The 46842-nt window shown below is 71.5% G+C and carries 43 protein-coding genes and 2 pseudogenes; 21 read left to right on the top strand and 24 right to left on the bottom strand.

The window, feature by feature from the left end; genetic code table 11:
• Positions 1 to 144, bottom strand: a 144-nt coding sequence (locus ABZ374_RS40755; protein WP_360322148.1) for a transposase, incomplete at its 3' end; no start/stop codon positions are given.
• 1405 nt (positions 145 to 1549) lie between these two features.
• On the opposite strand from ABZ374_RS40755, the gene ABZ374_RS40760 reads away from it, so the two are divergent.
• The 9 genes from ABZ374_RS40760 to ABZ374_RS40800 all read left to right on the top strand — a co-directional run bounded on the left by ABZ374_RS40760 (position 1550) and on the right by ABZ374_RS40800 (position 8006).
• Positions 1550 to 2152 carry an XRE family transcriptional regulator gene (locus ABZ374_RS40760; RefSeq protein WP_360322029.1) on the top strand — a complete coding sequence of 201 codons (603 nt, stop codon included), beginning with the start codon at positions 1550 to 1552 and terminating at the stop codon, positions 2150 to 2152.
• Positions 2153 to 2172: 20 nt separating this feature from the next.
• Positions 2173 to 2691, top strand: coding sequence for a GNAT family N-acetyltransferase (locus ABZ374_RS40765; RefSeq protein ID WP_360322032.1), 519 nt, complete (start codon positions 2173 to 2175; stop codon positions 2689 to 2691).
• A gap of 264 nt (positions 2692 to 2955) precedes the next feature.
• Positions 2956 to 3783 (top strand): hypothetical protein, encoded by an 828-nt coding sequence (locus ABZ374_RS40770; RefSeq protein ID WP_360322035.1) that lies wholly within the window; start codon positions 2956 to 2958, stop codon positions 3781 to 3783.
• Between the two features lie 88 nt (positions 3784 to 3871).
• A complete protein-coding gene (locus ABZ374_RS40775) occupies positions 3872 to 4528 on the top strand; it encodes a hypothetical protein (protein ID WP_360322038.1) in 657 nt (218 codons plus the stop codon).
• A gap of 196 nt (positions 4529 to 4724) precedes the next feature.
• On the top strand, positions 4725 to 5657 hold the full coding sequence (locus tag ABZ374_RS40780; RefSeq protein WP_360322041.1) for a pyridoxamine 5'-phosphate oxidase family protein: 933 nt from the start codon (positions 4725 to 4727) through the stop codon (positions 5655 to 5657).
• Between the two features lie 28 nt (positions 5658 to 5685).
• The gene (locus ABZ374_RS40785; protein WP_360322044.1) at positions 5686 to 5895 is read left to right on the top strand and encodes a ferredoxin; all 210 of its coding nucleotides are present in this window, start codon (positions 5686 to 5688) and stop codon (positions 5893 to 5895) included.
• Positions 5896 to 5960: 65 nt separating this feature from the next.
• Entirely contained in the window at positions 5961 to 6869 is a 909-nt protein-coding gene (locus ABZ374_RS40790) for a PhzF family phenazine biosynthesis protein (protein WP_360322047.1), read from the top strand.
• A 131-nt stretch (positions 6870 to 7000) separates the two neighbouring features.
• Positions 7001 to 7453, top strand: a complete 453-nt coding sequence (locus tag ABZ374_RS40795; RefSeq protein ID WP_360322050.1) for a DUF4267 domain-containing protein — start codon at positions 7001 to 7003, stop codon at positions 7451 to 7453.
• 166 nt (positions 7454 to 7619) lie between these two features.
• Positions 7620 to 8006: a BlaI/MecI/CopY family transcriptional regulator gene (locus ABZ374_RS40800; protein ID WP_360322053.1), complete on the top strand. Its 387-nt coding sequence runs from the start codon at positions 7620 to 7622 to the stop codon at positions 8004 to 8006.
• A 1018-nt stretch (positions 8007 to 9024) separates the two neighbouring features.
• Here the strand turns inward: ABZ374_RS40800 and ABZ374_RS40805 are convergent.
• Positions 9025 to 9741 (bottom strand): ATP-binding protein, encoded by a 717-nt coding sequence (locus ABZ374_RS40805; RefSeq protein ID WP_360322151.1) that lies wholly within the window; start codon positions 9739 to 9741, stop codon positions 9025 to 9027.
• A gap of 79 nt (positions 9742 to 9820) precedes the next feature.
• On the opposite strand from ABZ374_RS40805, the gene ABZ374_RS40810 reads away from it, so the two are divergent.
• The 4 genes from ABZ374_RS40810 to ABZ374_RS40825 all read left to right on the top strand — a co-directional run bounded on the left by ABZ374_RS40810 (position 9821) and on the right by ABZ374_RS40825 (position 13233).
• Positions 9821 to 10021 (top strand): DUF1918 domain-containing protein, encoded by a 201-nt coding sequence (locus ABZ374_RS40810; protein ID WP_360322056.1) that lies wholly within the window; start codon positions 9821 to 9823, stop codon positions 10019 to 10021.
• A 159-nt stretch (positions 10022 to 10180) separates the two neighbouring features.
• A complete protein-coding gene (locus ABZ374_RS40815) occupies positions 10181 to 11041 on the top strand; it encodes an arginase family protein (RefSeq protein WP_360322059.1) in 861 nt (286 codons plus the stop codon).
• 147 nt (positions 11042 to 11188) lie between these two features.
• Entirely contained in the window at positions 11189 to 11965 is a 777-nt protein-coding gene (locus ABZ374_RS40820; protein ID WP_360322062.1) for a VOC family protein, read from the top strand.
• 140 nt (positions 11966 to 12105) lie between these two features.
• Positions 12106 to 13233, top strand: coding sequence for a PP2C family protein-serine/threonine phosphatase (locus ABZ374_RS40825; protein ID WP_360322065.1), 1128 nt, complete (start codon positions 12106 to 12108; stop codon positions 13231 to 13233).
• A gap of 25 nt (positions 13234 to 13258) precedes the next feature.
• Here the strand turns inward: ABZ374_RS40825 and ABZ374_RS40830 are convergent, their stop codons facing one another.
• From ABZ374_RS40830 to ABZ374_RS40850, 5 genes are all read right to left on the bottom strand, one after another.
• On the bottom strand, positions 13259 to 13951 hold the full coding sequence (locus ABZ374_RS40830; RefSeq protein WP_360322068.1) for an RraA family protein: 693 nt from the start codon (positions 13949 to 13951) through the stop codon (positions 13259 to 13261).
• Between the two features lie 265 nt (positions 13952 to 14216).
• Positions 14217 to 14885 (bottom strand): response regulator transcription factor, encoded by a 669-nt coding sequence (locus ABZ374_RS40835; RefSeq protein WP_360322071.1) that lies wholly within the window; start codon positions 14883 to 14885, stop codon positions 14217 to 14219.
• Between the two features lies 1 nt (position 14886).
• Entirely contained in the window at positions 14887 to 16098 is a 1212-nt protein-coding gene (locus ABZ374_RS40840; RefSeq protein ID WP_360322074.1) for a histidine kinase, read from the bottom strand.
• The gene (locus ABZ374_RS40845; RefSeq protein WP_360322077.1) at positions 16095 to 16943 is read right to left on the bottom strand and encodes an ABC transporter permease subunit; all 849 of its coding nucleotides are present in this window, start codon (positions 16941 to 16943) and stop codon (positions 16095 to 16097) included. The genes ABZ374_RS40840 and ABZ374_RS40845 overlap by 4 nt, the downstream gene beginning before the upstream one ends.
• Positions 16943 to 17902 (bottom strand): ATP-binding cassette domain-containing protein, encoded by a 960-nt coding sequence (locus tag ABZ374_RS40850; RefSeq protein WP_360322080.1) that lies wholly within the window; start codon positions 17900 to 17902, stop codon positions 16943 to 16945. Before ABZ374_RS40850 ends, ABZ374_RS40845 begins: the two co-directional genes overlap by 1 nt.
• A gap of 3303 nt (positions 17903 to 21205) precedes the next feature.
• Between ABZ374_RS40850 and ABZ374_RS40855 the strand changes: the two genes are divergently transcribed.
• Entirely contained in the window at positions 21206 to 22456 is a 1251-nt protein-coding gene (locus ABZ374_RS40855; protein ID WP_360322083.1) for a Cmx/CmrA family chloramphenicol efflux MFS transporter, read from the top strand.
• On the opposite strand, the gene ABZ374_RS40860 is transcribed toward ABZ374_RS40855, so the two are convergent.
• The 5 genes from ABZ374_RS40860 to ABZ374_RS40880 form a co-directional block, all read right to left on the bottom strand.
• Entirely contained in the window at positions 22359 to 24179 is a 1821-nt protein-coding gene (locus ABZ374_RS40860) for an SDR family oxidoreductase (RefSeq protein ID WP_360322086.1), read from the bottom strand. The two genes, ABZ374_RS40855 and ABZ374_RS40860, sit on opposite strands and share 98 nt — an antisense overlap.
• Entirely contained in the window at positions 24176 to 25006 is an 831-nt protein-coding gene (locus tag ABZ374_RS40865; protein WP_360322089.1) for a M24 family metallopeptidase, read from the bottom strand. The genes ABZ374_RS40860 and ABZ374_RS40865 overlap by 4 nt, the downstream gene beginning before the upstream one ends.
• Before the next feature lie 154 nt (positions 25007 to 25160).
• Positions 25161 to 26294: a PDR/VanB family oxidoreductase gene (locus tag ABZ374_RS40870; RefSeq protein WP_360322092.1), complete on the bottom strand. Its 1134-nt coding sequence runs from the start codon at positions 26292 to 26294 to the stop codon at positions 25161 to 25163.
• Positions 26291 to 27244: a metal-dependent hydrolase gene (locus tag ABZ374_RS40875; RefSeq protein WP_360322095.1), complete on the bottom strand. Its 954-nt coding sequence runs from the start codon at positions 27242 to 27244 to the stop codon at positions 26291 to 26293. Before ABZ374_RS40875 ends, ABZ374_RS40870 begins: the two co-directional genes overlap by 4 nt.
• A gap of 107 nt (positions 27245 to 27351) precedes the next feature.
• Complete coding sequence (locus ABZ374_RS40880; protein WP_360322098.1) at positions 27352 to 27915, bottom strand: hypothetical protein; 564 nt, start codon at positions 27913 to 27915, stop codon at positions 27352 to 27354.
• Positions 27916 to 28283: 368 nt separating this feature from the next.
• Between ABZ374_RS40880 and ABZ374_RS40885 the strand changes: the two genes are divergently transcribed.
• Positions 28284 to 28883, top strand: coding sequence for a TetR/AcrR family transcriptional regulator (locus ABZ374_RS40885; protein WP_360322101.1), 600 nt, complete (start codon positions 28284 to 28286; stop codon positions 28881 to 28883).
• Between the two features lie 210 nt (positions 28884 to 29093).
• On the opposite strand, the gene ABZ374_RS40890 is transcribed toward ABZ374_RS40885, so the two are convergent.
• The 5 genes and pseudogenes from ABZ374_RS40890 to ABZ374_RS40910 form a co-directional block, all read right to left on the bottom strand.
• Positions 29094 to 29933, bottom strand: coding sequence for a carbohydrate-binding protein (locus tag ABZ374_RS40890; protein WP_360322104.1), 840 nt, complete (start codon positions 29931 to 29933; stop codon positions 29094 to 29096).
• A 78-nt stretch (positions 29934 to 30011) separates the two neighbouring features.
• The gene (locus ABZ374_RS40895; RefSeq protein WP_360322107.1) at positions 30012 to 31010 is read right to left on the bottom strand and encodes an AraC family transcriptional regulator; all 999 of its coding nucleotides are present in this window, start codon (positions 31008 to 31010) and stop codon (positions 30012 to 30014) included.
• Positions 31011 to 31780: 770 nt separating this feature from the next.
• Positions 31781 to 32356, bottom strand: a complete 576-nt coding sequence (locus tag ABZ374_RS40900; protein ID WP_360322154.1) for a carbohydrate binding domain-containing protein — start codon at positions 32354 to 32356, stop codon at positions 31781 to 31783.
• A gap of 45 nt (positions 32357 to 32401) precedes the next feature.
• Positions 32402 to 33880 (bottom strand): annotated as a pseudogene (locus ABZ374_RS40905) (chitinase); the annotation flags it as partial.
• Between the two features lie 285 nt (positions 33881 to 34165).
• Entirely contained in the window at positions 34166 to 35068 is a 903-nt protein-coding gene (locus ABZ374_RS40910) for a lytic polysaccharide monooxygenase (RefSeq protein ID WP_360322110.1), read from the bottom strand.
• A gap of 919 nt (positions 35069 to 35987) precedes the next feature.
• Between ABZ374_RS40910 and ABZ374_RS40915 the strand changes: the two genes are divergently transcribed.
• The 3 genes from ABZ374_RS40915 to ABZ374_RS40925 all read left to right on the top strand — a co-directional run bounded on the left by ABZ374_RS40915 (position 35988) and on the right by ABZ374_RS40925 (position 38859).
• Positions 35988 to 37568: a cellulose binding domain-containing protein gene (locus tag ABZ374_RS40915; RefSeq protein WP_360322113.1), complete on the top strand. Its 1581-nt coding sequence runs from the start codon at positions 35988 to 35990 to the stop codon at positions 37566 to 37568.
• Positions 37569 to 37877: 309 nt separating this feature from the next.
• Positions 37878 to 38660, top strand: a complete 783-nt coding sequence (locus tag ABZ374_RS40920; protein ID WP_360322116.1) for a helix-turn-helix transcriptional regulator — start codon at positions 37878 to 37880, stop codon at positions 38658 to 38660.
• The gene (locus tag ABZ374_RS40925; protein WP_360322119.1) at positions 38644 to 38859 is read left to right on the top strand and encodes a DUF397 domain-containing protein; all 216 of its coding nucleotides are present in this window, start codon (positions 38644 to 38646) and stop codon (positions 38857 to 38859) included. The genes ABZ374_RS40920 and ABZ374_RS40925 overlap by 17 nt, the downstream gene beginning before the upstream one ends.
• Positions 38860 to 39232: 373 nt before the next feature.
• Here the strand turns inward: ABZ374_RS40925 and ABZ374_RS40930 are convergent, their stop codons facing one another.
• Positions 39233 to 40468 carry an alpha/beta hydrolase gene (locus ABZ374_RS40930; protein WP_360322122.1) on the bottom strand — a complete coding sequence of 412 codons (1236 nt, stop codon included), beginning with the start codon at positions 40466 to 40468 and terminating at the stop codon, positions 39233 to 39235.
• A gap of 306 nt (positions 40469 to 40774) precedes the next feature.
• Between ABZ374_RS40930 and ABZ374_RS40935 the strand changes: the two genes are divergently transcribed.
• Positions 40775 to 41263, top strand: coding sequence for an SRPBCC family protein (locus tag ABZ374_RS40935; RefSeq protein ID WP_360322125.1), 489 nt, complete (start codon positions 40775 to 40777; stop codon positions 41261 to 41263).
• A gap of 1 nt (position 41264) precedes the next feature.
• Here ABZ374_RS40935 and ABZ374_RS40940 read toward each other — a convergent pair whose 3' ends face one another.
• The 5 genes from ABZ374_RS40940 to ABZ374_RS40960 all read right to left on the bottom strand — a co-directional run bounded on the left by ABZ374_RS40940 (position 41265) and on the right by ABZ374_RS40960 (position 44811).
• A complete protein-coding gene (locus ABZ374_RS40940) occupies positions 41265 to 42014 on the bottom strand; it encodes an alpha/beta hydrolase (RefSeq protein WP_360322128.1) in 750 nt (249 codons plus the stop codon).
• 183 nt (positions 42015 to 42197) lie between these two features.
• Complete coding sequence (locus ABZ374_RS40945) at positions 42198 to 42890, bottom strand: alpha/beta hydrolase (RefSeq protein WP_360322131.1); 693 nt, start codon at positions 42888 to 42890, stop codon at positions 42198 to 42200.
• Positions 42891 to 43059: 169 nt separating this feature from the next.
• Entirely contained in the window at positions 43060 to 43515 is a 456-nt protein-coding gene (locus ABZ374_RS40950) for a hypothetical protein (RefSeq protein WP_360322134.1), read from the bottom strand.
• A 112-nt stretch (positions 43516 to 43627) separates the two neighbouring features.
• A complete protein-coding gene (locus ABZ374_RS40955; protein ID WP_360322137.1) occupies positions 43628 to 44176 on the bottom strand; it encodes a hypothetical protein in 549 nt (182 codons plus the stop codon).
• Positions 44177 to 44469: 293 nt separating this feature from the next.
• A complete protein-coding gene (locus ABZ374_RS40960; protein ID WP_360322140.1) occupies positions 44470 to 44811 on the bottom strand; it encodes a helix-turn-helix transcriptional regulator in 342 nt (113 codons plus the stop codon).
• A gap of 106 nt (positions 44812 to 44917) precedes the next feature.
• On the opposite strand from ABZ374_RS40960, the gene ABZ374_RS40965 reads away from it, so the two are divergent.
• A complete protein-coding gene (locus ABZ374_RS40965) occupies positions 44918 to 45811 on the top strand; it encodes an NAD(P)-dependent oxidoreductase (protein WP_360322142.1) in 894 nt (297 codons plus the stop codon).
• Between the two features lie 133 nt (positions 45812 to 45944).
• Here the strand turns inward: ABZ374_RS40965 and ABZ374_RS40970 are convergent, their stop codons facing one another.
• Positions 45945 to 46421: a DUF6069 family protein gene (locus tag ABZ374_RS40970; protein WP_360322145.1), complete on the bottom strand. Its 477-nt coding sequence runs from the start codon at positions 46419 to 46421 to the stop codon at positions 45945 to 45947.
• A 201-nt stretch (positions 46422 to 46622) separates the two neighbouring features.
• On the opposite strand from ABZ374_RS40970, the pseudogene ABZ374_RS40975 reads away from it, so the two are divergent.
• Positions 46623 to 46842, top strand: a pseudogene (locus tag ABZ374_RS40975) (hypothetical protein); the annotation flags it as partial.

A 46842-nucleotide genomic window follows, 5' to 3' on the forward strand; every position in this document is an offset into this window, starting at 1 on the left:
AGACCTGCGGTATTGCGCGACCCAGTTCCCGAGCGTGGTGTCGTTGACACCCAGCTCGCGCGCGACCTGGATGATCGGACGGGGGCCGTCCAACACCAGGCGAACGGCTTCGTCCTTGAACTGCTGTGTATATCTCTTTGGCACGTGCTTTCTCTTTCCGGTTTCCTACAACCCTACGCGGGTCGCTGTCCGGAAGATCAAGGGCACCTCAAACCGACCGGCGAGAGTGCGTGTCGAGGGCCGGTTTGTGCACCCCGGCAACCGAAACCGCCCACTCACAGCCCCGCCCTTCTCCTTCTCACCCGCAACCGCCCACCCACCGCACGCCGAAACGGCCCGACCCACTCGGGAAGGCCCCCCGGCGGACCCGACCGGACCGCCCACCCTTCCGCGCCGTTGCCAGCGCCTTTCCCGCCAAGCAACGCCCGCGTCTCGCCGGGGAGTCCAGGGTTCCCGGCCGCCGGTGACGGTGGGACCGGGTCGATCTCCGCCGGTCCACGCCGACCGTTTAGCACTGAGCCTCCCGCTGCCCACCGACACACGACCGCCGGCCGCGAACACCCGACCCACTCGGAAAGGCTCCCCGGCGGACCCGACGAAAGCGCCCTCCCGCTCCGCCGTTGCCGGCGCCTTTCCGGCGAGCAACACGCGCCTCTCGCCGGGGAGCCCAAGGCTCCTGACCGCCGGTGACCGTGGGACCGGGCTGATCTCCGCCGATCCACGCCAACCGTTTAGCACTGAGCCACCCGCTGCCCACCAAGACGCGACCGCCGGCCGTGAACACCCGACCCACTCGAAAAGGCTCCCCGGCGGACCCGACCAGACCGCCCACCCTTCCGCGCCGTTGCCAGCGCCTTTCCCGGCAAGCAACACCCGCGTCTCGCCGGAGAGCCCAAGGCTCCCGGCCGCCGGTGACCGTGGGACCGGGCTGATCTCCGCCGATCCACGCCGACCGTTTAGCACTGAGCCACCCGCTGCCCACCAAGACGCGACCGCATGCCGCAACCGCCCGACCCACTCGAAAAGGCTCCCCGGCGGACCCGACCAGACCGCCCACCCTTCCGCGCCGTTGCCAGCGCCTTTCCCGGCAAGCAACACCCGCGTCTCGCCGGAGAGCCCAAGGCTCCTGACCGCCGGTGACCGTGGGACCGGGCCCACCTCCGCCGATCCACGCCGACCGTTTAGCACAAGGCCATCCGCTGCCCACCGACACACGACCGTCGGCCGTGAACACCCGACCCACTCGGAAAGGCCTTCGGCGAACCTCCCCGGGCCGCCCTCCTTCCGCGCCGTTGCCAGCGCTTTTCCCGCCGAGTAACGCCCGCCTCTCTCCGAAGAGACAAAGGCCCCCGACCACCGGCGCCCCCGGGACCACGCCCACCTCCCCCAGCCCACGCCAACCGGTTAGCGCAAGGCACCCGCCCCAACCCCACCAAGACGCACCCCCGCCCAAGGCCGACCCGACCCCGGGCCGCTGACGCCGGTGCCCGGAAAAGCGCAGGTACCCCCACCCTCCCACTCGTCTCATATTCGGGATACTGTCCCCAGCATGAGAACCACCGATGACAGCGCGGCAGCGCCCCAAGAAGGTGACCCGGCGGAGATCGAGGGGCGGTTGGCTCGTCGGCTGGCCGGGCTTCGGGGGGAGCGTGGGTGGTCGTTGGATGAGTTGGCGCGGCGGGCCGAGGTGAGTCGATCCACGTTGTCCCGGTTGGAGCGGGGCGAGATCAGTCCGACGGCGGCTCTGCTGGGTCGATTGTGCGCGGTGTACGGGCGGACCATGTCGCGGTTGTTGGCCGAGGTGGAGGCGGAGCCGCCGCAATTGGTGCGTGCCGAGCGGCAGGAGGTGTGGGTGGATCGGGCCTCGGGGTTCACCCGGCGGTCGGTGTCGCCGCCGCATCCGGGGCTGCGGGGCGAGGTGGTCCAGGGGGCGTTGCGGGGCGGCGCGGACATTTCCTACGACGGGCCGCCCGTACCGGGATTGGAGCAGCACATCTGGGTGTTGGAGGGGGTCCTGGAGGTGACCGCCGGCGGCCATCTCCACGAGGTGCGCGCCGGGGACTGCCTGCGCTTCCGGTTGTGGGGACCGTCGCGCTTCCGCTGCGCCGGTCCGGAGCCGGTTCGGTACGCGCTGCTGATCGTCCTGCCGTAAGAAGAGCCACGGAGACCTCGATGCACACCATCACCTGGTTGACCCCCGACGACTTCCGAGCCGACGTGGCCGGCCTGGCCGACCTCCTCACCGACGTCGTCGCCGACGGCTCCTCGCTCGGCTTCCTGGCGCCCTTCGACGCGACCGAGGCGGCGAGTTGGTGGCGAGCACGGGAGTCGGCCGTCGCCGACGGCAGCCTGTGCGTCTGGATCGCCCGAGGCGCGGACGGCGTCGCCGGCACCGTGAGCCTGGCCCTGGAACGCAAGCCCAACGGCCGACACCGCGCCGAGGTGGTCAAGCTCATGGTGCACCGCGACGCCCGAGGCCACGGCCTGGGCCGTGCTCTGCTCGCCACCGCCGAACAGGCCGCCGCCCGGGTGGGCGCCACCCTGCTGCTGCTCGACACCGAGACCGACAGCACCGCCGACCACCTCTATCGCGCGGCCGGCTGGACCCGATACGGCGTCGTCCCCGACTACGCGGCCGACCCCGCCGGCGCGCTCCGGGACTGCAGCTTCTACTACAAACAACTGAGCTGAGCCGCCCCAATCCGCCCTAACTCGCCGTAACTCAGCCCAACACGCCCAAACCCAACCCGAACCAACCCAGCCCAACACGCCCCAACCCAACTCGATCCGCCCCGATCCGACCGGCCCCGATCCCCCATCCCCCGGCAGGCACCACGCCCGGAGCGGGGGCCGGCACCAGCGCCGAGTCTGGGGGTCGCCGGATACTGCCCGGGGGTCCGACTTCCCTACCTTCAGGGGGAGTCAGTCATCCGCCGAAACAAGGGGACGATCAGCGTGGATCGCACGAGAAACCGCAAGTTGGCCAGGGTCGTCGCAAGTGCCGGACTCGCGCTCGGCGCCGTGGGACTGTGCACCGCCCCGGCCCTGGCGAACGATCGACCGGCGCCCCCAACCGCCTCGAACCCAGCCGCCACGAACCCAGCCGCCACGAATCCAACCGCCTCGCCCCCGGCCGCCACGCCGCTGCCCGCCTTCGACTTCACCGACTGCCCCGCGCTGCCGGCGAGCGCCGACCCGAACAAGTGGCGCTGCGAAGTGCACGTCGCCACCGGCCGGATGCGACTCGGCGGACTCGACGTCCCGCTCCGGCCGATGACCATCACCCATGCCGAGGGACCGCTGCCCGACGGCTCGACCGGGCAGGTGTTCGGGGCGCTGCACGCGACGCCGAGCCCGGCCGCCGGTGGCCTGCTCGGCATCCCCGGACTCCCCGAGCAGGCCCCCGTCCTGGGGGTGAACGTCGAGACCAGGTACGGCGGTTGGTTCGATTTCCTCTCGCACGGTACGTCCGCCGGTGGGCTGGACGTGACGCTCGCCCTGGGTGGGCCGTTGTTGCCCAAGGACTGTTCGATCGGCACCGCCGAACACCCGATCCGGCTGACCATGATGCGCAAGGGCCCCAACGAATGGGTGTCCAAGGACCCGCCCATCCTCAAGGGCACGTTGTGGGACAACACCGTCGCGCTCCCGGCCGCCACGAACTGCGGCCCACTGGGCACGCTCCTCAACGGGCGCAACCACCTGCCCTCGCCCGCCGGCGACAACTCGATCACCCTGGACGGCCTCTACACGTTCAAGACCTACGCCCAACTGGGCCGCTGACCCCGCACGCACTCCGGCACCGACCGGGCCAACGCGGATGGCCGTACCCTGGCGCGGCCATCCCGCGACGGAGCGACAAGGGGAGCACGTGGACCTGGCGACGCGATATCAAGGTCTGTACGAGGCGGCGCTGTTCACCGCGGAGTGTGCCGAGGACGCCTACCCGCTCGGCGCCCTCGATGCCCCGCTCCGATCGTGGATTCGCCGGGAACTCGCCCCGCGCGCACACAGTTTGGCGTACTGCGACAATCGGCTCGACGTCGCGACGGCGGTCGAGGGTCTGGCCGCGATCGCGCCGGGCTATGCGGAGTTGCGTCGGGACCTGTTCGGCGACCTGCACCACCTCGGCCGGCCCGTACCGATCTGGCGGGCGGTCGGCGCCCATCTCGCCGTGCTCGCGCCCCTCCAGGTCTGGCGACAACCGCCCGCCTACGCCCTCTCGCTGCGCGACGCGGGCACGGCTCCGGGCGACGTCCAGTCGTGGGACTTCACGGTCTTCCCACGCTCGGGCGATCCTCGCCATCCGGGCACCGTGCACCCGGTGATGTTGTTCCCGGACACGGACCCGACCTCGCGCCCGGGGCCGGTCCCGCGCACCGCACAGGTGACCGGGGAACTCGAGGATCAACGCGTGCACTATGAGCAACTCACCTACGGCTTCCAGGCGTTGGGCCGCCAAGTGCACTTCGCCGCCCTGTCCGACCCCGATCGAGGACAGCACCCACCGCCACCTCCCGCCACCTGAACGAAAAGCCCGCCCCGAACAGTCCGCCCCGGACGGCCCCGCCGTCCGGGGCGGAGTCGTTTCCGGACCCGGAAATCGAAGACGAGGACGCTTTCTCCTTCTAATGGTTCGCGGTGTGTGTAATCATTAGATAGAGCGACGGGGACACTGCCCCGCCCTTTCGTCACACACCGAACCATCAACGGAGGGGGATGCCGTGGCCACCCGATACCACCGCGGAGAACGCGCGGTGCAGGATCGCGCCGACCTGACTCGGCAGGCGTCGTTCGCACTCGGCGGCATCGGGGAGTCCATCCCGCCGGTCGCCGCCGCGTTCCTCGCGGAGCAGCCCATGATCATCGTCGGCGGCACCGACGCCGCGGGCCGCCTCTGGTCCTCGCAACTGGTCGGTGCCCCCGGCTTCCTGCGCGTCCCCGACCCACGCACGCTCCTGGTCGATGCGCTCCCGCTCGCCGCGGACCCGCTCGCGGCGGCCCTTGCCGGGCCGAGCACGGTCGGCATGATCGCCATCGAGCCGACGTCCCGACGCCGGATGCGGATCAACGGCCGCTCCACACCGGTGACCGGCGGCCTGCGCGTCGACCTCGACCAGGTGATCGCCAACTGCCCCAAGTACATCCAGAAACGCGACTTCCGCTTCCTCTCCGACCCGAGGTCCGAACCGGAGTCCGCTCCCCGCCCCGCCACCGCGCCGCCCACCCGAGGCGTCGCCCTCACGCCCGCCCAACAGCAGACCCTGCGGGCCACCGACACCTTCTTCGTGGCCAGTTCGGACGAAGCCGGCAACACCGACGCGTCGCACCGAGGTGGCAATCCCGGCTTCGTCCAAGTGTTGTCCCCCACCGTGCTGCGCTGGCCGGACTACGTCGGCAACGCCATGTTCCTCACCCTGGGCAACCTCGAACTCCATCCGGCGGCCGGTCTGTTGGTGCCCGGCTGGGACACCGGATCGACCCTGCATCTGACCGGCGCCGCCCGCACCATCTGGGACGCGGACGAAGTCGCCCGGGTGCCGGGAGCGCAGCGCCTGGTCGAGTTCACCGTCACCGGCGTGGTGGAGATCCCCGACGCCGTCCCGCTGCGCTGGAGTGCGCCGAACTACTCCCGCTTCAACCCGCCCGTGAACTGAACGACCCACCGGACAAGGGAGTTGCCGCATGCGCGTCACCGTGGACACGAACCTGTGCCAGAGCCACGGCCAGTGCGTCTTCGCCGCACCCGCCGTCTTCTCCTTCGACGAGGACGACTACCTGCACTACGACACCAACCCCTCGGACGCGTACGCCGCACACGTACGCGCCGCCGCCTCCATGTGCCCGGTCCGCGCGATCACCGTCGACGCCGACGCACCGCGTGGCGAGGCGTGATTCGGCGCGGCCCGCCACCGCCTCGACCCCGCACGGGCCCGGTTCGGGCGGCATACGCTCGGGCCATGCCTTCGACTGCCATCGACTACCACCACGTCGACGTCTTCGCCGACCGCCCCTACACCGGCAACAGCCTCGCGGTCTTCGTCGATCCGCCGGCCCTGGACGCCGCGCAGATGCTCCGGATCACCCAGGAGCTGCGGCACTTCGAGACGATCTTCGTCACCACCCCGGACGCCGACGACGTGGTGCACGCCCGGGTGTTCGACCTGTTCGAGGAACTCGCGTTCGCCGGGCACCCGGTCCTCGGCGCCGGCGCCGTCCTGCACGCCGGGTCGGGCGCCGCCGTCGGCGAGGAACGCCGTTGGACGATCGCCCTGTCCGACCGGGTCGTCCCGGTGCGCACCCGGGCCGACGCCGACGGCCGGGTGTCCGCCGTGCTCGACCAGGGTCGGCCGGAGTGGATTCCCGCACCGGACCCGGCGCGCCGGACGGAGATCGCCGCAGCCCTGGGCCTGGACCCGGCCGACCTGGATCCGACGTTGCCGGTGGAGGTGGTCTCCACCGGCCTGCGCTACCTGGTCGTCCCGGTCGACGGCGCCGACCCGCTCGGCCGGGCCCGGATCGTGCACCCGGACTTCGGAGCCTTCCTGGCCGGCTTCGGCGCCGAGTTCGCCTACCTGCTGGACGCGAGCGCACCCGAGGGCCGGCACTGGAACAACGACGGCGGATTGGAGGACGTCGCCACCGGCAGTGCCGCCGGCTGCGTCGCGGCCTACCTGCTGCGCCACGGCCTGGCCCACACCGGCGCGGCACGCACCCTGTCCCAGGGCCGCTTCGTCGGCCGCCCCAGCACCCTGACCATCACCGCGCACGGCACTGCCGAGAACGTGGAGCGGATCACCGTCGGCGGCACCGTCGCCATGGTGGGCACCGGCACCCTGCACGCCCCGCCACCGCCGCGCCGCGCGTAGCGAGCCTGCGGCGGCCGGCGCGGGCCGCGCTCCAAGTCGCTTCCATGCGCCTTCCAGGATCCCCCGGCGAGAGTTCTTCCAGGACGACGAAGACCGCCCGATCCGAACCACCGCCTCACGGGGAGACCACCATGAACGTCAGGAACCTCACCACCACCCTGGCCGCACTCGGCGGCCTGTTCATCCTCTACATCGGCCTCTCCTTCCTGATCGCCCCGCAGTCGAGCGCGTCCGGGTTCGGTCTGCCGAGTTGGCCCGAGCACGAGGGCACCGCCTTCCTGGCCATCAAGGGCGTGCGTGACCTGGGCACCGGGCTGGTGCTCTTCGCGCTCCTGCTGACCGGTCACCGGCGAGCGCTGGGGTGGGCGATGCTGGCCATGTCCTTCATACCCGCCGGCGACATGGTGATCGTGCTGAGCAACGAGGGCTCGACCGGCAAGGCCCTCGGCATCCACGGCCTCACCGCGGTCCTGGTCGCGCTGACCGCCGGCCTGCTGTTGCGCGAACGCCCGGCGGCCCGGGCGGCGATGCCCACAACCGCCTCCCAGGCCACGACCCGGATCCCGGCCCCCGCGACGCGTTGACCCGCTCGGCCTCGACCCGGCCGCCCGCCCCGACCGCCCTTGCGGCGACGGGACGGGCGGCCGGCGTGTGTCGGGCAGCCTCCGACGGGCGCCCGCGAGCGGGTACCGTCGAGACCCGCGACCGGCCGGAGCGGGCGCGCCCGGACACCGGAGGAAGGAGCACGCGATGGACGAATCGCCACGGGTACAGGGCGAGTTGCAGGCCGAGATCATGGCCGTGTTGTGGCGGATCGAAGCCGGCACCGTCGAGCGCATCCGATCCGAACTGGCCGAGCCCTCGCGCGGGGCCTACACGACGGTGCAGACCGTGTGCAATCGGTTGGCCGAGCGCGGTCTGTTGGCCCGGGCCCGGGAGGGGCAGGCTTTCGTGTATCGGCCCGCCGTGACCGAGGCCGACTACGTATCGTCCTCGGTGAGTTCCGCGCTGGCCGCCGCGTCCGCACCGGCCCGCCGGGTGGCCCTCGCGCAACTGGTCGGCGGGCTGGACGTGTCGGAGTTGGCGGACCTGCGCGAACTCGCCCGCCGGATCGAACGGGAGCGCGACGCGCGATGAACACGCTCGCCGTCCCGGCCGCGCTCCTGGCCTCGGCGGTGGTGACACCACACCTGCTCCCCCTGGATCGGGTCCGCCCGGTGGGCGCGGCGACGGTATGGGGAACCGCCCTGGTGGCCCGCGCCGTCCTCGCGGTCGGCGCCGCGCTCACCGCGGTGATCTGCATGCCGGACACCCCACGCCTCGCACGTTGGCTGCGCGAGTTGCCGCATCAGTTGATCGCCGGCGTCGAGGACACCGAACTGCTGCTGGTCGGGCTGACGTTCCTGGCCGTGGCCGCCACCGTCCGACGTCTGTGGGCCTGCCTGAGCGGCGCCCGCGCCCCCGCGCATCCGCTCCCGCTGCCCGGTCCCGGCGGCAGCATCGTGGTCGGCGACCGCGAGGTGCTGCTCGCCGCGGTGGGTTGGCGACATCGGGCGATCGTGGTCAGCGCGGGCGCGTTGGCCGCGCTGGACGACGACGAGTCGGCGGCCGGACTGGCCCACGAACAGGGCCACATCTCCCGCGCGCACCACTGGTGGCAGGCCGGCGCCGAGGTCTGCCGACTGCTCGCCGGATGGCTGCCCGGGACCGCCCGGGCCGGCGACGAACTGTCCTTCCACCTGGAACGCGACGCCGACGTGTGGGCGGTCGACCACGCCCACGACCCACTCGTCCTGGCGAGCGCGGTGTGCAAGGCCGCGCTCGCCGCACCGGTCGGTACCGTCGCCGCGCCGCATCGGCTGATCGGCCGCTCACCGGCCTACGCCGGCCGCCGCATCCGACTGCTCCTGGAGGGTTGCCCGACCGGTACCCGGCGGCGCAACGCGGCCGTTCGCGCCGGGGCGCTCACCATGGCGGGCCTGGTGGTGGGCACGACCCTGGTCGGCACCGCACACTTCGGCACCACCCTGGTCCGCTGCCACATCACCGACGCCTGCACCCACCCGGCCCGGTTCGCCCACCCCCGCCAGGCCCCGTCCGGCGGCGCGGCCCCACCGAGATCCGGCGGACAGGGCCCAGGGGCCCCGGGCGACGCCTACGAGCCGGCGTCCTCCGGATCGCCCCGCGAAATCGTGGCCCACACCAGCAGTTCCCCCGCCAACGGCCGGCTCCCCCACTCCAACGCCAGCGCCTCGACCAGTCGAAGCCCACGACCGCACTCGCGTTCCCAGACCGACAGGTCCCAGAGCGATTCCTCCGGAGCCGCATCCGTCGGCATCGAATCGTCGAACCCCGCCCACGCACTCGGCGCCGGCGCCCTGCGCTGCTCCGGCAACGCCCGCGGTCCGAGCGAGGCACCGGACACCGCCGACCCGTTGGCGCGGGACAGCCGCCTGGGCCGAGCATGCCGATTGCGCACCGCCACGTGTATGGACTCCGCGTCCAGCCGCACGTCCAGGTCCATCGTCGGCCCGCTGCCGTAGCGGACCGCGTTGCTCAGCAGTTCACTGGCGACCAGTTGCGCGGTGTGCACGTCGTCCTCGTGCACGTGCCACCGGCGCAGGGCCGCGACCAACACGCGCCGCGCGCGCGGCACCTCGGCGGGGACCGCGTCGAACACCGCTCCGCCCCGAAGCGATGTCGGGCGTGCCGTGCGGGCCGGGCCGGCCGGGTCCGCCGGGTCGGCCGGCCCGCCACCTGCAAGCTGCGCCATCGCACGTCTCTCCTCACCGGGCAGAGTAAGTCCTACGCACTGTAGGAGAGATCCGGCCCGGACTCCAGCCACCGGCTCCGCCCGATCGCACCCACCCATCACCACACGTAATCATCCTGTTACCATGCGAATACTCGGGGTCTCGCCGCACGCCATCCACCCAGAGGAGCCAGGCCGCATGCACGCCACCAAGGGCGATCGCCTTCTCATCCACGGCCGAGTCGTCGGCCAACAGGACCACTTCGTGGAGATCGTCGAGGTCCTGGGCCCCGACGGCACCCCGCCCTATCGAGTACGGGCCGCCGACGGACACGAATCGATCATGTCGCCGGGCCCGGACTCGGTGGTCGAGCATCACGACGCCGCCGACGCCGACTAGCCTCTCGGCCCTTCCCGAACATCCCTCCGCGCCGCCGACCACGCACCGGGCCGCACCCGGCTCAGCACGGCGGCGCGGAGCCGGTCGGCGCACCCGCCCACCCCCGTCGCGCCCCAAAGTCCTGGACAGCCCACGCCCACCCCTGCAAATGTATGTCGAGTGAAACATATTCATGCATCACCCGGCTTCGAACACCTTCTGGTCGCCCCCCAATGGCAGGGGTCCGGCACCGCCCACCCCGACCGACTGGTCGCGGGCGCGCACCGGTTGAGCGCACTGCTTCCCGCGCGGCGCCGTACGATCCTCGCCATCGACGCGGATCCGGCCCCGGACCGGGACGGCGTGCGCCGACTCGACGCCCTGGCCCGCGCGCGCTCGGCCGTGCGGGAGGTGCTGGCCGAGTGGGGCGACGGCCCCCTGTGCACCGTGGGCGGCGACTGCGGTGTCGAACTCGCGCCGATCGCGCACGCGGTGGCTCGGCACGGCGAACGCCTCGCGGTGGTGTGGTTCGACGCCCACCCCGACCTGAACACCCCGGGCGATTCCCCCTCGGGCGCCTTCCACGGCATGGTGCTGCGCACCCTGCTGGGCGACGGCCCCACCGCGCTCCTGCCGCCACCGGATCAACGGCCGTCCGCGCAGCGGCTCGTCCTGGCCGGAGTGCGCGCCGTCGACCCGGCCGAAGCACACTTCATCGAGGCCGAAGGCATTCGCCGGTTGTCCGTCGAGCAATGCGACGACCCGAGCCGACTGGTGGCCGCCGTGGCCGCCACCGGGGCCACGCATGTCTACCTGCACGTCGATCTCGACGTGCTGGACCCGAAGCGATTCGGCGCGTTGTCCGTCCCGGAGCCCGACGGCCTGGAGCCGGCCCGGTTGGGCGCGGCGTTGCGCGCGCTTGCCGAGGAATTCACCGTGGCCGGGCTGGGCATCACCGAGCACGCGCCGGCGCCCGCGGCCGACTCGACCCGCGACGACCGCGTCCTGCACGAGATATTCGACGGCCTGGCACCGCTGTAGCCGGATCACCCGTACGGCGCAGGAACGGCGACACCTCGGGCCCGGGCCCGCGCGCTTGCGGGCCCGGCGCCGGTGTCCGGCGTCAGACTGGGCAAGTCACTACAAAAAATGTCATTCGGGTCGCCGGCGGCCCGGCAAAGGAGCGACGTGCTCAGCACCGACTTCGTGACGGGTTCGCCGAACTGGCTGGACCTGGGCAGCCCCGACCCCACCGCCGCGGCGACCTTCTACGGCGCCGTCTTCGACTGGGACTTCGAGTCCGCCGGGCCCGACGCCGGCGGCTACGGCCTCTTCCGGCAGGAGGGCAAGACCGTCGCCGGGCTCGGTCCGCTCACCGAGGAGGGCGCGTCGTCCGCGTGGACGGTGTACTTCCGGACCCCCGACGCCGACGCCACCGCCGCGGCCACCGCGAAGAGCGGCGGAACGGTTCGAGTGGCGCCGTTCGACGTCATGGAGATGGGCCGGATGTCCCCGCTGACCGATCCGGCCGGCGCCGATTTCGCCGTCTGGCAACCCGGCACCTTCCACGGCTCGGAGTTGCTCGGCAAGCCCAACTCCCTGGCCTGGGTCGAACTGCACGGCGTCGAACCCGCCGCCGCGCTCGCCTTCTACGGAGGGTTGTTCGGCTGGCGTTCGCAGGAGTTCCAGATGCCCGGGATGACCTACACCGTGCTGTCCACGGCCGAGGGCGACCCGCAGGACACCTCGTTCGGCGGCATCGTTCCGGACTCGCACGGCCAGGACCCGCACTGGATCGCGTACTTCGAGGTCGCCGACGCGGACGACGTCGTGGAGCGGGCCAAGGTCAACCGCGGCTCGGTGCTCATGCCCGCCACCGACGTCCCCGAGGTCGGTCGCCTCGCCTGGCTGGCCGACCCCTTCGGCGCGCCCTTCGCCATCATCCGGAGCGCACCCCAGCCCTGAGGGCGTGCCCCCGCCTCGCGGTGGGCGTATCGAGCCGCGGCTCCGGGACGCCCACCGCGTCCGTTCGGGCGGCTTCACCTGTTCGGCGGGTGCCGCGAAGCCATCCGGGGGCCGGCTTCCCCACGATCATGGACGCAACAATGAGCAACCTGACACCACCGCGCGGGGTCGGGGCGGCGACCCGGTCGCTGGTCCGGCAGGTCGGGCTGCCCGTGAGCATTCTCGTCGTCGTCACGACCGTGGATCTGGCGACCGGATCCTCGACGGTCTACTACCCGTTCCTGCTGCTGGCGCCGACCCTGGCCGCCGCGACCGCACGGCCCCTGGCCATCCTGGTGATCGGCTGCGTCTCGCTGCCGCTGCGCTACTGGCTGGCCTCGCAGGACGGCTACCTGGGCCCCGAGTACAGCAACCTCTTCCAGGTCAGCACCTGGATGTACGTGATGGCGACCGCGCTGGCGATATACCTGTCCGCCGCCCGCATCCACCACGAACGGGCCCTGGTCGCGGTCTCCGAGGTGGCCGTCGCCGCGCAGCGGGCGATCCTGCTGCCGCCCAGCGACGATCTCGGCGGGGTGCGGCTGGCCGTGCGCTACTTCGCGGTGGCCGAGGAGGCCGAGCTCGGCGGCGATCTCTACATCGCGCTGGACACGCCGTTCGGGGTGCGGGTGATCATCGGCGATGTGCTCGGCAAGGGCCTGGGGGCGGTCCGCACGGCCGCGATCACGATCGGCGCGTTTCGCGAGGCCGCGTACGACGAACCCGAACTGGGCACCGTGGCACGCCGGATCGACACCAGTGTGGCCAGGAACGCGCCGGAGCGGTTCGTCACCGCGCTCCTGGTCGAGGTCCGTCCCGAACACGTGGCCTTCACCCATCGCGGTCACGAGGAGCCGGTGGCGATCCGGGCGGACGGCGCCGTGCATGTGCTCGAACCGCCCGAGCCCGGCCTGCCGTTGGGCCTGGGCGACCTGGATCCGGAGCCGCCCCGCCCGTGGGTGGTGCCGTTTCGCGAGGGCGACCTGCTGTTGCTGATGACCGACGGGTTCGCCGACGCGCGGGACACGAGTGGCCGGCACTATCCGCTGGTCGAGCGGATCCGGGCGTTGTTCGGCGAGGGTCGGGTGACCGCCGATCCGGTCCTGGCGGTGGAACGGTTGGGCGACGACCTGGTCCGGCACATCGGCGTGCTCCGACTCGCCGACGACGCGCTGGTCCTGGCACTCGCGCGCGCCCCCGACCCGCCGGACCGTCCGCCCGGGTCCTGACCGCGGTGCCGGCGGTGGGCCGGTGCTACTCCTCGATCGCGCCGCCGGTGCGGCGCAGGTGCCGGCGGAACGTGTACGACGGGTCGATCGCGCGGCGGGCCAGATAGTCGTCGAATGTGGTCTGTCGGCGCAGCGTCTCGCCGGCCCGGATCCGGCGGGCCTGTTCGCGCTCGGTGTCGCGGATGCGCAGGGCCGTCGCGAGCACCTCGGCGGCCCGATCGGCGGCGAGGAACACCACGCCGTCCCGGTCGCCGAAGACGAGGTCGGCGGTGCTCACCAGGTGCGGCCCGAACCGGGCGGTGCTCAGCGCCTCGGGCTCGCGCTCGTCCAGCCGGGTCGGGCCGGGCGGGAAGTTGCCGTAGCTGAACACCGGCAGGCCGATCTCCACCAGTTCCGGCGTGTCGCGGTGCAGCCCCCACACCACCAGGGCCGCCACCCCCGCCGCCTCGGCCTCCAGGACCGCCAGGTCGCCGACGCACGCCTCGTCGGTACGACCGCCGTTGTCGATCACCAACACGTCCCCCGGCTCGGCCGCACCGAACGCCTCCAGGAACACGTCGACGCTGCCGTAGTGCCGAACCGGCAACACCCGACCGGCGATGCGCTGCCCGGGGAGCACGGCGCCGATGCCCGGCGGGGCGACCCGCAGCGGCACCTGGTGTCGCACACACGCGTCCGCCACGAGCGGCGTGGAGAGTTCGGCGAAGATCTTCGACATGGCGTGCTCCGTGGCTCGGCGTCGTCCTGCGGGGACGCGCGCGGATGCGGCGAGACAGCCCCGCGATGCTATCCGCGCCCGCTCCCGGACATCGACGATCCGGAGTTCGAAAGCTCCCGGTTCGGGTCGCGGTGCGGTGGCCGCCGCCGGTGTGGTGTGCGTGTTGCCGGCCATGGCGACGAAGGGGGCCGCGCCCCGGCCACAGCGGCACGCGGCTCCCGAGCCGGGCGTCGTCGGGGTTCGCAGCGGCGGCCGGCGCCGGGGCTCAGAGCGGCTGCACCAGGCGGCTCTCGTACGCGACCACCACCGCCTGGACCCGGTCGCGGACGCCGAGTTTGGCCAGCACCCGGCTCACGTGCGTCTTGATCGTGGCGTCCGACAGGTGCAGGCGGGCGGCGATCTCCGCGTTGGACAGGCCGCGGGCGACCTCGATCAGCACGCCGCGTTCGCGCTCGGTCAACTGGGCCAGTCGCGGGTCCTCGGCGCCGGGCGTGACGTCGTGCTGCGGCAGCCGGTGCGCGAAGGTTTCCAACAGGCGGCGGGTGATCCGGGGGGCGACCACCGCGTCTCCCGCCGCCACCGAGCGGATCGCGCCCAGCAGTTCGGCGGGCAGCGCGTTCTTGAGCAGGAAGCCGGAGGCGCCCGCGCGCAGCCCGGCGAACGCGTACTCGTCCAGGTCGAACGTGGTCAGGATCAGCACCCTGGTCTCCGGGCAGCGCTCGGTGATCAGCCGGGTCGCCTCGATGCCGTCCATGCCCGGCATCCGTACATCCATCAACACCACGTCCGGGCGCCTCAGTTCGGCCAACCGCACGGCCTCCTCGCCACAGTCGGCCTCGCCGGCCAGGCTCATGTCGTCCTGGGCGTCCAGGACCATCGTGAACGCCAACCGCAACAACGGCTGGTCGTCCACCACCAATACGTCGATGGCCACGTCAGGATCCTCCCGGATCGGTCAGGTGCAACAGCGCCGACACACGCCAGCCGCCTCCGGGCAACGGCCCGGCTTCCACGTCTCCACCGTAGACGGCGGCCCGTTCCCGCATGCCGGCCAGTCCGCGCCCGCCGCGCGGTTCGTCCCGCTCGCCGATCCCGATCCGGCGCGGGAGGCCGTCGTCGACCACGCTCAATTCCAATCGATCGGCCGAACTGCACACCCTGATCCGCGCGTTCGCCCCGGGCTGGGCGTGCTTGAGGGTGTTGGTCAGCGCCTCCTGGGCGAGTCGGTAGACCGCCAACTGGGCACCGGGCGGCACGTTCCGGGTGTCGCCCTGCACGGTGAGCGTGGTCGGCAGGCCGGCCGCGCGCACCTGTTCGGCCAGCGCGCCCAGCCGGGCCAGGTCCGGCTGCGGGTGTCGGGCGGCGTCGGGTTCGTCCTCGTGCAACACGCCCAGGAAGCGGCGCATCTCGGTGAGGGCCTGCCGACCGGTGCCGGACACCTGTTCCATCGCCGCGGCGGAGCGCTCCGGCTTGTTGTGCACGGTCATCGAGGCGGCGTCCGCGAGAGCCACCATCACCGACAGGTTGTGCGTGACGATGTCGTGCATCTCCCGGGCGATCCGCGAGCGTTCGGCCGCCACCGCGAGTTCGGCCTGCTGTTCCTGTTCGCGTTCCAGGCGTTGGGCGCGTTCCTCCAGGGCGGCCAGGTAGCGCCGACGGGTCCGCAGGTTGGCCCCGAGCACCGCCGCGGTCACGGCCATCGCGCTGAGCCCGACGAACGCGCCGAACCGGAACCCGTCGACGGTCCAGCGCGCGACCGCCAGCACGATGCCCACCTCCAGCACGGCGAGCGCGTACAACGTCCGGCGCCGGTTGCAGCTCGCGGCCACGGTGTACAGCGCGATCAGCAGACTCGCGTCCGCACCGGTGCGCGCGTCGATCGCCCACTGCCCGAGGGCCACGATCGCCACCGCCGTGAACACCACGATCGGGGCCCGGCGGCGCAGCGCGAGCGGCAGGGTCAGGGCCGCCCCGAACACCACCCAGCCGGACAACCGCAGCAGGTTCCCGGCCTCGAAGAGCAGCAACAGGGCCACCGCGAGGGTGCTGTCCGCCCAGATCGGATGGCTGCGGGTGAAGGCCACCACACGTGCCGGTACGACGGCGAGCCCGCGCTCGCCGCCGTACCGTCGCGACAGCGCGTTCACGCGTCGCGCCTGCGGAGCAACACCGCCGCCACCGCGAGCGTGACCGCGGCGTACAGCACGAACACCGTGATGCCCGCGCCCGGGGACAGCTCGTCCCCCTTCGGATGCCACCGGGTGAGTGCCTGACCGGCCTCGCTGGGCAGGTACTTGGTGATCCGGCTCTGCCAGTCGGAGGGCAACGCGCGCACCACCTCGGGCAGTACCAGCAGCAGCCCGAACACGATCGCGATACCGCCGGCGGCGTTGCGCACGATCGCGCCGATGCCGATCGCCAGGATGCCGGTGACGGCGAGGTAGACCGCGACGCCGACGACCACGCGCGGCACGCCCGGGTCACCGAGGGATACGTCGATGTTCTCCTTGGCCAACACCGCCTGCCCGCTCAGGAAGGCGACCAGGCAGGCGCCGAGCATCAGCACGAAGGTGACCACCCCGAACACCGCAGTCTTGGCCCACAACACCGGCAACCGGTGCGGCACCGCGGCGATGGTGGCCCGGATCGAACCGGTGGCGTATTCGCCGGTGACCACCAGGACGCCGAGGACGCCGATGGCCAGTTGGGCCAGATAGAGCCCGGTCAGGCTCGCGTTCGGGGCGGAGAGTCGGGCCTTCTCGGCGGCGCTCGTGTTCGGCCAGCGGTTGACCGTGCCGATGCAGACCAGCACGCCCAGGGCGATCACCAGGAAGACCGCGGCGACCAGCACCCAGAAGGTCGAGCGCAGGCTGCGCAGCTTGATCCACTCGGCGTTGAGCACCCGGACGAAGGTGACCCGGCCTCGGCCGGCGGCCCGGGAGACGAACCTGGGTCCGGTTCCGGTGCCGGGGGTGACGGTGCCGGCCGACATCACGCGACCTCGCCGCCGCGCCGGCGGGCCGGACCCGCCACCCGCGCGGACACGCCCTCGGGTACTCGATATTCGACCGCGTCGCGGGTCGATTCCATGAACGCCTCCTCCAGCGATGCCTGCTGCGGCACCAGTTCGAACAGGGTGATGCCGTGCGCCGACGCGAGCCGGCCGATGTCGTCGCTGGACACCCCGGTGACCTCCAGGACGTCCCGCTCGCGGCCGGTGACCCGCACCTCGGGTCCGAACAACAGCGCGCGCAACCGATCGGCGTCGGGCGTGCGGACCCGGACCTGGTTGGGCACGGCGTTGCGGATGAAGTCCGCGACCGAGGTGTCGGCGATCAGCCGACCGCGACCGACCACGATCAGGTGCTCCGCGGTCAGCGCCATCTCGCTCATCAGATGCGAGGAGAGGAAGACCGTGCGGCCCTCGGCGGCGAGCGACTTGAGCAGCGTGCGGATCCACAACACGCCCTCGGGGTCCAGCCCGTTGACCGGCTCGTCCAGCACCAGCGTGGCCGGGTCGCCCAGCAGCGCGGTGGCGAGGCCCAACCGCTGGCCCATCCCGAGGGAGAAGCCGCCGACCCGCTTGCGGGCCACCTCGTCCAGGCCGACCATCTCGATCACCTCGCGCACCCGGCGGGTGCGGATCCCGGTGGTGGCGGCCATCGACAACAGGTGGTTGTACGCGGAGCGCCCGGTGTGCACCGCCTTGGCCTCCAGCAGCGCGCCGACCTCGTGCAGCGGGGCGCGGTGGTCGGCGTAGCGGCGGCCGTTGACGGTGACCGTGCCCGAGGTCGGGTGGTCCAGGCCCAGAATCATCCGCATGGTGGTGGACTTGCCCGCGCCGTTGGGGCCCAGGAAGCCGGTGACGATGCCGGGACGGACCGTGAAGGTCAGTGCCTCGACGGCGGTCTTGGGCCCGTAGCGCTTGGTGAGTGCGTCGGCTTTGATCATCGCTGCCGTCTCCGTGGCTCCGGTGCTTCGGCGCCTCCGAGCGGAGGGCCACCGGGCGGGTGCCCGATCTGCCCTCAACGCTAGCCGGCGGCCGGCGCCCCGACGATCGCCGCGCGGGCGAACCTTGCGACGGCGTTCATGCGCCCGGAGGGTGAACGGATACGTCGCTGGGATGACACGGGGCTCGCCGGGAGGGCACGGGGTGGGGGTGTGGGGGTGTGGGAGGGGGGTGTGGGAGGGGGGTGTGGGGGTGTGGGGGCGGGGTGGGAGGGCGGTCGGGTTGGGTTCGCCGGGGGCTTTCCGGGTGGGTGGGGTGTTTTCGGCCGGCGGTCGCGTCTTGGTCGGCAGCGGGTGGCTCAGTGCTAAACGGTCGGCGTGGGCTGGTGGAGGTGGGCCCGGTCCCAGGGTCACCGGCGGTCAGGAGCCCTGGACTTCCCGGCGAGACGCGGGTGTTGCTCGCCGGAAAGGCGCTGGCAACGGCGCGGAGGGAGGGCGGCCCAGTCAGGTCCGCCGGGAAACCTTCCCGAGTGGGTCGGGCGTTCGCGGCCGGCGGTCGCGTCTTGGTCGGGAGCGGGTGGCCTTGTGCTAAACGGTCGACGTGGGCTGGTGGAGATGGACCCGGTCCCACGGTCACCGGCGGCCGGGAACCCTGGACTCCCCGGCGAGACCCGGGTGTTGCTCGCCGGGAAAGGCGCCGGCAACGGCGGAGCGGGTGCGCGGTCCGGTTGGGTTCGCCGGGGAGCGTTTCCGAGTGGGTCGGGCGTTCGCGGCCGGCGGTCGCGTCTTGGTCGGGAGCGGGTGGCCTTGTGCTAAACGGTCGACGTGGGCTGGTGGAGATGGACCCGGTCCCACGGTCACCGGTGGCCGGGAGCCCTGGACTCCCCGGCGAGACGCGGGTGTTGCTCGCCGGAAAGGCGCTGGCAACGGCGGAGCGGGTGCGCCGTCCGGTTGGGTTCGCCGGAGAGCGTTTCCGAGTGGGTCGGGCGTTCGCGACCGGCGGTCGCGTCTTGGTCGGCAGCGGGTGGCCTTGTGCTAAACGGTCGACGTGGGCTGGTGGAGATGGACCCGGTCCCACGGTCACCGGCGGCCGGGAACCCTGGACTCCCCGGCGAGACGCGGGTGTTGCTCGCCGGAAAAGCGCTGGCAACGGCGCGGAGGGAGGGCGGCCCGGTCGGGTCCGCCGGGGAGCCTTCCCGAGTGGGTCGGGGCGTTTCGGCGGGCGTTTCGGGGTGGGTGCGCGGGTGAAAGGGTTGCCGGTGGGTTGGGAGGGTCTCGATCCGGATAGCAGGACGCCTTCGGACCCGCTGTTTCGCGCTGACCTGCGCTTTTGTGGGACCGAGCGGCGAAAGCAGGTGCCGAGGGCCGGGTTGCGCACCCCGGCGGCGGACTCTCCCTGCGCTGTGCCCTCTCGGTGGGCGTTTCGGGTCTGCACCGCCGGGCGAAGAGCCACCCGTGAGCCGGAAGAGTCACGGCCCGGATCCCGAGACGGCTTCCCGCACCCGAGGGTTCCACTCACCTGCGGCTTTGTGGGACCGAGCGGCGAAAAGCAGGTGCCGAGGGCCGGGTTGCGCGCGCAAGCAGCCAATCCAACACGGTCATGGCTCTCGGTGGGCGTTTCGGGTCTGCACCGCCGGGCGAAGAGCCGTCCGCGAGCCCGGAAGGGTCACGACCCGGATCCCGAGACCGCTTCCCGCACCCGGGGTCCCGCTGACCTGCGCTTTTGTGGGACCGAGCGGCGAGAGCGCGTGCCGAGGGCCGGGTTGTGCGCCCCGGCGACCGAAACCGCCCACCCACGACACGCTCTTCTTCTCCCCTTCCGCCACCACACACCCACCACAACCCGAAACAGCCCGACCCACTCGGAAAAGCTCCCCGGCGAGCCTTGCCGAACCGCCCTCCCGCTCCGCCGTTGCCGGCGCCTTTCCAGCCGAGCAACACCCGCCTCTCGCCGGGAAACCCAAGGCTCCCGGCCACCGGCGACCCCGGGACCGGCCCCACCTCCACCAATCCACGCCGACCGTTTAGCACAAAGCCACCCGCCGCCGACCAAAACGCGACCGCCGGCCGCGCACGCCCGGCCCACTCGGCAAGGCTCCCCGGCGGACCCGACGAAAGCACCCACCCGCTCCGCCGTTGCCAGCGCTTTTCCGGTGAGCAACGCCCACCTCTCGCCGGGGAGTCCAGGGCTCCTGACCTCCGGTGAGCGTGGGACCGGGCCCACCTCCGCCGGTCCACGTCGACCGTTTAGCACAAGGCCATCCGCTGCCGACCAAGACGCGACCGCCGGCCGCGAACGCCCGGCCCACTCGGAAACGCTTCCCGGCGAACCCAACCGGACCGCGCACCCGCTCCGCCGTTGCCAGCGCCTTTCCCGGCGAGCAACACCCGCGTCTCGCCGGGGGACCCAGGGCTCCTGACCGCCGGTGACCCCGGGACCGGGCCCATCTCCGCCGATCCACGCCGACCGTTTAGCACAAAGCCACCCGCCGCCCACCAAGACGCGACCGCCGGCCGCGCACGCCCGGCCCACTCGGGAAGGCTCCTCGGCGGACCTCACCGGGCCGCCCTCCCTCCGCGCCGTTGCCAGCGCTTTTCCGGTGAGCAACGCCCACCTCTCGCCGGGGAGTCCAGGGCTCCTGACCTCCGGTGACCGTGGGACCGGGCCCACCTCCGCCGGTCCACGCCGACCGTTTGGCACAAAGCCACCCGCCGCCGACCAAAACGCGACCGCCGGCCGCGAACACCCGACCCCCTCGAAAAGGCTCCCCGGCGGACCCGACGAAAGCGCCCACCCGCTCCGCCGTTGCCGGCGCCTTTCCCGCCGAGCAACACCCACCTCTCGCCGGGAAACCCGAGGCTCCCGGCCGCCGGCGACCCCGGGACCGGGCCCACCTCCACCAATCCACGCCGACCGTTTAGCACTGAGCCACCCGCCGCCGACCAAAACGCGACCGCCGGCCGCAAACACCCGACCCACTCGGGAAGGCCCCGGCGGACGGTGGCTGGTACGCTCCCGAGCGTGTGCAGTCCCGAATCGGACAGACGCAGGCCGCCGGTGTTGCGGTGGCCCTCCTCTCGTCGATGAGCCGATGAACGCGAACCGCCCGGCCTGATCAGGCTGCGGGCGTCTTCGGGCACGGCTGGGCCGCGGCAGTACCGGAGTGGTGAAGTGTGGGCCTCTCGCCCCTTCCCCCCGCCCTTCGTTCCGGCCTGCCCGGACCGTTTCCCGGCGTGTGGTGCGGAACGGGCGGCGCGGCCCACCCCCGTCCGGTCGGATTCGTCGCACGTTCATGGGGTTTCGTCATGCCATTCGCTGTCTATGTGCTCGGGCTCGCGGTATTCGCCCAGGGCACCTCGGAGTTCATGCTGTCCGGGCTGCTCTCGGACATCGCCGCCGATCTGCACGTATCGGTGCCCACCGCCGGGTTGCTGACCTCGGCGTTCGCGATCGGGATGGTGATCGGCGCGCCCACGATGGCGCTGTTGAGCCGGAACCGGCCGCGCCGGCCGGCGCTGTTGTTCTTCCTGGGGGTGTTCGTCGCCGTGCACGTCGTCGGCGCGCTCACCCCGAACTACCCGATCCTGCTGGGCACCCGCGTGGTCGGCGCGCTCGCCAACGCCGGGTTCTGGGCGGTCGCGCTGGTCACCGCGATCGATCTGGTCGGGCCCGAACGGCGGGCGCGGGCCACCTCCGTGGTGGTCGGCGGTGTCACGCTCGCCTGCATCGTGGGAGTGCCCGCGGGTGCTCTGCTCGGCGGCTGGTGGGGGTGGCGGGCGGCGTTCTGGGCGGTGGCCCTGGTGTCCGTGCCGGCCGTCTTCGCGATCGCCCGGACGGTGCCGGATCGAACCGGCGCGGCGGACGGCGCGGCGGACGGCCCGATCGAGGCCGCCGGTGTGGGCGGCGCGCGCGGCGAACTGCGGGCCCTCGGTACGCCGTCGCTGCTGCTCACGCTGTTGCTGAGCGCTCTGGTCCAGGGCGCGACGTTCGGTTCGTTCGCCTACCTCGAACCGGTCGTCACCGAGGTCGCCGGCCTCGGTGACGGCTGGGTCCCGGTCACGCTCGCGCTGTTCGGGGTGGGCTCGTTCGTCGGTGTCACCATCGCCGGCCGGATCGTCGACGCCCGCCCGAACACGCTGATCACGGTCGGCGCGGCGGCTCTGGCCGCTGGATGGGCCGCACTCGCCTTGACCACCGACCGGCCGATCGCCCTGATCGTGCTCGTCCCGATCCAGGGAATGCTCGCCTTCGGCACCGGAACGGCCTTGATCGCCAGGGTGCTTCGACTCGCCCCGGCCGGTTCCGCACTGGCCGGCGCCGCCGCCACGGCCGCGTTCAACGTGGGCGCGGCGCTCGGCCCCTGGTTCGGCGGGCTGGCCATCGACGCCGACTTCGGCTACCGCGCCCCGCTGTGGGTCAGCGCGGCCCTGATGCTGACCGCCCTGTTGCTCACGGCCCTCACCGTGACGACCCGGGCCCGCCGATCCGGGCCAGTGCCCGCATCGTCGCGGGAGACAGCCGGCTCAGCAGGCGGCCCAGCCTCGCCTCCGGCGTGACCGGGACCGTCGGGCGGCGCCGGCGGATCGCGCGGACGATGTGGTCGGCGACCTTCTCCGGTGGGTAGTCGCGCCGTGCGTACAGTCGGGAGAAGCGTTCCCGGCGGGCGTTCTGCTCGGTGTCGTCGGTGTCGGAGAAGGTGGTGGTGCGGGTGATGCCGGTGTTCACGATGCCCGGGAAGATCGTGCTCACCCGCACGCCGGAGCCGGCCACCTCGGCGCGCAGGCAGTCGGACAACATCGCCACGGCGGCCTTGCTCGTCGCATACGCGGCCAGCGGTTTGGACGGCGTATAGGCCGCCGCCGACGCGAGGTTGACGATGTGGCCGCCCGTACCGCGCTCGGCCATCAAGGTGCCGAAGGCCCGGCAACCGTGGATCACTCCCCACAGATTGACGTCCAGCACCCGCTTCCACTCGGCACCGGTCGTGGCCAGGAACGTACCCGAGTGGCCGACGCCCGCGTTGTTGACCACGATGTCCGGAACCCCGTGGGTGTGTGCGACCTGCGCCGCGAAGGTGTCCATCGCCGCGCCGTCGGCCACGTCGACGCGATACGCGTGCGCCGATCGGCCGTACAGCCGGGCCAGTTCGGCGGTGCGCTCGACGGCGGCGAGATTCAGGTCGCACAGCACCAGGTCCGCGCCCTGTTCGGCGAACGCGACCGCGGTGGCCCGCCCGATCCCGCCGCCCGCGCCGGTGATCACCGCCAGCCGGCCCACGAACGGGTCCTCGCCCGAAGGCGGTTGCCGCCGACGGGCCCGGTCCAGGGCCGGTGTGGCGGTGCCGTGCTCGATGTGGTCGACGAACTCGCGGGTCATCCCGGCCACGATCGTCGCCTTCTCCAGCAGGGCGGACCAGTGGCCGGCGGCGATCGAGCGCCGCCAGAGCACGGGTGCCCACCGCTCCAGGTCCTCGGACAGCGCCGCGCCGACGTAGCGGTCCTCGGTGAGGGTGACGAGCTGTACCGGCACGGTGGTTTCGCGCCGACCCGGCAGCAACGTCCGGGGCAACATGTTGGCCCGGTACAGCGCGATGCCGCGCACCGCGTCGTCGGCGAGCGTGGGCTGCGGGTGGGCGGAGCGCGGCCGAACGCCCTCCGTCTCGGCCAACACCCGGCCCCAGTGCGCGGCCAGGCCCAGCCGCCAGGTCGCCGGCGCGAGGACCGGCAGGTGGAAGGCGGTGATGTACCACGAACGCAGCGACTGGGCCGCGAGTTGCCGCACGTGCCGGGGCGTGGGTCGGGCGAACCGGCTGCGCATCCAGTGTCCGACGTGGTCCAGGCACGGCCCGGAGATCGAGGTGTACGACGCGATCCGGCGCGGGCCGGCCCGGTCGGTGACCGCCTCCCACGCCTGGATCGAGCCCCAGTCGTGGGCCAGTACGTGCGCGGGCCGATCCGGGGCGACCTCGGCCAACACCGCGAACAGGTCGGCGGCCAACTGTTCGAGCCGGTAGCCGTACCGATTCCCGGGCGCACCGGACGCGCCCGCGCCCCGGACGTCGTAGCGCACCACCCGATGGTCGCGCTCCAGATCGGCGGCGACGTCGTCCCATACCCGATGGGTGTCCGGATACCCGTGTACCAACAGCACCAACGGGCCGCTCTCCGGCCCCTGTTCGTACACCGCCAGGGACACCCCGGCGGAGACCACGGTGCGGGTCGGCAGCCCGCCGACCACCTCCACCACGCGCCGGGCGGCACTCCCGGCCGGCGCGGTCATCGGCCGGCCGCCGCACGCACGCGGTGCACGTGCGGCAGGTCGTCGTCCAGCCAGTACGCGTCGTCGTCGGTGACCACCAGCAACTCCTCGAATTTGGCGCCCACTCCGCGCAGCGCGAGATGCGGTTCGACCGCCCACAGGCCCGGTGTCGGCGCGTGCCGCGAGGCCCGCCCGTCCGCCCACAGCGGCGAACGCCCGTGCAGTCGCTCGCCGATCAGCTCCCGGCCCAGGGTGCGCAGCGTGCGCACGCCGAAGCCAAGCGCACTCACCCCGATCGGCCCGCGCAGCGTCACCCGGGTGACCCGATGGCCGATCACCCGCCCGGGGTAGACGCGATGCCGGTTGTCGTAGCCGTGTTCGAGGATCAGCGCGTCCACCGCGCGGTACACGTCGTCGAGCGGCCTGCCCGCCTTGACCTCGCGCAGGATCAGGTCGCGGTAGGCGCCGAGGTCGGCGACGAGGCGGTCCCACACCGCGTTCTCGCCGACCTTGCCGGCGTAGCCGATGTCGGCGGTGTACCCGTCCACGATCGGGGCGCAGTCCAGTACGTACGGCATGCCCTCGGTGAGCACCCGGCCGCTGGGGAAGAACTGGAGCGGGGTACGGAAACTGCGGAACGCGGTGCGGTCGCCGAACCACACGAACGGGATGTGGAAGAAGTCCCGGACGCCCTCCGCCACCAACTCCCGGCGCAGCCACGCGGCGACCCGACGCTCCGTCACCCCCGGTGCGATCCGGGCCGCGACGCGCTCGGCGCATCGGTACGCCAGCCTTTGCACGTCGCGAAATCGCGCCAGATCGACCTCGTCGTAGGCGAACGTCGGCATCCCTCGCGTCGTTCGCTGCGCCGGAACCGGTAGCCGTGTGCTCATGAACTCCGCCTTCGTGGAGGTGGGATGACACCGAGTCGGATGCAGCCGGGTGATCCGCGCCCGAGTGGTCGGCACGCGGCCCTTCGGGGGGGAGGGCTCGTCCGGCCGCTCACAGATCCAGTACGAGCCGCTCCCCCTCGGCGGCCCGCGACACGCACACCAACATCGCGCCCGCCGCCCGCTCCCGGTCGGTCAGCCGCAGATCACGATGCTCGACGACACCGGCCGACACCCGGACCCGGCACACCCCGCAGAACCCCTGCCGGCACGAGTAGGCGGTGTCCGGCCGGGCCTCGCGCAGCACGTCGAGGGCGGATCGGTCCGCGGGCACCGACAGGTCCATCCCGCCGTGCGCGAGCCGCAGTTCGAAGGCCCGCCCGTCGACCACCGGCGCCGGCGCGAACCGCTCGAAGTGCAGCCCGCAGGCCGGACTCGCGTCGATCGCCGCCCGGATCCCGGCCAGCATGGGCGCGGGGCCGCAGCAGTACACCGCCGCCCCGGCGGGCGCCCGGCGAAGCAGCTCGGCGCCGTCCGGCAGTCCCGCCTCGTCGTCCGTACGCACCTCGAACCGCCCGTCGGTTCCGCCCAGTTCGGTCAGCTCGGCGCCGAACGGCAACGAGGCGCGGGTGCGGCCGAGGTGGATCAGCCGCCAGTCCAGACCGGCCTGTTCGGCCCGGCGCACCATCGGCAGTATCGGCGTGATGCCGATGCCGCCGGCCAGGAAGAGCACGGCCGGTTCGGCGGCGAACGGGAACGCGTTGCGCGGACCGGCCGTGCGCAACGTCGCGCCGACCGGCAGCGCGTCGTGGATCTCCACCGATCCGCCGCCGCCCTCGGCGAGTCGGCGGACCGCGATCCGGTAGGTGTAGCGATCCCGCGGGTCGCCGCACAACGAGTAGTGCCGGCGGCGTCCGGAGGGCAGTTCCAACAGCAGGTGGGCGCCGGGCTGCCAGCCGGGCAGTCGGCCGCCGGCCGGTGCGCCCAACCGCAGCGAGAGCACGTCCCGCGCCTCGACGACCCGTTCGCGCACCACGAGTTCGAGTGATCCGGGTCGGGTGTTCGGCGCGGTGGGCGGCCCCGCGAAACGGGCTCGGCGCCGTCCCCGGTGGGCGAGCGCCCCGGTGTGCAGCCGGCCGAGCACGGTCAGCGCGCGCATCATCCGGTCGCCGCGCTCGCGCCGGTACAGGTCCGGCGGCGCACCGGTCGGCAACGGCACCGAAGTCGGCGGCGTGGCCGGGCTCACCGGGCTGCGGCCCGGGCTGCGGGCGAGCAGGCCAGGTAGGCGACGGCCTGGCTCGTGGAGCCCTCCTGGGTGGGGTGGTAGCGCGGCTTGACGTAGCGCGCGGCGGACCGCGCGACGCCGGTGAGCCCCGGCAACAACCCGCGCCTCGACGCCTGTACGTACGCACGCCAGGTCGGCCTGCCCCGGCCCGCCGCCTCGGGGTCGGCGAACATCAGGAAGCGCACCCCGCGCACCCACAGCCAGATCAGCACCGGGCCGGTGACCGCCATGGTGCGCATCCGACGCGAATAGCTCGGGTCCACATGCACGAGCAGGTCGTAGGCGACGCTGCGGTGTTCCACCTCCTCGGCACCGTGCCAACGCAGCAGGTCGAGCATCGTCGGATCCGCCTCGGCCCGGTCCAGGCCGGGCGCGTTGAGCACCCAGTCGCCGAGGAACGCGGTGAAGTGCTCGATCGCGGCGATGATCGCGACCCGCTCGATCAGGTGTTCGCGGCCGGCGGCGCCGGCGAGGTCGTCCCGGGCGCCGAGCACCCGATGGAAGAGCCACTCCACCTGACGCAGGAACGGCGTCGGGTCCAGGCCCTTGGCCGGCAGCAGGTCCAGCACGCCCTGGTGCGCCTCGGCGTGCACGGACTCCTGGCCGATGAAGCCGATCACGTCCTCGCGCAGCCGCTCGTCGGTGATCAGCGGCAGCGCCTCCTGGAAGGTGCGCACGAACCAGCGCTCGCCCTCGGGCAACAACAGGTGCAGCACGTTCATCGTGTGCGTGGCCATCGGTTCGCCCGGCACCCAGTGCATCGGCAGGCGCGACCAGTCGAACCGCACGTCGCGCGGATCCAGCGCCAGGTCGCGGTGTTCGTCGTCGCGAACGACGGGGCCGTCGACGGGAGTTCGGATCGAGCGCCGGGCGATCCGCGGGACCGCTGCGGCGGGGGGAGCCGGGGACATGGCGGTGCTCCTTCGTCGGAAGGACTCTTGTTACCCCACAGTAGGGAGTGTTGAACAAAAGTCAATACTCCGCTCGCACGTCGCCTTCGGCCGCTCCGGGAGGAGGGTCAGGACGGCTTGAGCACGATGTCGGTGGTCAGCTTGTCCGCGTGTACGAACGCCTGTTGGGCGTGCACATCGGTCATGAACACGAACGGCGGGATGATCGGCGGCAGCGGCAACGCGTCGGGCGCGAAGTCGAGGCAGATCAGGCCCTCGATGCAGCCGTGCAACCGGGTGAGGTAGATCCGCACATGGCCGACCAGATCCAGGCTGCGGGTGGTCAGCTTCACGTTGCCCCCGGGGTCGACGGTGGTGAGGGCGTAGTCCTTCAGGTGCGCCGAATCCATGGTCAGGACCAGCACCTTGCGCGGCCCGGCGGCGGTGTCGACGGTGGTCACCCCCGCCAGGGCGAAGCCGTTCGGCGCGAACACGCTCGCGGTGATGTCCACCGGCTTCGCGTTGGCCCGCGCGCCGGGCGCCGGTGCGGCGGCCGATGTCCGCGACGGCGGTGCGGCACGCGCTCGCTCGGCGCTCGGGCCGACGACCGCGGAGGCGGCGATCAACACCGCAACTGCCGCCGCCGGGAGGGCGGAAGGATGGGTTCGGTGCGGCCGCGGGCTGGAATCCATGTCGAGTCCGTCCTCGTCGGAATCGGTCGCGCTGCGGGGGTGCCGTGGATCGGGGCCGACGACGATGCGGGTGCCGTCGGTCGAAAAGCACGATGCCGCGGCGGGTTGCCTGCCGCGAACCGCGATGCCTTGCCGAGAAATGAGGCGACCGGGAGGATTCCCCGAACCGCCCGAGGGCTGCGCCGGTACTCTTGCCGTGGACGTGGCACGCGGAGCGCGATCGCCCGCACCACGTTGCCGCCAACCGTGCACGTACCTTGCCGCGACCGAGACTAGGCGTCGTTTTGAATCAAAGTCAACGATCCCGCCGGGACGGCCGCCGGACCCCGCCCGAATCCGAACGCTCGCAGGCCCGCCGGGCCGAACTCGTGGCCATCGGAAGGCAATTGTTCGCCCACACCTCGTACGACGCACTGTCCGTGGACGAGATCGCCGGCCGGGCGAATGTCGCCAAGGGCCTGCTCTACTACTACTTCCGGAACAAGCGCGGCTACTACCTCGCGGTGATCGAGGACTCGGTGGCCGACCTGGTCGCCCGGGCCCGCAGCGATGCGGATCAGCCCGCGGCCGACCGGCTGCGCAAGGTGCTCGACGGCTATCTGCGCTTCGCGCAGGGGAACGAGGCCGCCTACCGCACGGTGGTCAGCGGCGGCGTCGGCTTCGACACGGACGTGCTCACCATCCGCGAACGTGTCCGCGAGGAGATGCTCACCTCACTCGCGGAGGGCGCCTACGGCCGGGCCGACCCGTCGCCGATCGCCCGCGCCGCACTGGTCGGTTGGCTGTACTGCGTCGAGGGGGTCACCCTGGACTGGCTGGCCCGCCGGGAGTTGGCGCGCGAGGAGATCCACCACCTGCTGGTGATGCTGCTCCTGGACACCTTCGTCACCATCGCCCGGTTGGACCCGGCCTGGCCGGCCCCGGAGGCCGCCCTCGCCCTGCACCGGGCGAGCACACCTTCGCAGTAGCGGGCACCGCGAGTGGCGGTCGGGGTGGGCCCGACCCGGCCGGCCGCGTCCGGCTCGACCCCGGGTCGGGCACTCGACACCGGCGGCGGCTCGGCACGGTCCCGGCATCGGGCACAACTTCGAAGGACGACATCGGGGCACGGCATCGGGCCCCGGCGGGTGGCGCCGCCGGGGCCCGTGATCGACTCGCCTCCCCCCGAGGTCGGTCGATCAGATCCGCTGCCACAGAGCCGGCACGTTGGGCGGCTCCCAGCCCGGTTGTGCCGTGTGGCCTTGCAGGCAGCGGTAGTTCTGACCGCCGTAGCTCGCCGTGGCCCCGGCCGGGTAGTTCGTGCCCGCGGCCCAACTCCCGCCGCCCGGCGGGTTGGTGGGCGGCTGGCTCGTCGGCGGGGTGGTCGTCGGCGGAACGCCGTTGACGTTCAGCACGAAGTCGAAGGACGCCTCCTTGCCGGTGTTGACCGTACGGACCGTCATCAGCAGTCGGGGGTCGTAGATGGTGTCGGTGTTGTTGCGCGGCTCACCGGGGAAGTACGTCTGCGTGGTGAGAATGCCGCGGTTGGGCGCCTGGACCTTCATGTGCAGGTGCCGGGTGCGGCCCGGGTACAGGCCGGGCACGACCGTGGTGAGCTTGTAGGCGCCCTGGGCGTTGGTGTACTGGTGACCGCGGAAGGTGTATCCGACGTTGTCGTAGTTGCCGTTGGTGTCCGCCTGCCAGAAGTCGAGCAGCACGTTGGCCAGCGGCTGACACTGCCGCCCGAACACGTACCCCGACACGGTCAGCAGCGTGCCCGCGCCGGTGAGCACCGAGCGCTCGGGCGAGTTGGGCTTGAAGTACGGGCCCTCGGTCTGGTCGATCGTCGGCTCGTCGCCGTCGTGGCAGAAGGGCGTCGGCTCCAGGGTGTGGCCCTGGTCGCGCTGCGCTCGGGCGAGCGCCGGCACACCGCCGATGAGCAGCGGGAGGGGTGCGGCCACCAAGGCCGCCTTGAGCAGGTTCTTGCGGGTGATGCCGCGCCTGACGGGCTCGTCCTGATCGGTGTTGTCGGTGCCCACAGCGACCTCTTCTCGGCGAGGGGACGGGTGACCGGGATCGAGGCGAATCGATCCGGCGCACTCGCGATTGGTCTGAACCTATGCTCGGCGATCGGGCGCGTCGATGGACAAAGCAAGGCTCTCGTGGTGCTTCGCGTTGATCTCTCTGCGGTACTCGCCGGGAGTGCTCCCGGTCTCCCGACGGAAGAACCGGCAGAAGTACGCGGGGTCCGCGAAACCCACCCGATCCGCGACCTGACGTACCGTCAGATCGCTGCCCGCCAGCAGCCGTTTGGCCTCCACCACCTGGGTCTGGCGGATGATCCGGCCGGGCGTACGTCCGGTGGCACTCTTCACCGCATGGTTGAGGTGACCCACCGACACACCCAATTGGGCGGCGTACGCACCGACCGTACGCTCCACCGGATCCAGATCCACCGGCCCGTCCAGGAGCCGGGCGAAACGCTGCGCGATGACGGCGGTCGGACCCGGATCCTGCTCGGGTTCGACATCCGGGTCGTCGTGCGCGGCCAGTCGGGCCGCCCGCAGGATCAGCACATGCAGGTACGCCTGGAGGATCGGGATGAACCCCTCGCCCTGCTCGGTGTATTCGCGGCGCATCTCGGCCACCACCCCGGCCAGCCCCGGCGCCGCGTCGGGTGTGGGGCGCAGCCGTGGGTATCCGGCCAGTTCGCGAATCGTGTCCCGGTCCTCGGGGTGGGCGAGCAGGAAATCGTCGTTGAACAGGACGACCCAGCCGGTGAGTCCCTGCATGCGATGCCAGAAGTGCACCTGGCCCGGCGCGACGAAGAACAGGTGCGGCGGATTGACCGTTCTCGGCGCCAGATCGACCACGTGCGTGCCACGCCCGCCGGTGACGAAGACGATCTCGTAGAAGGTGTGCCGATGCGGGAAGTCGGCCCGCGACATCGGTCCGATCGTGTCGAACGACCCGATCGCGAACGGCAGGATGCCCGGCGCGGGTACGTCCAGCCGATGCAGGGGGACCGCCGGTCGAAGCTGGGTGGGCGAGCTCATCGGCCCCTCCCGACCGGTGCGTCGGGCCTGCCCGGCCTGCTGTTCCTGCGGAAGTCCCATGCCATGTCGGCCCCCTGGCGGTTCTCGGACGATGCGGCCGGCGCTCGATCAGCGGTTCACGCTAGACCGTTCGATACCCGCCGTCGGCGAGTTCGCACCCTCCGTCACGAACTGTCAAACGCCGACCGGTACATCGGAGACCCGGATCACCCGCTCTCGACACCCACCCGCGCCCGAACCCGGGTGCGCGCCGGCAGCAAGTACACCGTGCCGGACACCACGATCGGCAGGGACCAGCCCTTCCGCACAAAGGAGACCCGACCGACGTTTCGTCGGCCGGATCCGAAAGAAACCATATGGTTGGACATTCTCGTGCGACTCCGCCGTTCCGCTCGACGCGGATCACCTTGCCGACGCCGTCGCGGCGGCCGGTGCGGTGAAGTCGGCCGCGCGCAGCTCGGCGACCACGGGCGTGTGGCCCGCCGTCAGCCGGCCGGCGCCTCGTAAAGTCGGCCGTCGGTCCGGAGCTCGTGGACCGGGTCCAGGGCGGTTCGGTCCAAGTGCAGTGCGCGGCTCCCTCCGGCGGATCTGCGCGGCGGTCTCCATGGCGGTTCGGGGTGATCGGGCAGCACCCGCGGGCGTCGTGCGGGTGACGTCCGCAGGTGTTGCCCGATCACCCCGAACCGAGGAGCCGGCCGGTGTACCCACGCCGAGCACCGGCCGCCGGCTCACGGTGGGGTCGCGAGCCGACGTCCGGCGTTCCTGGGCGATCGACGGAGCGTTCGGGGCGGGCCGTGCGGATCCGCACGGCCCGCCCCGGCGGCCCGGTCTCAACTGATCGCGAAGTCGTCCCCGTGGACCGAACCCTGCGCGTACCAACCGTGCAGATAGACGGTCACCGAACCGGAGGCACCGACGGTGAACGGGATGGTCAGCTTGGTCCACGCGGCGCCGGGTGAGGCCCACGTGCTCGCGGTCGCGCCGCCGCTGACGCCCAGGTAGGCGTAGTTGCCGCGGACCCAACCGGTGAGCGTGTGGGCCGAGTTCGGCGCCAGTTGCAGGGTCTGCCGGCATTCGCCGGTCTGGGCCGCGCCGGCCGCCGCCTCGATCGCGTGGGTGCCGCCGTGCGCCACCGAGGTGACCACCGCGCCGCCCGGCTGGCAGGTCCACGGGCTGAGCGCGCCGCTCTCCAGGTCGGCGTTGAGCAGGCCGCCGGTGGGCGCGCCGGTCACGGTGAGGTTGTACACCGTGTTGTGCGTCGCCGAGGGACCTGTGCCGGTGACGGTGAGCGGGTAACTGCCTGCCGGCACGGACGCGGAGGCGGTGATGGTGAGCGTCGCCGACCCGCCTGCGGTCACCGAGGTCGGGCTGACCGTGGCGCCGACTCCGTTGGGCGCGCCGGTCACGGTGAGCGCGACATTTTGCGCGGCGCCCGCCGTGACGGCCGTGTTGATCGACGCCGACGTGGTGCCGCCCTGGGCGACGGTGCCCGAGGCCGGGCTGAGGGTGACGGAGAAGTCGTCGATCACCGGTCCGGAGGTGACGGTGAGCGTGTAGGTCCCGTGGTGCGTCGCCGACGGCCCGGTGCCGGTGACGGTGAGCGGGTAGGTGCCGGGCGTCGCGGACGCGGAGGCGGTGATGTTCAGCGTCGCCGACCCGCCCGCGGTCACCGAGGTCGGGCTGACCGTGGCGCCGACTCCGTTGGGCGCGCCGGTCACGGTGAGCGCGACATTTTGCGCGGTACCCGCCGTGACGGCCGTGTTGATCGTCGCCGAGGTGCTCCCGCCCTTGGCGACCGACCCGGAGCCGGGGTTCAGGGTCAGCGAGAAGTCGTTGGTGACCGGTCCGCCGCCACTGGTGAACGGCGCGAAGGTGTGTGTGAACTGGTAGAGGTCCTGCGGGATTCCGGAGCAGTTGTCGGCCGCCCCGCTACCGGGACAGTTGCCGTTGTCGCGCTGGAGGGCCCACATCGACAGGGTGCTGATGCCCTGCGTCTTGGCCCAGTTGTAGACGGTGACCGCGTCGGCGGTGGTGAACGTCTCGGCCGGGCCGAAGTCGTCCACACCGGGCATCACGGTGATCCCGACCATGGCCCACAACTCGGCCTGGGTCTTGTTCGGGTAGAGCTGCGCGAGTTGGTTCTTCAGGCCGGTCGCCGCCGACTTGGCGTCGTTGGCCATCTGGTGCGGCTGGTTGTCGTAGTAGTCGAACGTCATGATGTTGGCGACGTCGACCTTGGTCCCGTTGGAGACCGCGTTCTGCAGTACGGCCAGGCCGCTCTCGGCCAGACCCTGCGTCGTGGTCGGCAGCGTGTACTGGATCTGCAACGGCCGGCCGGTGCTCGCCGCCCAGGTCTGGACCTGCTTGATCGCCTTGTTGCGGCGGTCGATGCCGGCCGGGTTGGTGAGCGAGTTGTCCTCGATGTCGAGGCAGATCCGGGTCAGGTCGTAGGTCGAGACGACGTTCTGGATGGCACTGGCGATCGAGTTGACGTTGGTGCAACTGTCCGCGATCTCGGTACCGGTGTTGTCCGCCGTGTAGCCGCCGAACGACGCGATCACGTCGCCGCCGGCCGCGCGGATCGAGGCGATCTCCGCGCCGAACGTGGCCTGGGAGATCGGCATCCCGGTATCGCCGTTCCAATACGGCGTACACGATCCCTTGGTCGGGGTCTGGATGAAGGCCATGGTCAGGTACTTCGCGCCGGAGGCGGCGGACAGCGTGGCCGGGTTCTCCCCGGTCCACGCCTCGAAGTACGGCGCGAACACCTGGGTGGGCATCGGTGTGCCGACCGCCTGGGCGACGGTCGTCTCGGGCACCGCCTCCGGCGCAGCGTGCGCCGCGCCGCCTGCGGACAACACGAGCCCCAACGACGCGGCTGCGGTGGTCAGCACGGTCGCCAGGGTGCGGAGCGGACTTGGTCGTCGCATGGGTACTCCCGCATTCGGTGGGACGGGAAGAGGACGGGGCGCGGGGCGGTGCGGGGCGGTGCGCGGTGCGAGACGGTGCGCGGTGCGGGACGGTGGCCGTGCGTCGCTGCGCGGCAGCGGGAGGCGGCGGGGCGGCGGAGGGGCAAAGGTCGAGCGACAGACGACGGTGATCGGTGATCGGGCAAGGTATGGCCCACCTCCGGCCCGGCGGCGGCCGTCGGGTTGGTCGGGCCCGTCGGCTTCGTCCGGACCGGAGGTGGCATCTGTGGGGTGCCGGGCGCGTGGTCAGCGCCGGGCGCGGGCCTCTCGGCGTCGACTGGTCAACACCACGGCGCCGCCGAGGACGACGAGCGCACCGGCACCCGCCGCGCCGACGGTGGCCGCGCTCGGGACGCCGGCGGGGCCGGTGTCCGATACGGCCGCGGCGACCGGCGCCTCGTTGATGGTCGCGGGGTTGCGCCCGGCGGGCTCGATGTAGGGCGCGCCGGTCTCGTGGGCCAGCGGTGCGGTCGCGGGGTTCACCCGCGCGGCGGCGGGGGCGGCGGCGGCTCCGAAAACCACGTCCGAGCAGGAGTAGAACGCCTCGGGGCTGTCGGTGCGTTGGTAGACGACGTAGATCAGGTGCCGACCGGTCTTGCCGGCGGGCATCCGCCCGTTCATCACGAACGACCCGTTGTCCAGCGGCGGATCGGTCTGGGTCAGGAACGGTGTGGGCTCCAGATCCGACCACTTCAGCGGCACCGTCGGGTCGTAGCCGTCCCGGGTCACGTAGAACTCGAACGTGCCGCGGTGCGGCGAGGTGGCTCGGAACAGGAAGTTGAACGTGCTGCCGGCGGAGACCGAGGTCGCCGGCCAGTCGGCGCGCGCCTGGTCGAAGCCCTTGTACTTGTCCCGCCCGGCACTGCACAGCTTGCCGTCCGGAATCACCTGACGATGCCGGCCGGCAACGTCCGCGAGGTTGACCTCGTTCCAGTCGTACACGGGCTGCGTGCCGCCGATCGCGACAGCCGCCTTGCACGCGGCGGACGTGGGGTTCTCCGGGTTCTCGGCGCGGCACGTGCCGGTCCGGCTGAGCGGATTGCTCAGCGTGCCGTGCGCCTGCGCCGTTCCGGTGGCGAGCGCGGTGATCGTCAGGGGCGTCAGACAGCAGGCCGCGGCGAATGCCGCAACCTTGCGGCGAGACTTCATGAAGCCCTCCGGGTAAGGGAATTGCCAATATCGGGGGACGTGCGGGGGCCTCACGACGGGGGCTCGCTCGGGAAAGGAGCCCCCGGATGGGGCGGATCGGCGCGGATGGGACGGTCGGCGCGGACGGGGTGAGTCGGCACTGGTGGGACGGGATCCGCGATGGCCGCGACGGATCCGGGTGTTCCGGCATACGGGTACCGACGCCTGTGGTCCGGGGGGACAGGTATAGACCAATGGCTGCGGCGGTACTCAGAGTCGCCGTGCTCGTCCGGTCGCGCAAGAGCACGGAGCCGGTCTTTCCGGCGGGACGGCCCGATCGGACCGTCATTACTCCCCAACCGAGACGTTGCGAACTGCGCCGAAAAGTCGGGATGGCCTGCGCGACCTTGTTTCTGACACACCGTCAGTTGTGTCGTCATTGTGGCGAGGAAAAATTTTCCGCGATTGCCGGCCGCCTTGCCAATACTTGCCGGGCAACCCCAAAAAGTGCCCGCACACCTATGGACGGGAACCAGGTTGGTATAGACCATTGTCCGTGCAAGGACGCTCGTCGGCGCGATGCGGACGGCGATCGTCCGGCCTTTCCGAAGATCGGCGCCACCGCGAACCCCCCGAGCACCAAGCGCCAGACGCCCGAACACCCAGCACTCCGACACCGACTGCCCCACCGCCCGGCCGCGAGCGGTGGCGCACGCCAACCGGCGGCGTGTGCACGGCATGTCCACCACCGCTCTCGTCCCCCGACTCGTGTCCCAAGACGTGTCCAGGAGCCGGCTCGATGATCTCTGCGTTCCCCGCCCCACACCGCAATTCGCGCCCCAGCACCGTGCTTTCCCACAACTCGCCTCCCCGCGACCCACGCCCCGGTAGGGCTCGTTCCGACCAGGGCACGCCTCCTCCCGGGGCTCGTCGCCGATCGTTGCGCACGCTCGCCCGGGTCCTGGCCGCAACCGTCGTCGCACCGCTCGCACTTGTCGTGCTGCCCACCGGTGCCGCGCACGCCGCGACTCCCGAGGCGACGTTCGCCAAGGCGTCCGACTGGGGTTCCGGCTTCACCGGGCAGTACACGATCCGCAACCAGGGAACCGTCGCACTCACCGCCTGGCGGGTCGAGTTCGACCTGCCCGCCGGCACCACCGTCGGCTCGTACTGGGATGCCCTGCAGACCGGATCGACCGGCGGCCACTACGTCTTCACCAACCGCGAGTACAACGGCGCCCTCGCCCCGGGTGCCTCGGTCACCTTCGGCTTCCTCGGCTCGGGCCCGGGAACTCCCGCCGGCTGCAAGCTCAACGGCAACCCGTGCGTCGGACCGGCCGTCCCCGACACCACCCCGCCCAGTACACCGACCGACCTGCGCGTGACCACGGCCGGCCCGAACGCGCTGGCCCTGTCCTGGACCGCGTCCACCGACAACGACCGGGTGGCCGGCTACGACATCCAGGTCGACGGCGCCGCGACCACGACCAGTGCCGGTCCGGGCGTGACGTTGTCCGGGCTCACCCCCGGCACCGCCTATGCGGTCAAGGTGCGCGCGAAGGACGCGGCGGGCAACGTGTCCCCATTCACTCCCGAGCTGATCGCCACCACCACGACCGGCGGTGGCAATCCCCCACCGGGATCGGTGCGCAGCGTCCCGTACATCGACATCACCGCACCCACCCCGACCCTGACCGACGTTGCCGCGGCCACCGGCCAGAAGTTGTTCACGCTCGCCTTCGTACTGGGCAGCAACAGCGGCTGCGACCCCAAGTGGGGCGGCACGATCGCGCTCGACGAACCACGTATCGTCAACCAGATCACCGCACTTCGCGCCCAGGGCGGCGATGTCGTGGTCGCCTTCGGCGGCGCGGCCGGGCCGTACCTGGAGGCGTCCTGCGGCAGCCCCGACGCGCTCGCCGCCGCCTACACCAAGGTGATCGACACCCTCGGCGTCAAGCACCTCGACATCGACATCGAGGCGTCCATCCCGCTCGACACCATGAACAAGGCGCTGGCCAAGGTGCAACGGGACCGACCCGCCACCACCGTCAGCTTCACCCTGATGGTGCAGGGCGACGACTACGGGCTGACCCCGTCCCTGGGCGTGGACCTGCTCAAGAACGCGCGGGACAACGGAGTTCGGGTCGACATCGTCAATCCGATGGCGATGGAATTCGGCACCTCGCGCCCGGTGTGGGGCGACGCGGTGATCACCGCCGCCGAATCGACGCTGCGTCAGATGAAGGAGATCTGGCCCGCCAAGTCGGACGCCGAACTCAAGAGCATGCTCGCGGTCACCCCGATGATCGGCCGCAACTTCAACGGCAAGACCTTCGTCCAGTCGGACGCGAACAAGCTGGTCGCCTGGGCGAACACCAACCACATCGGCCGGCTGGCGTTCTGGTCGGTGGGCCGGGACAACGGCTCCTGCCCGGGCGGCGGCGTGTCGCCCACGTGCAGCAGCATCAGTCAATCGCCCTACGAATTCACCAACCTGTTCAAGAACTTCACCGGCTGAACCCACCTGCCCGGCATCGGTCGACCCCCTTTCGGCCGGTGCCTCCCGCGCCCGGCGGCGCCCACGCGACGCCGCCGGGCCACCCTCTCACCGGGCCCGATCGATCTCGGCGGCAACCGCCGGTCGCAGGCCCGCCGCGGTACCGATGGGGTCGGATATCAGGATTCGTGCGCAACACATCACTTTCAACCGTTACGTTGATCGCGGGCCGGGGCCGACCCTGACGTCGCGTACGAAGCGGAGTGATGACCCATGCCACGCAGGAATCTGGACCCGTACAAGTCGCCGAGAGCCTTCTACGCCTCGGAGTTGCTCCGACTGCGCGAGGCCGCGGGACTGACCCAGGCTCAGCTCGCCGAACACGTGTTCTGCCACGATTCGAACATCGCCCACTTCGAATCGGGTACCCGGCGGCCCCAGGTGGAGACCTCGAAGATGTTCGACGAGGTGTTCGACACCGGGCAACACCTCCAACGCCTGTGCGCGTTGGCCCGCCGGTCCGGACACGCCGAATACTTCGCGGACGCTGCGGAGTTGGAGGAACGCGCGCTGACGATCAGCGAGTACTCACCGATGCTGGTGCCGGGATTCCTGCAAACCGAGGCGTACGCACGCGCATTCACCAAGTCCGCTCGCCCTTTCGCTGCCGAGGACGAAATCGAAGAACTCGTGCGAACACGCATGGAGCGAGCGCGGTTGCTGGAGAAGGAACACCCGCCCAAAGTCTGGGAGATCATTCACGAGGCTGCGCTTCACGTCGTCGTGGGGTCGCCCGAGGTCATGCACGAGCAGTTGCTGGCCGTCGTCGAGGCGGGCCGAAGTCGGCGCTACCTGGTACAGGTGCATCCGTTCACAGGCGGCCCACACCCGTTCATGACGGGCGTCGTCTCCTTGATGTCCTTCGCGGATTCCTCACCTGTCGTATACGTCGAGGGCGCATACACGGGCCAGTTGATCGATGATCCGACCGTGGCCGGGAGATATCGGAAGGCATACGATCTGGCCAGAGCGGCCGCGCTCTCGCCGGCGGCTTCCTTGCTCCTGATCGAATCCGTAGCGAAGGGTTTCGCAACCGATGAGCATCGCACATGACCTGAGCACTGCCCGCTGGCGCAAGTCCTCCTACACGAACGCTGACGGCGGCAACTGCGTCGAGGTGGCCGGCGGCCTGCCCGGCATCGTCCCGGTCCGCGACAGCAAGGTCCTCGACAGCCCCACACTCGTCTTCGAGAACGACGGCTGGTCGGCCCTGTTGTCCGACCTCGCAGCCGGCGACCACGCGACCCACTGACAACGGTTGGAGTCCCGAAGCCCAACAGCCCCGGGACTCCAACCACGTCACATATCGGGCCAATCTCTTGGCAGGGCTTTTTTACCGGAGTATGGTGGTTAGTGGCCTACGGGGCGAGCGAGGGAGTTCGACCGATCAGTGGGTGGCCTTGGAGAAGGGAGCTTCGGCTCATGCCAAGGTCGGGCGGTCGGGCTGAGAGGCGAGAAGGTCGAATGGACCGGATCGCGACCCCTAGCACCTGATTCGGACAATGCCGGCGCAGGGAGTCCCACCTCGTAGGTCTTTTACGCGCGTACGTCGACCCGGGCACCGGGCACGACGGCCGCGCGTTCGCATGTCTTGGCCCGGCCCGGCCTGGCCGGCCTCCGAGCGATCACCGACCCGGATTGTTGAACCGGACCTCCGGGTTGGCAGGTGTCGCGCCCACCAACCAGGGCTGCGGGATGCACTTCAAGTGGAGGTCGAAGAAGGCCCCGACGTAGGCCCGAGTCAGGGCCAGCCCGCGCTCCCCGGCGAGCCCGGTCGGCAACCCGCCGCCGGGCAGGCCCAGTTGGTCGAGGAAGACCGGGATGTCGCTGAAGCTGTAGTGATTCGCGCCGGTCACCGTCAACCACCGCTTCCACCCGTCCAGTCGAGCCCACGCCTGGTCCCAACTGGGATCCGTACCTCCCGGTCGATGCACCTCGTCGCCCGTGCCGAGCAGCATGAACGGGCGCCCGCGCAGGCCCGTTTCGGGTACCGCAGAGTGGAACGCGCCGTCGATGTTCACGCCCGCCCGGACCCGGGAATCGGCCGCCATCGCCGCCGCCGAACTCGCGCCGCCGATCGAGTGCCCTGCCATGCCGATCCGGTTGCGGTCGATCAGGGCGGCGTAGCGCCAGGCCGACCGGGGTCCGGTGAGTCGATCCAGTACGAAGGACGCGTCCTTGGCCCGACCGGCGGTAACGGCCTCCAGGTCCGCTTCGGTCCGGACCTTGTCACACGCGACGCAGGTGAGCATCCGGCCGCCCGGGAACGCGGTTCCCACCGACTCGTACGCGTGGTCGACGGCGGCCACCACGTAGCCGCGGCTTGCCAGTTCCTCCGCCAGGCCGGTGAGGGTGTACGCGGAGACCCCGAATCCCGGGGACAACAGGACGAGCGGAAACCGGCCGGAGGCGGGCCGGGCATCGACCTCGGCGTCGGTCGCGGTGGCACTGAGCGTCTCGGCGGGGAAGGCGTCGCCCATCCCCCGGTCCGCGAGCAGCAGGCGGGCCTCTTCGACAGTGGCGTAGCGGGCGGGCGTGCGGGTGCGGGTGCCGCGCTGGGCGGGGTAGTAGACGCCGACCATCAGCTCGCGTGCACCGGCTTGCGGCACCCACGGGTCCCGGCGGGTCCGGTCGACGAGGTGCAGGGATTCCCGACCGACGGCGAACGGGCCGGTCGGGTGCGGCAACGAGGTCCGATCGGCCGAGGCCGGGAGGTCGGCGGCGGCAATAGTGGCGGAGGCGGCGGAGGTCGCGCCTGCGGCTGCGGGTTGCGCCAGTGCGGTCGGCACGGCCAGCGCGAGGGCCAGGGTCAAGGCGAACGCGGAAAGCGCGCCCGTCGGGTTCGGCGAGGATCGTTTCATGTACCGATCCTGGGCTTCGGAGCCGGTTGCGGGCATCGGCCGGCGGTAGCACCGCGGCGCGGGCCCGGCGTACATCCTCGGGCGCATCCGGCCGCCCTACGACCGATGGTTCGGGGAAAGTCGGCGGACCTGCGGCCCGGTCCGGATCGGCCGATCGGAGCACCGCCGAACCGTCCGTGCGGTCCTTCGGCGTGGCGTACGCACGGTGCCGGGCTGTCGGGTCGAAGCGGCGGATAGTGGGACGAAGGCGATCCCCGGGCATCGGTCGCGCCCGCGTTCGATGCCGCCTCTGTTGGGAGAAACCCCGTGTCCGACACCCAGTTCACCTATGTCATGTACGTCCGCACCACCCCCGAGGAGTTGTGGCGCGCGCTGACCGAGCGCACCGAGATCGACCGCTACTTCGACGGATCGGGGCCGGAATCGGACTGGCGGGTCGGCTCGCCCGTCCGCTGGTCGATGGCACCGCGCACGGCGCCGCGGGACGCCGGTCAGGTGGTCCTGGCGGCCGAGCCGCCGCGTCGACTGGCCTATACGTGGCACAACTACGAGCCGGAGATCGCCGAGATGTTCGGCTGGAGCCCGGAACAACTCGCCGAACAGCGCCGTGAGCCGATCTCTCGGGTCTCCTTCGACCTGGTACCGCTGGGCGAAGTGGTCGCGCTGCGGGTCCTGCATGACGGCTTCGCACCGGAATCCGAGATGCTCAAGAGCATCCGGGAGGGCTGGCCGATGATCCTGTCCAACCTCAAGACGATGCTGGAGACCGGCGAGACCTTGCGCTTCGGCGCGTAGCTCAGCGCTTGGAACCGGTGGGGTCGGTGGAGCCTGCGGCGCCGGTGGGATCTGTCGGTGTGCGCAGGAAGGACCGGGTGACCTCGGTGAAGGCTTGGGGCTCGGCGGCGTGGACCAGGTGGCCGGCCGGGATGGTGACCACCCGGGCGTCCGGCAGCCGGCGGGTCCACTCGGTGACCCGGTCCTGCGGAATGTGGCTCGTCGAGCCGCCGGCGACCACGAGGGTGGGGGCGGTGATCCGGGCCAGGCGTTCCCACCACACCGGATCGGGGGTGTCGATCTGCTTGCGGACGGCGACGACCATGTCCCAGTCGAAGCCGAGTTCGCCCTCGGGCCGGGTCGGCGGGACGGGATCGCGCGGCAGCGGCACAGAGACGTCCTCCAGTACCAACCGGCCCACCCGATGCGGGTGTTCCTGCGCGAACAGGTAGGCCACGACGCCACCCATCGAATGGCCGATCAGGTCCACCCGATCGAGGCCGAGCACGTCGAGAAACGCGACCAGGTCGTCCCGCATCAGTTCGACGGAGTAGTCGCCGGGCCAATCGCTGCGCCCATGCCCGCGCAGATCGACCGCGTACACCCGCCACCGCTCGGCCAGGGCCCCGGCTACTCGGGCCCAGTGCGTGGCGTCCTCACCGAGCGCGTGCAACAGCACCAGCGGCGGGGCCTCCGGCGTGCCCCACACGTCGTACGCCAGGCAAATCCCGCCGACCTCCACCGTGCTCGACGCACCACTCGGTTCACCCATATTCGGACCATAGCCGTGCGACCGGCGGCGACGGAACGTCGTTCGCTGCGGGCCGAATGGGCTGCGGCGGGCGCCGGATCCCGCGCGCCACGCCGGCTCGGGGCGATCGAGCGGGCGGCGTACCGCGCGGGCAGCACTCCTGCGCGATGCGCCTCGGGCGCGATGCGGCGCGGGCGCGGTGGGTCAGATCCAGCCGTCGAGCGACTTCAGGAACGCGTCGAAGTCGTCGCGGTGGATGCAGTGGCCGACGTTTTCGACCACGCGTACCTCGAAGCCGTTCCCGCGCAGTTCCTCGTTCAGCTCCGGCGTCATGATGAAGCTGTCCGACGCGGACTGGACCAGGCTGGGCACCACGGGCGCGGCGGGAACGTAGTCCGGGTCGAAGTCGCCCAACCGGGTCAGGAAGTCCTGGTCGAACTTCCGGAAGCCGTCGAGTTCGGCCTGGACATCCGCCGCGGACCAGCGCGGGTTCATCGCACGAATGCTCTCCAGGGAGGCGTTGGCCACCATCGCCCGCATCCCCTCGAAGGCACCGGCAGGTACCGAGCCCATCCGAAAGCCCGGGTCGGAGTACACGGCCTTCTTCGGCCGCAACCGCTCGACCGCGAGCGACAGCGCGAGCGCGCCGAGCGAGTGCCCGATCGCCACGTCGGCGCCGACCGGCAGGTTCTCCACGAGGTCGTCGGCCATCGCTTCCGGGCTGTACTGCGCCCGCTCGCTCAGCCCGTGCCCACGCAGGTCCGGCGCGTACACCCGGTAGCCGCGCCCGACCAGCACATCCTCCAACGCGTACCACGTCCCGTGGTCCGACATCCCACCATGAACAAGCACCGCAACCTTGTCCCCGGCCCCACGCTCATGCACATGCAGCTTCACAGAACACGCTCCCCTCTACGCTGACACGATTCAGCATCACTTCACGATGCTACCTCCGCCGCCCACGGGAGACCAGCCGCCACGCACCGGATCCCCCACCTCCCCACCATCCCCGAACACGCCCCCAACGCAGCCCACCTGGGGCACCCGGATGAGGAGGGCGCGGAACCTACAGGCCCAGGCTTGCGACGAAGGCCGAGAAGGCAGGTGCTACGACCCTCCACTCGCAGAGCTGGGGGTTCGTCCAGAAATCACTGCCGACCACGCGAGGATCCGATTGATCGGTGCGGTAGTCGAGCGCCAGGGCAACGTCGTCACCAGGGGTGCGATTGACGGCAATCAGCACCGCCTGTTCAACGTCGAGCCAAGGCAGTTCGAGTGGGACGGCGCCCCTGCTTCCACGTGCCTCGCGAAAAAACGCACAGTGCTCGTCGTCGGCGAACATGTCCATCGAACGGGACTCCGACTCCATCCGCCCCGGGCTCGACAGAAAGACGAGCGGGCTCTTGAACCACGGGACGACCTCCGCCAGTACCGCATCGCCCGGGTGACGCCAAAGGCCGCGATCGATGAGGGAGGTCAGTCCGTCCGGCAGCGCAAGTCCACGAACCATCGAAGACACCATGGCGCACAGCGTCGCACGACTTCGCCGTAGGGCTCCGACGCCCCACGGGCCGACCCACGCATCGCGTGAGCGTTCGAGGTTTCGTAGCGGCACGTGCTCCTGCGGTCGCGTCTCAGTCGGCCTGCGGTCCGTCGTCCACGCACAGGCCGGTCCGGCAACATACGGGCAACCGGTCGGCCGCGATCTCCCGGACACGGTGCAGGCGGGCCCGGTCGGTCTCCACCACCGCGAGGATCTCGAAGGCGGTGCCGGCGGCCCCGATGGATCGATTCGACATGACCTCCTCATAGAGCAGCCATAGACCTCGCACGGCAACGTCTCGGCACAGTTCCGGAAGATCGAGCCCACGTCGGGAAGACACGAAATCCGTGCCGTCACCTGCCACCAGGCACTGCAGGAGGTCCAGGAACTCCGCGCGTGCCGTCGGTGCGACGTCGTCCGCGAGGGCTGCCAGAGCAACGGACGTCACGGCGGGGGCCGGCTCCCACAGGACCACCTCGGACCAGATGTGCCCTTCGAACCCGACGCGGCCGGATTCCCCTCGGAATTCCCCACCCGCAAGCCTCGACAAATCCCCGGCCAGGTGCCCGGCCGAGTCTCCGCACCCGCACAGCATGCCGTTCCAGTCCTGCCGGGCAATCTCAGACTCGACCAGTCGCATGGTTCCCACACTCTAGACGAGACCCACCAAACCCCAACGACCCGCCTGGAGTTGCCAGACTTCAAGGGAACGGACGCCCACCCGCAGCGTGATCGACGGGCCCGGCATCCCTCGATGCCTGGCCCCGACCGCGCCCCCCACCGCGGCGGCCCCGCGTCCACCCGCGATGCCGAGTCGGCTCCGCCTGCGGTTGCACACCCACGCGCCGCGCCCGGCGATCCTCCGGTGAACCGGCCGGCCGAACGGCCGACCGCATCAGCGGCCGGGAGATCACGCGGTCGGGGTCGGTCTTGTCAGCGCGGGGCTTCCGGTTCGGTCGGGGGTTGGGTTTCGAGGTGGAGGAGGGTGGCGAGGAAGCCGGGGAAGCGGTGTTCGAACTCGGGTTCGCGGAGGCGGAGCGTCATGCCCGTGCCGGTGTTGCGTTGGACGACCAGGCCCGCCTCGCGCAGCACCTTCCAGTGGTACGAGCGGGTGGACTTGGTGCCGGGCACCGTGAGTGCCGTACACGGGAGTTCGCGGGTCGGGTCCACGGCCAGTGCGACGACCACGCCGCGTCGGTGTTCGTCGGAGAGCGCGGCGAAGACGTCGCTCAGCGACACCTCGTCGAGCGACGGGTGGTGCATCTGGACAGGCATCCCGATCCGCTCCTTGCCTGGGTCCACGGTTGCCGGCGCAGGCCGTGGGTGTCTACGGTACCGGGGTACGAAGATTTTCGAACCACCCCGATGGGAAGCGCACACCATGACGAACACCCGACCCACCCCCGTTCATCCCACCGTCGCCGTACTGGGCACCGGCATCATCGGCGCCGCCATCGCCCGCAACCTGTCCCGGAACGACTTCGAGGTGCGGGCCTGGAACCGTACGCCCGCCAAGGCCGCGGCCCTGACCGCCGACGGCGTGCGCGCGGTCGAGACGCCGGCCGACGCGGTCTCCGGTGCGGACATCGTGGTCACCGTGCTCAACGACGGCCCCCGGGTCCTGGACGCGATGCGAGCCGCGGTGCCCGGGCTGCGCGCCGGCGCCGTGTGGGTCCAGGTCAGCACGGTCGGCGTCGACGCACTGGACGAACTGGCCGCGTTCGCCGGTGAACACGGGCTGCTGTTGGTGGACGCCCCGGTGCAGGGCACCCGGGGGCCCGCCGAGCAGGGGCAGTTGGTCGTTCTGGCGGCGGGCGCGCCGGCGGCCCGCGAGGTGGTCCAGCCGCTGTTCGACACGATCGGTCGGCGCACCCTGTGGGTCGGCGAGGACGGTACCGCCGGCACGGCCAGTCGCCTCAAGCTCGTGCTCAACACCTGGGTCCTGGCGCTGACCCACGGCGTCGGAGAGGCCCTGGCCCTGGCCCGCGGCCTGGACGTGGACCCGCAACTGTTCCTGGACGTGGTAGGCGGCGGCCCGATGGACAACGCCTACTTCCAGCTCAAGTCGGCCGCGATCCTCTCCGACGACTACACCACCAGCTTCTCGGTGGACAACGCCGAGAAGGACGCCCGTCTGGTGCTTCAGGCCGCCGAACGCGTCGGTGTCCGGATGGACGTCGTCGCTGCCGGGGCGGAGCGCTTCCGCCGCGCCTCCGCACAGGGCCACGGCGACCAGGACATGGCGGCCGGCTACTTCGCCGGCTTCGACCAGTAGACCCACTTCGACAAGCAACCCCGTACGGCGACCCGCATTCGGTCGACCGGGCAGGTCGCGGCGCACGCGACCATGTGGGCCCGGCCGACCGGGCGGGATGCGATCGACACCGCCGCTGCGCCTGCGGACCCGGTCAGCCGCGCGCATCACGCCCACGCCCCGGAGCGCTCGCGAGCCGGCGCACCACCACCGGAACGACGATCGCCGCGGCCACCACGTGCGCGCCGCACAACATCGCCTTGGTCGAGGCCGGCGTGTCACCGGCCCACAGCGGGCCGGCCATGGACAGCGCGGTCAGCACGAGCGTGGCCGCCAGGTACGTCCGGGCCGGGCGGGTCGCGAAGCGTGCGAGGAGTACGGCCAGTAGCGTCCCCACCGACAGGCTGACCGCCGTGCCCATCGCGAACATCCCGACGGTGATCGGTTCCGCCGTCGCCGCCCCGATGTTCCCGGCCCGCATCGGCACGCCGAGGCCCCGGGCGAGCAACCCGTACAACTCCGTGCCGATCGCGGCGGCCACCCCGGCCGCCACGCTCACCGACCACACCGACCAGGACTCCCACGCGGCGGGCGAACGATCGGTCGAGGTCGGGCGCATCGTGGTGTTCATCGACATTCTCCTCTGACATCCGGGCGGTTCCCGTTGCCCGAGGGTCGGAGGCGCTCCCCGCTTCTCGACATCACCACCGCATCACCGAGACCACCGACGCCACCGACACCGCCGGAGGCGTCACGCCCGCTATCGCTTCGCCGCAGTTCGGAACCTCGCACAACGGCCATCGGCGAATTCGTACGTCAGTACGATGCCCGGGTGACGAGTGACGTGGCGACCGATCAGCCGACCCACCGCCAACTACCGCAGGGGAATGAGGAGTTCCCCGACGGCCGTAGTTCCGGGGCCGCACGTCCGGAGCCGCGCGGGTGGGCCTGGTCGCCGGCTCGGTTCGGGTATCGGGATCGGCCGCCGACGTCGTTGCGCGAGCGGTTGGTGCCCTCGTACACCGACAACAGCCCCTACACCGGCGGCGGCT

Origin of the sequence: Embleya sp. NPDC005971, from assembly GCF_040629175.1 — a bacterium.
Lineage (GTDB): Bacteria > Actinomycetota > Actinomycetes > Streptomycetales > Streptomycetaceae > Embleya.

Bases quoted from the DNA above. Each gene is read 5' to 3' on its own strand.
- ABZ374_RS40875 (WP_360322095.1), bottom strand. From the start codon at position 27,244: ATGTCCCCGGCTCCCCCCGCCGCAGCGGTCCCGCGGATCGCCCGGCGC.
- ABZ374_RS40855 (WP_360322083.1), top strand. From the start codon at position 21,206: ATGCCATTCGCTGTCTATGTGCTCGGGCTCGCGGTATTCGCCCAGGGC.
- ABZ374_RS40800 (WP_360322053.1), top strand. From the start codon at position 7,620: ATGGACGAATCGCCACGGGTACAGGGCGAGTTGCAGGCCGAGATCATG.
- ABZ374_RS40860 (WP_360322086.1), bottom strand. From the start codon at position 24,179: ATGACCGCGCCGGCCGGGAGTGCCGCCCGGCGCGTGGTGGAGGTGGTC.
- ABZ374_RS40925 (WP_360322119.1), top strand. From the start codon at position 38,644: ATGAGCATCGCACATGACCTGAGCACTGCCCGCTGGCGCAAGTCCTCC.
- ABZ374_RS40765 (WP_360322032.1), top strand. From the start codon at position 2,173: ATGCACACCATCACCTGGTTGACCCCCGACGACTTCCGAGCCGACGTG.
- ABZ374_RS40805 (WP_360322151.1), bottom strand. From the start codon at position 9,741: ATGGGTGGGTGCGATCGGGCGGAGCCGGTGGCTGGAGTCCGGGCCGGA.
- ABZ374_RS40760 (WP_360322029.1), top strand. From the start codon at position 1,550: ATGAGAACCACCGATGACAGCGCGGCAGCGCCCCAAGAAGGTGACCCG.
- ABZ374_RS40970 (WP_360322145.1), bottom strand. From the start codon at position 46,421: ATGAACACCACGATGCGCCCGACCTCGACCGATCGTTCGCCCGCCGCG.
- ABZ374_RS40910 (WP_360322110.1), bottom strand. From the start codon at position 35,068: ATGAAGTCTCGCCGCAAGGTTGCGGCATTCGCCGCGGCCTGCTGTCTG.
- ABZ374_RS40880 (WP_360322098.1), bottom strand. From the start codon at position 27,915: ATGGATTCCAGCCCGCGGCCGCACCGAACCCATCCTTCCGCCCTCCCG.
- ABZ374_RS40960 (WP_360322140.1), bottom strand. From the start codon at position 44,811: ATGCCTGTCCAGATGCACCACCCGTCGCTCGACGAGGTGTCGCTGAGC.
- ABZ374_RS40795 (WP_360322050.1), top strand. From the start codon at position 7,001: ATGAACGTCAGGAACCTCACCACCACCCTGGCCGCACTCGGCGGCCTG.
- ABZ374_RS40810 (WP_360322056.1), top strand. From the start codon at position 9,821: ATGCACGCCACCAAGGGCGATCGCCTTCTCATCCACGGCCGAGTCGTC.
- ABZ374_RS40930 (WP_360322122.1), bottom strand. From the start codon at position 40,468: ATGAAACGATCCTCGCCGAACCCGACGGGCGCGCTTTCCGCGTTCGCC.
- ABZ374_RS40830 (WP_360322068.1), bottom strand. From the start codon at position 13,951: ATGTCGAAGATCTTCGCCGAACTCTCCACGCCGCTCGTGGCGGACGCG.
- ABZ374_RS40895 (WP_360322107.1), bottom strand. From the start codon at position 31,010: ATGGGACTTCCGCAGGAACAGCAGGCCGGGCAGGCCCGACGCACCGGT.
- ABZ374_RS40965 (WP_360322142.1), top strand. From the start codon at position 44,918: ATGACGAACACCCGACCCACCCCCGTTCATCCCACCGTCGCCGTACTG.
- ABZ374_RS40785 (WP_360322044.1), top strand. From the start codon at position 5,686: ATGCGCGTCACCGTGGACACGAACCTGTGCCAGAGCCACGGCCAGTGC.
- ABZ374_RS40825 (WP_360322065.1), top strand. From the start codon at position 12,106: ATGAGCAACCTGACACCACCGCGCGGGGTCGGGGCGGCGACCCGGTCG.
- ABZ374_RS40950 (WP_360322134.1), bottom strand. From the start codon at position 43,515: ATGGTGTCTTCGATGGTTCGTGGACTTGCGCTGCCGGACGGACTGACC.
- ABZ374_RS40850 (WP_360322080.1), bottom strand. From the start codon at position 17,902: ATGATCAAAGCCGACGCACTCACCAAGCGCTACGGGCCCAAGACCGCC.
- ABZ374_RS40790 (WP_360322047.1), top strand. From the start codon at position 5,961: ATGCCTTCGACTGCCATCGACTACCACCACGTCGACGTCTTCGCCGAC.
- ABZ374_RS40940 (WP_360322128.1), bottom strand. From the start codon at position 42,014: ATGGGTGAACCGAGTGGTGCGTCGAGCACGGTGGAGGTCGGCGGGATT.
- ABZ374_RS40955 (WP_360322137.1), bottom strand. From the start codon at position 44,176: ATGCGACTGGTCGAGTCTGAGATTGCCCGGCAGGACTGGAACGGCATG.
- ABZ374_RS40865 (WP_360322089.1), bottom strand. From the start codon at position 25,006: ATGCCGACGTTCGCCTACGACGAGGTCGATCTGGCGCGATTTCGCGAC.
- ABZ374_RS40845 (WP_360322077.1), bottom strand. From the start codon at position 16,943: ATGTCGGCCGGCACCGTCACCCCCGGCACCGGAACCGGACCCAGGTTC.